Genomic DNA, 57,671 nt, shown 5'->3' with positions numbered 1-57,671 from the left:
CACAAGGACGGCCACGCCATTCCCGTGGAGGTGGTGGGAAAGACCATGCCACTGCACCATGCCGACTACCGCATCGTGGTGGTGCGTGACATCACGGCCCGCAAGCAGGCCCAGGAACGCGAGGCCTTCATTGCGCTGCACGACACGCTTACGCAGTTGCCCAACCGCCACTTCCTGATGGAGCAGCTGTCGCAGGTGCTGTCGCTGGCCCGCAGGCGCCACGGCCGTGCGGCCGTGCTTTTTGTGAACCTTGACCATTTCAAGACGGTGAACGACTCGCTGGGCCACCATGCAGGCGACCAGCTGCTGTGCAACGTGGCCGAACGCCTGCGCCAGGGCGTGCGCGACGCTGACGTGGTGGCGCGGCTGGGCGGCGATGAGTTTGTGGTGGTGCTGACCGATGTGCAGGGCCCTGACGATGCCGCCCGGGTGGCCGACAAGCTGCTGGCGTCCATGCACGGCGTTTTCACCCTGGGCCAGGTGCCGCTGACGGTGTCCCCCTCCATCGGTATCAGCCTGTTCCCCCAACACGCCACCACCGGCGATGCACTGCTGCGCTGCGCCGATGCAGCCATGCACCACGCCAAGGAAAGTGGCCGCGGCAACCGCCAGTTCTACACCCCGAGCATGGAAGCCAGCGCCATCGACGTGCTGCAGCACGAGCGCCTTCTGCGCGAGGCCATTGTGGACAACGCCTTTGTGCTGCACTACCAGCCCCAGATCAGCCTGGAAGACGGCTCCCTGCAGGGGCTGGAGGCTCTGGTACGCTGGCGCCACCCGCAGCGCGGCCTGGTGGGGCCCGACGAGTTCATCACCTTTTCGGAATCGCGCGGCCTCATCACCCCCATCGGCCGCTGGGTGATGCGCGAGGCCTGCCGCCAGCTCAAGGAATGGCAGGACGAGGGCCTGGCCCTGGTGCCCGTGGCGGTGAACCTGTCGGCCCTCGAATTTCGCCAGCGCGATGTCGCTGGCGAAATCGCTGCGGCGCTGCGCGATACCGGCCTGGCGCCGCAGTACCTGGGGATTGAGCTGACCGAATCCGTGCTCATGCACCAGACCGGCCAGGTGCTGGACACCCTCAATGCCCTCAAAGCGCTGGGCGTGGGCATCTCGATCGACGACTTTGGCACAGGGTATTCGTCGCTGGCCTACCTCAAGCGCTACCCCATCGACAGCCTCAAGATCGACCGGTCTTTTGTGGTGGACACGCCCGGCAACCCCGACGACGTGGCCATCGTCACGGCCGTCATTCAGATGGCCCGCAGCCTGCAGCTCAAAACCGTGGCCGAAGGGGTGGAAACCCCGGCGCAGGTGCAATTGCTCAAGGGCCTGGGGTGTGACCTGATCCAGGGGCATGTGGTGTCGGTGCCGCTGGATGCCGTGGCGCTCCAGCGCTGGATGCGCGATTTGCCGGTGTAAGAACCTGTTTCCGATCCCTTCCCGGTGCCGTCACACAGACACGTTCCCGGCTTGTGGACAATAGGGGCATGCCCCTCATCCCCGACTTCATCGCCCCCACCCGCCACACCGACCCGGCCGACGCACTGGCCCAGGTGCAGCGCATTTACCAGCAACAGATTGGCCACCTGCGCGACGCCATGCAGCGTTTTGTGGCAGGCGAAACGCCCGAAGGCGCCGTGCGCGCGTTCTACCCCTTTGTACGGGTGCACACCACCACCGTGGCGCGGGCCGACACCAAGCTGGCCTATGGTTTTGTGGAAGGCCCTGGGCGCTACGAAACCACCCTCACCCGGCCCGACCTGTTCGCTCACTACTACGCCGAGCAGTTTCGCCTGCTGCGCGCCAGCCACAACGTGGAGCTGGAAGTGGGCACCAGCGCCCACCCCATTCCGATCCATTTCTCGTTTGCCGAGCACGACCACATCGAGGGCACGCTGACGCCCGAGCGCCGCATGCTGATGCGCGACGTGTTCGACCTGCCCGACCTGGCTGCCATGGACGACGGCATCGCCAACGGCACCTGGCAGGCCCGCCCAGGCGAGGCCCAGCCGCTGTCGCTGTTCACCGCGCCGCGCGTGGACTACTCGCTGCACCGCCTGCGCCACTACACGGGAACGGCGCCCGAGTGGTTCCAGAACTTCGTGCTGTTCACGAATTACCAGTTCTACATCGACGAATTTGTGCGCCTGGGCCACGCCGAGATGGCCAAGCCCGACAGTGAATACATCGCCTTCATCGAGCCGGGCAACGTGGTCACCCGCCGCGTGGGATTGGGTGCCCAGCCCGGCGACGAACTGGGCGTAGCCCCGCCGCGCTTGCCGCAAATGCCCGGCTACCACCTCGTGCGCGCAGACAGCAGCGGCATCACCATGGTCAACATCGGCGTAGGCCCCGCCAACGCCAAGACCATCACCGACCACATCGCCGTGTTGCGCCCCCACGCCTGGATGATGCTGGGCCACTGCGCGGGCCTGCGCAACAGCCAGCAGCTGGGCGACTACGTGCTGGCCCACGCCTACGTGCGTGAGGACCACGTGCTGGACGAAGACCTGCCTCTGTGGGTGCCCATCCCGGCGCTGGCCGAGATCCAGCTCGCATTGCAGCAGGCCGTGGCCGATGTCACACAGATCAGCGGCGCCGACCTGAAGCGCGTGATGCGCACCGGCACCGTGGCCAGCACCGACAACCGCAACTGGGAGCTGCTGCCCGACAACACGCCCCAGCGCCGTTTCAGCCAGAGCCGCGCCGTGGCGCTGGACATGGAAAGCGCCACCATCGCCGCCAATGGTTTTCGCTTTCGCGTGCCCTACGGCACCCTGCTGTGCGTGAGCGACAAGCCCCTGCACGGCGAAATCAAGCTGCCCGGCATGGCCAACCACTTCTACCGCGAGCGGGTGGACCAGCACCTGCGCATCGGCATGCGCGCCATCGAGATCCTGCGCAACGGCGGCGTGGACCGCCTGCACAGCCGCAAGCTGCGCAGCTTTGCCGAGGTCGCTTTTCAGTAAACACAGGCCCCGGGGCCACTGCGTATGCCACTGGATTTCCTCACGCTGATGACGGTCATGGCGGCCAACCTGTTCATGATCTCGGCCGCGCTGCCGCTGATCATGGGCCGGGACGTGAGCCGCGCGGCCCGCCATGTGCAGGCCAGCATGCTGCTGCAGGCCGTGGCCTGGGCGGCCATCATTGCCTCATCCACCCTGTGGGACCAGACCCTTTCCACCGTGTCGATTGCCTGCAACGCGGCCGCACAGTGGATGCTGTACCGGGCGCTCGAAGAATGGCTGGGCCCCCGTCCCTTGCGCCGCCTGCTGCTGGTGCTGGTGATAGCCGCCCCACTGGGCTACACCCTGGGCTTTGGTCACTACGCCTGGCGCGTGGGCTGGGCCAACTTTGTATTGGCCACCATCCTGTGCATCGTTGCGCGCGCCACCCTGGCGCCGGTGGTCGAGGCCAACCTGCGCTGGCGCAGCCTGCTGCTGGGCTGCCTGCTGACGTCGGCCGCGTTCACGTTGGCGCGGGGCATGCTGGGCGCCTTCACCGACCAGTACCCCAGCTTTCGCACTCCCCATCCTGTCAACCTCGCTGCCGCCGTGGCCACCAACGTGAGCCTGGTGCTCGGCACGGTCGCCCTGCTGGTGGCCTGGCGGTCGGAGGCTGAACACAAGCTGCGCACGCTGGCGATGACCGATGGCCTCACCGGCGTGCTCAACCGGCGCGGCTTCACCACCCAAGGCAGCAGCCTGCTGGCCCACGCCGCACGCCATCAGTTGCCCATGACGGCAATGATGCTGGACCTGGACCACTTCAAGCAGGTCAACGACACCCATGGCCACGAGGCCGGGGACCGCGCCCTGCAACTGTTTGCCCGCCTGCTGGGCGACACCTGCCGCAGCGGCGATCTGGTCGGCCGCCTGGGTGGCGAGGAGTTTGGTGTGCTGCTGTTGCACAACAGCGAGCCCGCCGGACTGGCCCTGGACCGGCGACTGCGCAGGCGCCTGCACGCAGCCAGTGTGGCCGAGCTGGGCTTTGCGCTGGACTACAGCGCCGGGATGGCCGTCCTGCAGCCCGGTGAGGCCGCCCTGGCGGAACTGATGGCCCGTGCCGACGGCGCCCTCTATGCAGCCAAGACGGCGGGCCGTGGGCGGCTGGTCGCAGCGGACTGAGCCAATTGGTCCTCTTTTGATAGCAATCAGTGCACTATCCACCTGCGCTAAGTGTTGATTTTTGCCACAACGACTGCGCGCAACACCGGGTATGCCCACGTCGCACACAATCTCTCCATGACCGCACTTTTTGAAGCTCTGCACCTGCGCAAACGTTATGGCGAGACCACCGTGGTGGACGACGTGTCCTTCGCGATTGCTCCCGGCGAATGCCTGGGCGTCATCGGCCCCAACGGTGCTGGAAAGACCACCACCATTCGCATGTGCCTGGGCCTGGCGTCACCGGATGGCGGCGAAGTGCATTTCACCTCCAAGCCCGGCACCGCACCGCTGCACATGCCCCGCGATGCGCTGGCCATCAAGGCGCAGCTGGGTGTGGTCACGCAGTTTGACACGCTCGACCCGGACTTCACCTGCGCCGAAAACCTGCGCGTGTTCGGCCGCTACTTTGGGCTGAAGGGCGCAGTGATGGACGAGCGTGTACCCCAGTTGCTGGAGTTCGCAGCCCTCACCCACAAGGCCGACGCCAAGCCGGGCGAGCTGTCGGGCGGCATGAAGCGGCGCCTGTCGCTGGCGCGCGCCCTGGTCAACAACCCGCGCCTGCTGCTGCTGGACGAGCCCACCACCGGCCTGGACCCGCAAGCCCGCCACCTGATGTGGGAACGCCTGCAACTGCTGCTGCAGCAAGGCAAGTCGATCCTGCTGACCACCCACTTCATGGACGAGGCCGAGCGCCTGTGCTCGCGCCTGCTGGTGCTGGACCACGGCCGCAAGATTGCGGAAGGCCGCCCGCGCGAGCTAATCGCCCAGCACCTGGAGCCGGATGTGGTGGAGGTGTTCGGCGTGGGGGCCGTCCAGATGGCCGAAGACGCCGCGCTGCGTGCCCTGGCCGCGCGCGTGGAGATCAGCGGCGAGACGGTGTTTTTCTACACACAGAACGCGCAGCCGCTGCTGCAGGCGCTGGGGCAGCATGGCCACCTGCGCACGCTGCACCGGCCTGCGAATCTGGAAGATTTGTTCCTCAAGCTCACGGGGCGGCAGATCCGGGAATAGGGCCGGCGGGAGGGCCCGCCACCCGGCCCTGCCACCAGTTTTCAAGGTCTTGTGGCGCGCAAGGCTGGGAAAAGAGGTAACCCTGCAGTTCGTCGCAGCCCAGCCGGGCCAGCCACTGGGCTTGGTGGTCGGTTTCCACGCCCTCGGCCACCGTGCGCAGGCCCAGCCTTTGCGCCAGGGCCACGATGGCGTCCACCAGCATTTCGCCCCGGTCGTTGCTCCCCAGGTCGTTGACGAAAGAGCGGTCGATTTTGAGCTTGCGCACCGGAAACCGCTTGAGCTGGCTGAGTGACGAATAGCCGGTGCCGAAGTCGTCGATGGCCAGCTGCACACCCAGCGCGGTGAGGCGCTGCATGGTCTGCAGGGCCTCCTCCACGGGCTCCATGATCGAGCTTTCAGTGATTTCCAATTGCAGCAACCGGGGTGGGCATCCGGTGCTTTGCAAGGCGCGGGCCACCACCTGGTCCAGCTCAGGCTCCTGGAACTGACGGGCCGAGAGGTTCACCGCCACCGGGATCTCCCCCCACCCGGCATCCAGCCACCGCCGTGCCTGCGCGCAGGCCTCGTTCAGCACCCATTCGCCCAGTGGCACGATCAGCCCCGTTTCTTCCGCAATGCCGATGAACTGCAGCGGAGACACCAGCCCACGCTCCGGGTCCGCCCACCGCACCAGCGCCTCCACCGACGACAAGCGCCCCGTCCGCGCATCCATGATGGGCTGATAGTGCAGGCGCAGCCCGTCGTGCTCGATGGCATGGCGCAGGCCCGCCTCCACCCGCAGGCGCTCCGTCAACACCTCCGTCATGTGCGGGCTGAAGAAAGCCAGCCGATTCCCACCCAGGTCCTTGGCGTCGTACATGGCCACGTCTGCATTGCGCAACAACAGGTCGCCAGAGTCCCCATCCTGCGGGAAGACCGCAATGCCCAGGCTGGTGCCCAGCAACCAGCTGGACGTGCCGGTCTCCACAGGCAGGGTCAGCGCCCGCACAATGCGCCGCGCCATGGGCTCCACCACCGCCGGGTCCGGCAGGTCGGGCAGCACCACCACAAACTCATCCCCTCCCGGGCGGGCCACTACATCGCCAGGGCGTACACAACCCTGCAACCGGACCGCCACCTCCTTGAGCAAGGCATCGCCCCGGGCATGGCCCAGGCTGTCGTTCACCCCTTTGAACCGGTCCAGGTCCATGGCCAGAACGGCCACGCAGTGGCCCTGCTCCCGCGCCCGGTCCAACGCCGCGTCCAGCCGCTCCGTGAGGCTGTAGCGGTTGGCCAAGTCGGTCAGGGGGTCTCGCCGCGCCTGGCGCTCCAGCGTCTCCGTGTGCAGCGCGATGGACTGCTGCTGGCGCAGCAGGGACTCCGCCATCCGGTCCAGTGCCCGAGCCACCTGCCCCAGCTCTCCCGGGGGATAGGGTGTGCCAATGGGTTCGGCGTAGTTGCCAGCATCCATGCGGCCAATGGCGCGGATGGCGCGCATGGCATGGCGGCGTACCGCAAATTCCACCAACAGAAAAGCAGCAACAAACACGATGGCCGCCAGTGCCAGCACCCCCAGCAGTGCGCGCCGGAACTGGCGCTCCACCGGGCCACGCAGGTCGTCCTCAGGCACGGCCAGGGCCAGACGCAGATCCGAGCCCTGTGCGCGCGGCAACTGGGCGCGCACCCAGACGCGACGCACGCCATCGGCCCCCTCCATCACGGCATGCCCTTCGACCGCTTGCAACATGAAAGTGCGTTCGGCGTCCCCCAGGGTCAGCGGCGCCACCTCCGGCCGGCGGAAGTCCATGACCACCGAACCGTCGGCATTCCATACCTGCAGATGCATACGCTCATAGCGCTGTGCATGCACCGTGGCCTGCCCGTAGTCCTGCATGTCGAGCGAGGCCAGCAGGATGAAGCGCAACGCGCCTCCCGCATCGCGCACCGGGTAGGCCACCTGCAGCACCCCCTTGCCCGTCAGGCGGCCTATGACCGCTTCCAGCACCGGCCCGGAGGCTGTCAGCGCACGCTGAAAGTAACTGCGGTCCCGGAGGTCCAGCGTACGGCCACTGCGCAGCGAATCACAGAACAGGGAACCATCGGGCTGGATGGTGAGGATGCCGGTGTACTGAGGATGTTCCTTGAGGACATCTGCCAGGAAATCAGAGCAGGCGCCCTTGTCGCCCGCTGCCAGCAGGGGTACGCGCCCAAGGCCAAACAAGAGTTGCCCGGTACCAGCGATCTTGTCGTCCAGGTCGCTGGCAATGATGCCTGCCCGGGCCACCAGCCGGTCGCGCGCCTGTCCGGTGGTGGCCACCCGGAACTCCAGCAGCAGCCACACCAGGGCCGGCACAGGCAACAAAGAGGCTGCCAGCACCAGCCACAGGATCCGCGCACTCAGGCTCACAGGGGTTCTCCTTCACAGAAGCGCCGTCGTCGCACCGGCCCGCCGCAACTGCGGCCGCAGGCTATCAGGCCACGCGGGGCCTGACCTTGCTCGCCGCCAGCTTGGCGTTCGCACGCGCCGTGTCCACATTCTGAGCCCGAGCCAGCGCCACGCCCATACGGCGCTTCACAAAACTCTCGGGCTTGCCGAACAGGCGCAGATCGGTGCCCGGCACGCGCAGGGCTTCTTCCACACCATCGAACACGATGCCCTGGGCTTCCACGCCGCCGTAGATGACGGCGCTGGCGCCGGGATTGCGCAGGCTGGTGTCCACGGGCAGGCCCAGGATGGCGCGGGCGTGCAGCTCGAACTCGCTCTGGTGCTGGGTGCACAGCGTGACCAGGCCCGTGTCGTGCGGGCGCGGGCTCACTTCGCTGAACCAGACCTCCTGGCCCTTGACGAACAGCTCCACGCCGAACAATCCCTGGCCGCCCAGGTTGTCGGTCACGGCCTTGGCGATCTGGCGCGACTTTTCGAGCGCGGCCGGGTGCATGGGGTGGGGCTGCCAGCTTTCCACATAGTCGCCACTCACCTGCACATGGCCGATGGGGTCGCAGAAACTGGTGGTGATTTGGCCGTCCGCGCCCACCGCACGCACGGTGAGCTGGGTGATTTCGTAGTCAAAGTCGATGAAGCCCTCGACGATCACGCGGCCGTGGCGCACCCGGCCACCGGCCATGGCGTAGTCCCAGGCCTTCTTCACGTCGTCTGGGCCGTCGATCTTGCTCTGGCCCTTGCCCGAGCTGCTCATCACGGGCTTGACGATGCAGGGGTAGCCGATACCTGCGTCAATCGCAGCCTGCAGTTCTTCCAGCGAATTGCAGAACTTGTAGGGGCTGGTGGGCAGGCCCAGCGTTTCGGCGGCCAGCACGCGGATGCCTTCACGGTCCATGGTCAGGCGCGCTGCGCGGGCCGTAGGGATCACGCGCACGGTGCCCGCGGCTTCCAGCTCTTCGAGCATGGGGGTGGCGATGGCTTCGATCTCGGGCACCACCAGGTGGGGCCGTTCGGCTTCGATCAGCGCCTTGAGCTGGGCCGGGTCGCTCATGGTGATGGTGCGCGCGTGGTGGGCCACCTGCTGGCCGGGGGCGTTGTCGTAGCGGTCCACGGCAATGGTTTCCACCCCCAGGCGCTGCAGCGCGATCAGCACCTCCTTGCCCAGCTCGCCCGAGCCCAGCAGCATGACTTTGGTGGCATGGGGGGACAGAGGGGTTCCGAGGGTGGTCATGGTGGGGGCTTTCGAGAAGGTGAAAAAGTCGGTAAATGGCGGGACGCAGGCGACTTTAATGCACCCGGGCGCAGAACTTGCAATCGCCCTGACATGCCCCCACCGCCCATGCCCTCCCCTTCCAGCACGGCCCGCTCGCACAGCCCCACCGACTGGCACACCCAGGAGCTGCTGCTAATGCGCGAAGTGATGCGCCTCATCGGCCGCAGCCTGGCGCCCGGCCTGGTGCTGCGCGAAATGCTGCACCTGATGAGCGAACTGCTGGGCCTGAACCGTGGGCGCATCGTGCTGGTGGACAACGCCCCGTCCTCCCCAGCCGGCGCGCCGCGCACCGCCTCCATCCAGCACGCCTATGGCCTCACCCAGGCCGAGGTGCAGCGCGGGCGGTACGCCTGGGGCGAGGGCATCACAGGCCGCGTGCTGGCCACGGGGCAGCCTGCCATCGTGCAGGACATTGATGCCGAACCGCTGTTTCTGGCACGCGCAGTGGAGCGCAGCCAGCTGCCGCCCGAGACGGTGGCTTTCATCGCCCTGCCCATCGAGGTCAACAACGCGCCCATCGGCGTGCTGGCCTGCCACCGCATCCGTAGCCGCCAGCGCCACCTGAACGACGACCTGGCGGTGCTGCGCGTGCTGGCCACGCTGGTCGGGCAGCTGCTGCAGCTGGAAGCCCTGGTGGACGAGCAGACGCGGCAGCTGCAGGCGCGCAACGCCGTGCTAGCCAATGCGCTCAACACCAAAAGCGCGCGCTACGGGCTCATTGGCAGCTCGCCACCGCTGCTGCAGGCCTTGAGCGAGCTGGAGCGTGTGTCGCAAACCCAGGCCACCGTGCTGCTGCTGGGCCAGTCGGGCACGGGCAAGGAGCTGTTCGCACGCGCCGTGCACCTGGCCAGCGGGCGGCGCGACCGGCCCTTCATCAAGGTCAATTGCTCGGCCATTCCGGACGCGCTGTTCGAGTCCGAACTGTTTGGCTACGAGAAAGGCGCGTTCACCGGCGCCAGCACAGCCCGCGTGGGCTGGTTCGAGCAGGCCGACAGCGGCACCATCTTTCTTGATGAGATTGGCGAGCTGCCGCTGGCCCTGCAGTCCAAGCTGCTGCGCACGCTGCAGGAGGGCACGCTGGTGCGCCTGGGCGGGCAGCGCGAGGTGAAGGTCAACGTGCGCCTGGTGGCGGCCACCCACCGCGACCTGGCGGCCGATGTGGAGGCCGGGCGCTTTCGGCAGGACCTGTACTACCGCCTGCACGTGATTCCGATCCATCTGCCCTCGCTGGCCGAGCGGCGCGAGGACATCCGCGCGCTGGCGCTGCACTTTGTGAGCCGCGCCAACCAGGCGCACCAGCGCAACGTGAACCTCTCGCCCGACGCGCTGGCGCGGCTGGAAGAACACCCCTGGCCCGGCAACATCCGCGAGCTGGGCAATGTGATCGAACGCCTGGTGCTGCTGACCAATGACACGCTGGTGGCGCGTGGCGAGCTGGACCGGTTTCTGCCCGCTGCGGCTGTGGTTTTGCCACCCGCACCGGCGCCCGTTCAGCAGATTCAGGCCGAGATGCCGTCTACCCCTATCGCCGCAGCACCGCTGGTGCGCGACTACGCCTCGGCCCAGTCCCACAGCGTTCAGGTGCTGCAGGCCGCGCTGGTCGAACACCACGGCAACCAGTCGCGCGCGGCGCAGAGCCTGGGGTTGACGCTCCGGCAGTTCGCTTACCGGCTGCGCAAAGCAGGCTTGAAGTGACGCCCAACACTGTGTCAACAATTTGTAGACACAGTGTTCAGCGTCCGCGTTGGACAGGCTGCGCTCTGGTGATAGTCGGCACAAAATACTATCAAATCAATAGCTGCCAGCGCTTTAACAATCAGCGCTAACAGCCTATTTCATTCAAATTTCTTTGCATTCCCAAGCTCTGGCACACCTGTTGCGATAAGGAGGGCAGGCATCCCGCCCACCACCGCACCGAAAGGTTTTCCATGAGCACCGTGACCGCTACCGCCTCCGACGCCGTCCTCATCTCACCCACCCAGCTGTTGGCCCTGCAAGCCGCAGAGCCTGTGGTGCTGATCGACACCCGCGACGCCGACACCTATGCCCTGGGGCACATCCCCGGCGCGGTGAACCTGCGCGAGACATTCACGTATCTCGCCACCTCTACGCCCCAAGGCCTGCAGGAGCTGAAAGACACCTTTGCCGCGCACCTGGGCGCCATCGGCCTGTCGGGCGCCGAGACGGCGGTGTTCTACGAAGACGCGCTCAACAGCGGCTACGGCCAGTCGTGCCGGGGCTACTACCTGCTGACCTGGCTGGGCTACCCCAAGGTCAAGGTATTGAATGGCGGCTACTCGGCCTGGAAGGCGGCAGAGCTGCCCGTCTCCACCGAGGCCGTGGTGCCCACCCCGGCCATCTTCCCCACCAACCTGGCCACCACCGATGTGATGCTGACCAAGGAAGACGTGATCGAAGCCCTGGGCACCGACACCGTGCTGCTGGACGTGCGCGATGTGGACGAATGGATTGGCGACAGCTCCAGCCCCTACGGCAAGGACTTTGCGCCCCGCAAGGGCCGCCTGCCCGGCGCCAAGTGGCTGGAGTGGTACCGCTTCATGAAGCCCTCGCCCCAAGGTCCGGTGTTCAAGTCGCCCGACGAAGTGCGCGCCGAATGCGCCACGGCGGGCATCAGCCCGGCGGACACCGTGTACCTGTATTGCTTCAAGGGCGCACGTGCGTCCAACACCTTCCTCGCGCTCAAGCAGGCGGGCTTTGCCGATGTGCGCATGTACTTCGGCTCATGGAACGAATGGTCGCGCGACGACAAGTTGCCGATCGAAAGCGGTCTGCCGCTGGTCAAGTTCCCCAAAAAGCCTGCGCTGGCGCTGGCGGCCTGAGCCCCGCGCGTTGTTGCAGCGGGCGTGGCTCGCTGCGAACCCTGTCCTTCTTTTTTGCATTCCCTTCTCTTTTTCCAAGGAACACCATGTCCACCGATCTGCTGGAACCCTCTGCCCCCGTCACCACCGTGCACACACACCTGCGCCCCATCGACCGCGACGGGCTGATGGCCTTTGCCGACAAGGGCCGCAACAACCCCGCCAGCCGGGGCACCAACAAGGTCCACACGGTGATGGAGGGGCAGTACCGCTCGCTGAGCTATGTGGGCAACCATGCGCCGGTGGTGGTGGACGAGCCCCTGCACCTGTTCGGCCAGGACACGGCGCCTGCGCCAGGCGAAATCGTGCTGTCGGGCCTGGGGGGCTGCCTGGCCGTGGGCATCACGGCTGTGGCCACCTGGAAGCAGGTCAAGCTCAGCAAGATCGAGGTGTTCATGGAAGGCGACATCGGCAACCCCGCCGCCTGGGGTGCGGGTGGCGCATTGCAGAAGACGCCCCCCGAGATGGGCTTCCAGGCCATCCGCGTGAAGGTGCTGGTGGAGGGCGACGCACCGCGCGAGGTGCTCGACGAGATCGTGCAGCACGCCAACTTCTACTCGCCCGTGGCCAACAGCATGCGCAACCCCATACCGTTCGAGATCAGCCTCGCGGACTAAATAGCCCCGCCACCGAGCCCGCCCTGCGCACCCAAGGAGCCCCATGAACCCCGCCGACCTCCCTCCCCAACTCCACCTGGACGGCGCCCTGCGGGGCGATCCGCTGCTGGCCGCCGTGCGCCAGATCGCCCAGGGCCCGCTGGCCGCGCAGGTGGAGGCGATTGACCGCACCGGCTACTACCCCTGCGCCGAGCTGCAGCAACTGGCCGCCGTGGGCGCGATGAGCGCGCACCTGGACAGTACCGCCGGCCCCGCCGACTACGGCCTGGCCATCCGCGCCATGGCCGAGGCCTCGCGCGTGTGCGGCGCCACGGGCTTCATGATGTGGTGTCAGGCGGTGTGTGGGCTGTACCTGCAGCAGTCGGGCAACCCCGCGCTGATGGGCGATGTGCTCCAGCGCCACGCCAGCGGCGCAGGCATGGGCGGCACGGCGTTGTCCAACCCCATGAAGAGTTATGCCCAGATCGAAAGCCTGCTGCTCAAGGCCACGCCCGTGGAGGGGGGCTACCTCATCAACGGCACCCTGCCCTGGGTGAGCAACCTGGGGCCCGACCACTACTGCGGCGCGATCGCGGCGGTGGTGGAGGCCGACGGTGCGGCCAGCCAGCGCGAGGTGATGTTCCTGCTGCGCTGCGACGCACCGGGCGTGGAGATGCGCGAATGCCCCAGCTTCTCCGCCATGGAGGGCACGGGCACCTATGCACTGCGGCTCAAGGACCATTTCATCGGCACGGCCGACACCATGGCCGACCCTACCCGGCCTTTCATCGCCCGCATCCGCGCTGCGTTCGTGATGCTGCAATGTGGCATGGCGGTGGGCATCACCCAGGGCGCCATCGACTCGATGTGGGCGGTGGAGGCCCAACTGGGCCACGTCAACCAGTTCCTGGAAGACCGGCCCGACGCCCTGCAGGCCGAACTGGATGCACTGACCGCACGCGTCATGCAACTGGCCCAGACGCCGTTCGACACAAGCACCGACTTCTTCATCGATGTGCTGGACGCCCGTGCCCATGGCGCGGAGCTGTGCCTGCGCGCCGCCCAGTCGGCCCTGATGCACCAGGGCGCGCGCGGCTACCTGATGAGCTCGGACGTGCAGCGGCGCGTGCGCGAGTCGCACTTTGTGGCCATCGTCACGCCCGCCATCAAGCACCTGCGCAAGGAGATCGCCCGGCTCAGCACCGAGGAGATGCCTGCATGACGCGCGCCCTCCCCACCGCCACCACGCAGTCGGTTACCTCCGAGTTCGTGTTGAGCGCGGCATCGCAGGCGCTGTGCGATGCGTTTGCCGACGCGGCCGCCCAGGCGCCCTGGCAAAGCTACATCTGCAACGCCTGCGGCTACGTCTACCACGAGGCCGACGGCGACCCCGATGGCGGCCTGCCGCCGGGCACGCGGCTGGCGGACATACCCGACGACTGGGCCTGCCCGCTGTGTGGAGTGACCAAGGCCGATTTTTCTCCGTACGAAGCCCCCACGCTGGAGGCGCTGCGGGCGCAGGCCAGCGCAGCGCCAGCCGCCTCCCTCCGCGTGCGTGGCGAGCCGGGAGTGGTCATCGTCGGCGCGGGCCGTGCAGGCTGGCAACTGGCCGAAACCCTGCGCCAACACAGCGCCACGCTGCCCATCACCCTGGTGACGGCCTGCGCGGGCGACCGGTACGACAAGCCTTTGCTGTCGGTGGCCATGGCGCGCCAGCTGGACCCGCTGGCCCTGGTGTCCGAAACCGGTCGCGATGCGGCGCACCGCCTGGGCGTCACCCTGCTGGCCCACACCCATGCCGTGCGCATCTGCGCCGACACCCGCCAATTGCGCACCACGCGGGGCGTGCTGCGCTACGGCCACCTGGCGCTGGCCCACGGTGCGCAGGCCGCCTTGCCTCCGGGCTTGCCCGCCAGCCTGTGCTGGCGCATCAACCACCTGGACGCCTACCAGCGCCTGCGCCAGCACCTGGGCGACCAGCCCAAGGACGTGCTCATCATCGGCGCGGGCCTGGTCGGCAGTGAGCTGGCCAACGACCTGGCACTGGGCGGCCACCACATCACGCTGCTGGACACGGCCACCGAACCACTGGCGCGCTGGCACGACCAGCAGGCGGGCCCGCAGTTGCTGGACGCCTGGAAAGACCTGTCCATCCGCTTTGAAGGCGGTCTGCAGGTGGAGCAGGTGGAACGCGTGGGCTCGCGCTACCGCGTCTCCACCACCAGCGGGCGGCGTTTTGCGGCGGACGAAGTGGTGGTGGCTGCAGGCCTGCTGCCCCCCCACCGCCTGGCGCAGAGTGCAGGGCTTGACTGGACACATGGCATTGCGGTGGACGCAGGCACGCTGCAAACCAGCGTATCCCGCATCCATGCAATGGGCGATTGCATCAGCATCGACGGGCAGTGCAGCCGCTACATCGAACCGATTGCCCGGCAGGCGCGCACGCTGGCGGCCGCCATCCTGGGTCAACCGGTGGCCCCCTATGAGCACCGGGCGGCCGTGGTGCGGGTCAAGACCACCACCCGGCCACTGACCCTGCATTGAGGCAGCCTCGAGCCCGGGCGGCAATCTTGCCCGGGCTGGCACCGGCAAAAAATTTTTGGCATCCACTGCATCCAAACGGCGTTTTCGTGGGTAGTACCTACAGCAGCGCATCTTGTTGCTGCTGTCCTATCAACCCACAGACCAGAGAGAAACGCCATGACCATCCACACGTCCCCCATCTCCCGCCTGCTCCCCCTGACGGGCGCCATTGCCGCCGCCGTGCTGCTGAGCGCCTGCGGTTCGATGATGTCGTCGTCCTCCAAATCCATGTATTCGCAGGACAGCCTGCCCGACAGCATCAAGGTGCCGGCTGGCAACAAGGTGGCGATGGAAACCGTGGGCGTGGGCGAGATCACCTACGAATGCCGCGACAAGGCCAACATGCCCGGCCAGACCGAATGGGTGTTCGTGGGCCCCAAGGCCGTGCTGAATGACCGCAGCGGCAAACAAGTGGGCACCTACTACGGCCCGCCGGCCACCTGGGAGTCGAGCGATGGGTCCAAGCTGACAGCCACCCAGCTAGCCGTGGCGCCCTCGGGCACGGGTAACCTGCCCTACCAGCTCGTCAAGGCCAACCCCGCCATGGGTTCGGGCGCCATGACCGGCGTGACCTTCATCCAGCGCGTGGCCCTCAAGGGCGGCGTGGCACCCGCTGCTGCCTGCACCACCGCCAACAAGGGCGAGCGTCAGATCGTGAAGTACCAGGCCGACTACATCTTCTGGAAGGCCGCGTAAACCACGCACACGCAATCCCCTGCCCAGCGGGGGCTACCGCCAGGCGGTGGCGGGTTTGCGGCTACGATGCGCCCACTCTTTAGACGAGGCCCCGCTGCCTGCACACCGTGCCCGACACCCCTGGCGATTTTGACTACGAAGCCGCTCTGGCCGCCTGCGCAGCGGGCGACCGGCAGGCCATGCACCGCCTGTACCAACAGGAGGGCGCGCGGCTACTGGGCGTTGCGCTGCGCATCGTGCGCCAGCGGGCCCTGGCCGAGGACATCGTGCACGATGCCTGCGTGAACATCTGGACCCGCGCCGCCAGCTACGACCCGCGCCGGGGCAGCGCACGCGGCTGGATCTACAGCGTGGTGCGCAACCTGGCCCTGAACGCCGTTCGCGACGCGGGCCGCCACGTTGATGTGGACGACACCACCACCCAAGCCCTGGAGGCCGACATGTCTGTGCAGGCCCACCATGAGGTCGAGGAAACCTTTGCGCTGAACGCCAGCCTGGGCCGCCTGCAGCATTGCCTGGAGGCCCTGGACCCCGCGCGCCGCAACTGCGTGCTGCACGCCTATGTGGACGGCTGCTCGCACGGAGAAATTGCGGAGCGCCTCGGCGCGCCGCTGGGCACCGTCAAGGCGTGGATCCGGCGCAGCCTGGTTTCGCTGCGGGAGTGCATGGCATGACCGACGTGCGCAACACACCGTCCACCCCCTCGCCGGAAGACCTGAGCGTGCTGGCCGGCGAGTACGTGCTGGGCACCCTGCCCGCTGCCGAACGCCAGGGTGTGCAGCAACGCCTGCCTGGTGACAAGGCACTGCAACAGGCGGTTGCCGAATGGGAAGCCCGCCTGCTGCCGCTGACCCAGCTGGCAGAGCCCATCGCGCCGCCCGCTGCCTTGTGGGCGCGCATCGACCAGTCGCTGCAGGCCACCAGCGCGCAGCCGGTTGCGACACCCGTTGCCGCCCAACCCCGCGCAAAAACCGAGCGCAAGCCATCCGTGCGCTGGTGGGACCACCTGGGCCTGTGGCGGGCCCTCGCCGGCTCGGGCTTTGCCATGGCGGCGGTGCTCGCGGCAGTGCTCGTCACCCGCACCGCCCCAGTGGCCGCGCCGCCGCAGTTCATGGTGGTGCTGGTCGCGCCGCATGACAAGGCCCCGGGCTGGGTGGTGCAGGCCAGCTCGCCCCGGCAGATCAGCCTGATTCCGCTGGGTATGGCCGAAGTACCGGCCGACAAGGCCCTGGAGTTCTGGACCAAGGCCGACGGCTGGAGCGGCCCCGTATCGCTGGGCCTGGTGCAGCCCGGTCAGCCCCTGCAGATCCCGCTGGACAAGCTGCCGCCGCTGCAGCCCAACCAGTTGTTCGAGCTGACGCTGGAACCGCCCACGGGCTCGCCGATTGGCAAGCCCACAGGCCCCATCCAGTTCATCGGCCGCGCCGTCAAGGTGCTCTGACTGTCTTCGTTACCCCACTCGGCGCAATGCATAGGCCCACGCCGGTGTAACGAGCACGGCCTATACCAGCGACCGCCGCGCAAGGGCCGCCAAGCCGCACAGGCGGCGCTTCGCTGGCGGGCGCTGGCGGTGTCCCCCTTCCCGAATTGCGCAGCAATTCGAGAGAAAGGGGGAAGGCGCGAAGCGACTCAGGGGGTTAGTACTGTTTATACGGCAGGAACTTGCCGGACAGGACCACATTCACGCGGTCGCCATTGGGATTGGCCTCGCGCTGGATGTCCATGCTGAAGTCGATGGCGCTCATGATGCCGTCGCCAAACTCCTCGTGGATCAGCTCCTTGATGGTGGTGCCGTACACACTCACCACCTCGTACCAGCGGTAGATCAGTGGGTCGGTGGGCACGGGCGTGGGCAGCGAGCCCTTGTAGGGCACCACCTGCAGCCACTTCTGCTCTTCGGCCGTGAGGCCAAAGATCTTGCCGACGATCTTGGCCTGCTCAGGCGTAGCGGTCATCTGGCCCAGGCACAGGGCCGTGGTCCATTCCTTGGACTGGCCGACCTTCTTGGCAATGGCCTCCCATTGCAGGCCCTTGGCGACCTTGGTGCTGATGATCTTTTCGGTAACGTCGTTGCGGTTCATGGTGATGGCTCCTTCGGTTGGATGGGTTTTGGAACGGGGAACAGGAATTTCAGGGTGCAGCACTCCCTGCCACCCCAAGGGGTAACACGACAGTGCTGGGTTATTCAGGAAATCAGTGGGCTTTGGCTCGGGTGACGAGAAAGTCCACGATGTGGTTGCGCAGCGCGTAGTAGCCATCCAGGTGGTGCAGGCTGGCGCGCGTGCGTTCGCGTGGCAGTGGGTTCACCACCACCTCGGCGATGCCGCCGGGGCGGTAGCCCTCGGGCGTCTCGTTGCCGTTGCTCATGAGCAGGATGCGGTCGGCCAGCAAAATGGCCTCGTCCACATCGTGCGTGATCATGAACACCGTCTGCTGCGTCTGGCGCACGATGGCCATCAACTCGTCCTGGATGGTGCCGCGTGTGAGCGCGTCGAGTGCGCCGAAGGGCTCGTCCAGCAGCAGCATCTTGGGCTGGATGGAGAACGCGCGCGCAATGCCCACGCGCTGTTTCATGCCGCCTGAGAGTTGCGACGGCTTCTTGTCGATGGCAGGGCTCAGGCCCACCAGCGCCACGAACTTCTCCACATGCGCATCGACCTGGGCCTTCTTCCAGTCGGGCCAGCGCGACTTCACGGCGAACGCGATGTTCTGGCGCACCGTGAGCCAGGGCATGAGCGCGTGGCTCTGGAACACCACGCCCCGGTCCAGACTGGGGCCGGCCACTTCGCGCCCGTCCATGATGACGGTGCCCGAGGTGGCGGTGTCGAGCCCCGCCAGCACGTTCAGGATGGTGGTCTTGCCGCAGCCCGAGTGGCCGATGATGCAGACGAATTCGCCCTTGTCGAGCGTGAACGACACATCGGCAAACACGGGCTTGGCGGGCACAAAGGCTTTGCTCAGCCGGTCGATCTGGAGGAAGCCTTGGGTCACGGCAGAGGCCTTTCGTTGCGGGGCGTCAGTGGCAAGAGGGGCTGGAACAGCCGGGCGCTGGGCGACATCACTCCACATAGGTCACCACCTTCTGCAGCTGGCCGAAGGCCAGGTCGAGCAACATGCCCACCACGCCAATCACCAGGATGGCAAAGATCACGTTGGTGAGCGACAGGTTGTTCCACTCGTTCCAAACGAAGTAGCCAATCCCCGTGCCGCCCACCAGCATCTCGGCCGCCACGATCACCAGCCAGGCGATGCCCATGCTGATGCGCATGCCCGTGAGGATGGTGGGCGCTGCGGCGGGCAAGATCACCAGGAAGGCCTTGCGCAGCGGGTTGACCTGCAGCGTGGCCGACACGTTGAGCCACTCGCGCTTGACCGATGCCACGCCAAACGCCGTGTTCACCAGCATGGGCCACACCGAGCAGATGAAGATCACGAAGATGCCCGAGATGGATGAGTCCTTGATGGTGTAGAGCGCGAGCGGCATCCACGCCAGCGGGCTGATGGGCTTGAGCACCTGGATGAACGGGTCGAACGCACGGCGCAGCAGCGGCGACATGCCGATGACGAAACCGAGCGGTATCGCCACCAAGCAGGCCAGGCCGAACCCTAGCGCGACCCGGCCCAGCGAATGCGCGAGCTGGATGGCGATGCCCTTGTCGTTGGGGCCGTTGTCATAGAACGGGTTGGACACATGCCCCCACACGGTACGGCCCATCTCTGCCAGCGAGGGGAAGCCGCTGCCCTTGGCGCTGGCGCCTGGGTCCTTGCCCATCATCTTGGCGTACTCGATCTGCTCGGCGGTCATGCCAGCCGTGCTGTTGCCCGCGCCCGAAGAAGCGGTGGCGATGTACCAGATCCCCAGCAGGGCCAGGAAGATGAGCACGGACAACAGGCCCGCGCGCAGGTTGAGGTTTTTGGAACTTGTCATGTCAAATCTCCGTGCGCTTCACAAGTCCACCAGCCCACAAAACGCGCAGGGCCGAAGCCAGTGCCCCCGCGCAAGGGCCGCCCCGCCGCGCTGGGGGCGTCCCCCTCCCGCATTGCGCAGCAAGGCGAGAGAGGGGTGAAGGCGCGAAGCGACTCAGGGGGTGCTTCATTTCATGCCGCCTTACGGATGGGGAAGCTCTTTGCGTACTCGCTCGCCTTGGCGGCATCGAACTCGCGCCCCATGATCTTGAACTTGGGGTACGCGCCCTCTGGCACCTTCTGGTCCAGCGCCTTCATCTGCTTTTTCGCATCGGTGATGAGGAACACCTTTTCGGCGATCTGCTTGTAGTCCACATCGCCCTTGATGTAGCCCCAGCGCTGCATCTGGGTGAGCATCCACACGGCCATGCTCTGCCAGGGCATGGGGTCGAAGTCCGCGCGGTCCGGCACGTTCTGGATCTTGCCCAGGCCGTCGGCAAACTTGCCGGTGAGCACCTGGTTGAGCACGGCCTCGGGCTGGTTCAGGTAGGCCTGGGGCGCAATCACCTTGGCGATGAGCTCCCGGTTGGCTGGGTCGCGCGCCATCGCGGCCGAGGTGAGCACCGCGCGGTACAGCGCGGCAAAGGTGTTGGGGTTCTTCTGGATGAACTCGGTGCTGGTGCCGAAGGCGCAGCAGGGGTGGCCGTTCCACAGGTCCTTGGTGAGCAGGTGGATGAAGCCGACTTCCTCGAACACGGCGCGCTGGTTGAAAGGATCGGGGCCGAGGAAGCCGTCGATATTGCCCGCGCGCAGATTGGCCACCATCTCGGCGGGTGGCACCACGCGCAGCTGCACGTCGGTGTCGGGGTTCAAACCCGCCTCGGCCAGGTAGTAGCGCAGCAGGAAGTTGTGCATGCTGTAATCGAAGGGGATCGCGAACTTGAAGCCCTTCCAGTTCTTGGGATCGCGGTTGTCCTTGTGCTTGAGGCTGAGCGTGATGGCCTGGCCGTTCACGTTCTGGATGGTGGCCACGTTCATCGGCGTGGCGTTGGAGCCCAGGCCCATGGAGATCGCCAGCGGCATGGGGCTCAGGAAGTGCGTGGCGTCGTACTCCTTGTTGATCATCTTGTCGCGGATCAGTGCCCAGCCGGCCGTCTTGGTGACTTCGACGCTCAGGCCCTGCTTGCTGTAGAAGCCCAGCGGGTGGGCCATGATCAGCGGGGTGGCGCAGGTGATAGGGATGAAGCCGATCTTGAGGTTGGTCTTCTCCAGTGCGCCCTGCTTCTCTTGCGCCATGGCCTGCATGCTGGCCACAGGCAACACGCTCGCGATGGCCGCCATGGCCGTGCCCTTGCCCACCGCCTTGATGAAGCGGCGGCGCACCGCGTCTTGCGGAAACAGCGCCTTGACCAGCGTGGCTTCGATGAACTCGTTGCTGTAGAGCTCGAAATCACGGGTCTCGCTGCGCTGGCGCAGGGTGGCTGCGGCGGCATCGGCCGACACCTCGGCGTGGTGGTCGGCCACCGTGTGGTCGCGGCCACAGCTGCATTTCAGCATCAACGGGCGGTCGGCATCGTAGGGCGAGAAGAATTTGGACATGGCACACCTCGAAGAAGTTGGTGCCAGGCGTTACGCAAAGCGCGGGCCAGTTTTTGCCGGTGTCGGCCCGCTGTCATGAATTCGTGGGTGTGGTGTCTACAGCGTGTAGGGCCAGCACTACAAATCGGTCGTGCAACGCACCGAATTCACTCTGCCGGTGCGCCACGTGCCAGCAGCGCAAGCTCCACATCGTTGCGCGCGCCGGTCTTTTCGAGGATGCGGGCGCGGTAGGTGCTCACCGTGTTGGGCGCGAGCTTGAGCTGCGCACCAATTTCGCTCACGCTTTGCCCGGCAGTGAGCAGGCGGAACACCTGGTGCTCCCGATAGGAGAGCGCGTCCACCCCGGCGGGCGTGCCCTGCTGGGCGGTACGCACCACCCCGGTGCGCTCTAGTGCACCTGCCAGGGCTTGCGCGGTCGCCTCTGTCAGGTAGCGCCCGCCTGCTGCCACCTTGCGCACGGCGGCCACCATGTCGTCGGGATCGGCGCTTTTGTGCAGGTAGCCCGCCGCGCCCATCTGGATGCAGCGCACCGCGTATTGCCGCTCGGGGTAGGTGCTGAGCATCAGCACCGGCAATGCAGGCCAGGCCTTGCGCAGCGCCTGCAACACTTCGAGGCCGTCCATGCCCGGCATGGCGATGTCCAGCAGCACCAGGTCCAGCCCCGGTGTTCCCGTGGGCCCTTGCAGGGCGGCGACCAGCTCCAGCACCTCGCTGCCCTGGGTCGCCTCGGCCACCACGGTGATCTCGGGCGCGCCGTTGGCCGGGTCGCCAAGCACCTGCTTGAGCCCTTCCCGCACGATGCGGTGGTCATCCCCGATCAATACGCGAACCACGGAATTCATGACAGCTCCAGAGGAATCAGCAATTGCAGGCACGAGCCCTGCCCCGGCTCGCTGGTGATGCTCAGCCGGCCCCCAAGCTGCCGTGCCCGCTCGCGCATGCCCATCACGCCATAGGCGGTGGGCGCCTCCAAGGCCTGGCGGGTAGCGCCCACGCCGTTGTCGCGCACGCGCAGTTGCAGCATCTCGTCCTGCACGTCGATGGCAATGTCGATGGCGCTGGCCTGCGCGTGGCGGCCCACATTGCTCAGCATCTCCTGGAAGATGCGGAACACGGCAATGGCGGCAGGCTCGGGCAGGTGCAGGGTGGCAGGCACCTCCATCTGCCACGCCAGCTCCAGTTCGGCCGACTGCACGAACTCCTGTGCCTGCCACTCCAGCGCCGCCCAAAGGCCCTGGTGGTCCAGGATGCTGGGGCGCAGGTCGGTGATGATGCGGCCCACGTTGTCCACGGCGTTTTCGATCAGGCGGCTCATGTTCTGGCACTTGCAGCGCATCTGGGTGCGCATGTCGCCCGCGGCCTCGGGCGTGCGCTCACCCTGCTCGCCCAGGCGCTTGTGCAGCCAGTTGACATCCATCTTCAGCGCCACCAGCAGGCTGCCCAGCTCGTCGTGCACTTCGCGGGCGATGCGGGTGCGTTCGTCTTCGCGCACCTGCTCCGAGTAGGCCGACAGCTCGCGCAGCTGCGCCAGCGCCTGCGACAGCTCTTGTGTGCGCGCGGCCACTCGGCGCTCCAACTCGTCATTGGCGCGGGCCAGCTCATCGTGCGCGCGCTGCAGCTCGTCGGCGGCGCGTTTGCGGCTGGTAATGTCCACAAAAGCAATCACGGCGCCGTGCACCTGCTCGCCCTCCAGGATGGGGTGGCTCGAATACTCCACGGCAAACGCCGAGCCATCGCGGCGCCAGAACACCTCGGTGTCCACACGGCAGGGCAGGCCCTGGCGGAACGCGTTGAAGATGGGGCAGTCGCCATCCGCATACGGGCTGCCGTCGGGGTGGCTGTGGTGGGTGAGCGCATGCATGTTGCGCCCCATCACCTCATCGGCCACAAAGCCCAGCATCTGCGCGCCCGCCCGGTTGATGAACACGCAGTTGCCCGCCAGATCAATGCCAAACACCCCCTCGCCCGTGGACTCCAGCAGCAGCCCCAGGCGGTTCTGCCAGAGGGCACTGGCACCGGCGGGCAGGTTCAGGACGTGGGTGGACATAGGGGTACCCAAGCAATGGCCGTGCCCAGGTGGCAACGATGAACACATCGGGGACTGTGCGGCCGCCCGCCAACATCGCACAATAAGCGGATGCAAACCGCTCACCCGCCCTCTGTGGCCACTGTGGCCCCGCCCCCGCCTTCGGTATGGCGCCCGCCCAGCCTGTCCGTGCGCTGGTGGCCCGTGTTCCTGCGCAATCTGCTGGTCTGGCGCAAGCTGGCCATCCCCAGCCTGGTGGGCAACATTGCCGAGCCGCTGATGTGGCTGGTGGCGTTTGGCTACGGCATGGGGGCCTTGGTGGGTCAGGTGAATGTGAGCGGCGCGGCGGGCGACACCAAGGTGCCCTACATCCTGTTCCTGGCCAGCGGCTCCATCTGCATGAGCGCCATGAACGCGGCCAGCTTTGAGGCGCTGTACTCGGCTTTCTCGCGCATGCATGTGCAAAAGACCTGGGACGGCATCATGAACGCGCCGGTGAGCCTGGACGACGTGGTGCTGGCCGAGATGCTGTGGGCGGCGTTCAAGGCGCTATTCACCGTCACCGCCATCCTGGGCGTCATGCTGGCCCTCTCCATCAGCCACAGCCCGAAGCTGCTTGTGGCCTGGCCGGTGCTGCTGTTCGTGGGGGTGATGTTCTCCAGCATCGCGCTCATCTTCAACGCTCTGGCCAAGGGGTATGACTTTTTTACCTACTACTTCACGCTGGTGCTTACGCCCATGATGTTTCTCTCGGGTGTGTTCTTCCCGCGCGAGCAGTTGCCCCCCATCGTGCGCGCCATCTCCGACTGGCTGCCGCTGACCAATGCCGTGGAGCTGGTACGCCCGCTGTTCATGGACCAGTGGCCTGCCCACCCCCTGCGCCACGGCCTGGTGCTGGTGGTGACCACCGTGGTGGCCTTCTGGGTGGCCCTGGCCCTGACCCGCAAGCGCTTCAAGGCATGACCGCCCTGCTCGGCCCCAGCCATATCGCCATGGTGGCCAAAGGCGTGTCGGCCATCGTGGCGTCCCGCGATGCGGCCTTGCGCCCGAGCATCATGCGGGCCGTGGGCAGCCACATCAGCGGCGACGGGCAGGAGGTCACGGTGTACCTGCGGCGCAGCCAGTCCGAGCAGTTGCTGCAGGACATTGCGCACACCGGCGAGATTGCCGTGGTCTTCAGCGTGCCGTCCACCCACCAGACGCTGCAGCTCAAGGCCCGCCGGGCCACGCAGCGCCCAGCCCATGACGGCGACTTGCCCCTGTTGCAGGCCTACCTGCAGTCCATGGTGCAGGAGGTGGGCCAGGTCGGCTACGGCCCGCAGTATGTAGCGGCCATGCTCGCAGCGCCGCTGCAAGATGTGGTGGCCGTGAGCTTCACGCCCACCAGCGCGTTCGACCAGACGCCGGGCCCGCGCGCCGGCGCGGAGTTGTGCTCGCCACCCACATCACCCTCACCATCTACGCCGCAGCCATGAGCACCGCCGCGCCGTCCCTGCACAGCATCCGCCCCTGCCTGGAGGGTGCGATTCCCGCCATCATGGCCACCTGCGACCCCGACGGCACGCCCAACGTGGCCTACATCTCGCAGGTGGTCTATGTGGATGCGGGGCATGTTGCACTGTCGTTCCAGTTCTTCAACAAGACCCGCCAGAACATCCTGCGCAACCCGCGCGCGTCGGTGTTGGTGCTGGACCCGCTCACCGCCCATTTCTACCGCCTGCACCTGCTGTACGAACGCACCGAGGACAGTGGCCCGGTGTTCGAGAGCATGCGCGCGCAGCTGGCGGGCATCGCGTCGCATGCGGGCATGGCCGAGGTGTTTGAACTCAAAGGGGCCGACATCTACGCTGTGGAGCGCATCGAATCGGTGGCCGGCGAAGGCCTGCCGGCACCGGCACCACGTTCTGGCTTGCTGCACACGCTGCGCCTGTGCAGCGAGAGCATCGCGCGCTGCTCGGGGCTGGACGAGTTGCTGCAAGGCGCGCTGCAGGGCCTGCAGGACAAGCTGGGCATCCAGCACGCCATGGTGCTGATGTTGGACGCCAGCGCCCAACAGCTCTACACGGTGGCCAGCTGCGGCTATGCCACATCGGGCGTGGGTTCAGAAATCCGGCTGGGGCAGGGAGTGATCGGCATGGCTGCGCGCGAGCGCACGCCGGTGCGCATCAGCCACATGACGCACGCCGCCCTGTACAGCCATGCCATCCGCGAAAGCATGGACGCGCATGCCGCACCCGATGCGCCCCCGTTGCGCGGCCTGGACATCCCTTACCCCGGCCTGCCAGAGCCGCACAGCCAGGTGGCGGTGCCGCTGCTGTCGGCCGGACGCCTGCTGGGAGTGCTGTTTGCCGAGAGCCCCGAGGACATGCGCTTTGGTTTCGAGGATGAAGACCTGCTGGTGGCCATTGCGGGCCAGCTGGCCGCCGCCATCGACCTGCTGCAGGCCGCGCCCGATACGCCCGAGCCGCTGCCTACTCCAACAGCGGCACCGCCGGTGAGCGGCAGCGCGCTGCGGGTGCGCCACTTTGCGGCCAACGACAGCGTGTTCATCAACGACGACTATTTGATCAAGGGCGTGGCGGGCGCCATTGTCTGGAAGCTGCTGCGCGACCACCAGCACACCGGGCGCGTGGACTTCACCAACCGCGAACTGCGGCTGGACCCCGCCCTGCGCCTGCCCGATGTGGCCGACAACCTGGAGGCCCGCCTGCTGTTGCTGCAGCGCCGCCTGCAGGAGAACTGCCCGCACATCCACATCGAAAAAACAGGGCGCGGGCGCTTTCGGCTGTGCGTACTGCGCCCCGTGGTGCTGGAAGACGCTTGACGCCTTCACGCCACTGATTTCTCAAAGTCAGTGCACCAGACCCGGCACCACCGGCAGGCCCAGGCTGCGCATCAGCTTGGTCCACTCAGGCTGCGTGAGGTGCGACTGCACTTGCGCCAGCACCGCTGCCAGCACAGGGGCAGGCGCATGCTGCTGCATGTCCGACAGCATGGCCGTGCGCTCGGCGGGTGACATGTAGGGCACCATCCAGCGGGCCACCACCATCATTTCCTGCGGCGGGATCGAGGCCACCAGCGCATCGTGCACGCCCGCCAGTTCCGCGTCGGTGTAGCACTGCCAGAGCACGCGGTTGTGCGCAGTCTCTTCCTCGTGCATGTGCTCGAAGTTGTGCGCCACAAACAGCGCCAGCTGGCGGTACAGGGCCAGAGTGGCGGCCGGACGTGCGGGTTTGGCACAGGCCATCAGGTGGTTCACGCCGTCTGCCAGGGCCGTGATGGCCTGTTCGTGCTCCACATGTTCGCCGGCAATGCTCTGGCTGGAGCCGGGCTGGCGCGCCTCCATGGCTGCGTGCACAAACTGGTTCTCGTGGTGCAGGTGCGCGCGGCACAGGTCCAGCAGCTGCATCACGCGGTCGCAGGTCTCTGCAAACTCCAGGTCGTCGTCCACATCCATGCGGCCCAGGCCCAGCAGCGTGTCGGCCATGAAGGCGCGCAGCGCCTTGTGGATGCTGGCATACATGTCCATGCGGGGGGCGGCGGGCTGGGCTTGTGTCAGTGCGGCAATTTCGCGGGCATCAATCTTCATCACGTTCTTTCATGGCCCCGGTGGGCTCTTTCAGCGCCTTTTTTCTGGCACTGGGCCGGGTGCACCATGCACCCGTTTCCATGCAAAGAAGTCTAGAAATTCGCCGCGCTTTTGCCTGTTAAAAACTCCTTAAACAGACCCTTTGAAAACCTTAAAAATCGCGTTCCGGGCGCCAAACGTGAAATCGTTCACGGCGCGGCGCGCAGCAGGTCCACCGCTTTTTCAGCAATCATCACCGTGGGCGCATTGGTGTTGCCGCTCACGATGCGCGGCATGATGGACGCGTCCACCACACGCAGGCCCGCTAGGCCATGCACACGCAGTTCGGCATCCACCACATCCAGCGGCCCGGGCCCCATGCGGCAGGTGCCCACGGGGTGGTAGATGGTGTCGGCGTACTGGCGGATGAACTGCTCGATCTCGGCATCGGTGCGCGCACTGGCCGAGGCCGCCAGCTCCTTGGCGCCGAACTTCGCGAGCGCCGGTTGCATGAGGATCTCCCGCGTGCGTTTGAAGCCACGCACCATGCGCGCCATGTCATCGGGATCGGCCAAGAAGTTCGGGTCCACCAAAGGCAAGGCCATGGGGTCGCGGCTGACCAGCGTGACGGAGCCCCGGCTCTTGGGCTGCAGCAGGCACACGTGGGCCGAGTAGCCATGGCCGAACACGGTCTTGCGCCCGTGGTCCACCAGCTTGCCGATCACAAAGTGCAGCTGCAGGTCGGGCGCTGGCTCGGATGGGTCGCTCTTGATGAAGCCCCCCGCCTCGGCAAAGTTCGTGGTCAACATGCCCGTGCGGTGCTTGCGCCATTCGGCAATGCCGCGCAGCGTCTGCGCCATGCCCGACAGTGACAGGCCGAACAGGTCCTTGAGCTCGGGTGCGTCCAGCACCTGCACCACATCGGGGTGGTCGTGCAGGTGCTGGCCCACACCCGGCAGGTCGTGCAGCACCGGGATGCCTTGTTGCTGCAAGTGTGCCGCGGGCCCCACGCCCGACAGCATCAGCAGCTGCGGCGACAGCAGCGCGCCTGCACTCAGCAGCACCTCGCGCCCGGCGCGGACCTGCTGGATCGCGCCACCCTGGCGGTATTCCACACCCACGGCGCGTGTGCCCTCGAACAGGATGCGCGTGGCATGCGCACCGGTGATGACCTGCAGGTTGGGCCGCGCCAGGTGCGGCGTGAGGTAGCCCTTGGCTGCGCTGTGGCGCTCGCCGTTCTTGTGCGTGACCTGGTACAGGCCCACGCCTTCCTGCGTGGCGCCATTGAAGTCGGTGTTGTGCGGGTGCCCGGCCTGTACACCTGCGTCAGTGAAATATTGGCTGAACCGGTTGGGTGCACGCAGGTCTGCCACGTTGAAGGGCCCGCCCCGGCCGTGCCAATCGTTGGCACCGCGCTCGTTGTTCTCGGCACGCACAAAGTAAGGCTTCACATCCTCCCAGCCCCAGCCCGGGTTGCCCTGCGCGGCCCAGTGGTCGTAGTCGGCGTGCTGGCCCCGGATGTAGACCATGGCGTTGATGGAGCTGGAGCCCCCCAGCACCTTGCCGCGTGGCTGGTAGCCGCGCCGGTTATTCAGCGCGGCCTGCGGCGTGGTGTTGAAGCCCCAGCCGTTCAGCTCGAACTTGGCCATCACGGCCAGCCCAGCCGGGCAGTGGATGAGCACGCTCTTGTCGGCAGGCCCGGCCTCCAGCAGGCAGACGCGCACGGAGGGGTTCTCAGTCAAACGGCCGGCCAGCACGGAGCCCGCCGAGCCGCCACCGATCACGATGTAGTCAAACATGTTGTTGTGTCTCCTCCGCCATGCTGCGCAGCGGCTTGTTGGTTCAGGTTTGACGCACGATAACCGAACGGTCGTGCGATTCGCCTTACCATTCCGGCCATCCGTTTCACTTTGAAGAGGGCTCTCTATATGACGATTCAGACCGTAGGCATCATCGGCGCAGGCACCATGGGCAACGGCATTGCACAGGCCTGTGCGGTGTCGGGCATCAACGTGGTGATGGTTGATATCTCCGATGCTGCAGTGCAAAAAGGCCTGGCCACCGTGGCCGGCAGCCTGGACCGCCTGATCAAGAAGGAAAAAATCACCGAGGCCGACAAGGCTGCGGCCCTGGCGCGCATCCAAACCTCCACCAGCTACGACGACCTCAAGGCCGCGCAATTGGTGATCGAGGCCGCCACCGAAAACTACGAACTCAAGCTCAAGATCCTCAAGCAGGTGGATGCCCTCGTGGGCCCCGAGGTGCTGATTGCATCGAACACGTCTTCGATCTCCATCACCAAGCTGGCGGCCGCCACCAGCCGCGCCGACAAGTTCATCGGCATGCACTTCTTCAACCCCGTGCCCATGATGGCGCTGGTGGAGATCATCCGCGGCCTGCAGACCAGCGATGCCACGCACGACGCCGTGAAGGCCCTGGCCGAGGCGCTGGGCAAGAGCCCGATCACCGTGAAGAACGCGCCCGGTTTTGTGGTCAACCGCATCCTGGTGCCCATGATCAACGAGGCCTTCTTCGTGCTGGCCGAAGGCCTGGCCACGCCCGAGGACATCGACGCGGGCATGAAACTGGGCTGCAACCAGCCCATCGGCCCGCTGGCCCTGGCGGACATGATCGGCCTGGATGTGTGCCTGGCCGTGATGGACGTGTACCTGACCGAGTTTGGCGACAGCAAATACCGCCCCTGCCCGCTGCTCAAGGAAATGGTGGCCGCAGGCCGCCTGGGCCGCAAGACGGGCCAGGGCGTGTATAGCTACTAACCCCCCTGAGGCGCTTCGCGCCTTCCCCCCAGAGGGGGGACGCACCCGGCGCACGGAGTGAAGACGACATTCACATGTCGTGGCGGCCCTTGCGCGGGCGCACTCGCATGGGCCGCGCCAGTTTTTAAGGCCACTTACGCTTGTCATTCGCACTGTCTCGGCTGAGACGGCGCCCAGCGCGCTAAGCGTTTTCAATCATGGGCCAGGAGACCCGCGCCCATGACAAACATCACCCCCACCACGCCCCCGCCCGAGGGCTGCATCGACACCCTGGTGCTCGGCCACGTGCTGCTGATCGGCATCAACCGCCCGGCCAAGCGCAACGGCTGGACGCCCCCCATGTTCCGCCAGCTGGCGGAGGCCTACACCCGACTGGATGATGACCCCGACCTGCGCGTCGGTGTGCTGCATGCCATGGGCGACCACTTCACGGCCGGACTGGACCTGCCCGCTGTGAGCGCCTACATGCAACGCGGCGAAAAAGCCATCCCCGAAGGCCTGGTGGAGCCGCACGACTACGGCCTGCCCGGCTACCGGCGCCGTACCAAGCCCATGGTGGTGGCCGTCAAGGGCATCTGCTTCACCGTGGGCATCGAGCTGATGCTGGGTGCCGACATCGTGGTGGCCGCCGACAACTGCCGCTTCTCGCAGATGGAGGTGCAGCGCGGCATCATGGCCACGGGCGGCGCCACGCTGCGCATGGCCGAGCGCGCGGGCATGGGCAATGCGCTGCTGCACCTGCTGACGGCCGACGAGTTTGGCAGCGCTGAGGCGTACCGCCTGAACTTTGTGCAAAAAGTGGTGCCGGCTGGCCAGGAACTGGACGAGGCCTTGGCGATTGCCCAGCGCATTGCCGCCCAGGCGCCGCGCGCGGTGGTGGCCACGCGCCTGAATGTGCTCAAGGCCATCGAGCAAGGCCAGGCGGCTGCGGTGGCGGACTTCATCCCGGTGCAGAAGGAACTGGCCAACAGCGAGGATGCGGCCGAAGGCGTGCGCGCTTTTGTCGAGCGCCGGCCCGCGCAGTTCAGCGGGCGCTGAGGGCCTGGTGGTTCGTCGTCGCCCGAACCACCACATGCCAAATTTAAAGCCTAATCGGCCGCTAGCGCATATGAATCATGCGCCAGCAGCTCTGCTATTGATAGCAATTTCCCGAGAGTGAAGGGCACAGCGCCCCCGCCTGCGCAAGCGGAGCGCGCGAATAGCACCGATGGCGCGGCGCCGCTCCCCCACCGACAAAATCCCATCCATTAACAAAGTTTTTCACAATTCAATTGCACACAATTGAATTCACACTCACAATTCACCCCATGCCCAGCCACAGCACACCCCACACTCCCAGCCCCGCCATCCTGCGGCTGGACAACCAGGTCTGCTTTGCGCTGTATTCCGCCTCGCTGGCGATGACCAAGCTCTACAAGCCCCTGCTCGACCACATCGGCCTGACCTACCCGCAGTACCTCGTGATGCTGGTGCTGTGGGAGCAGGATGGCGTGACGGTGTCCGAGCTGGGCGAGCGCCTGTTTCTCGACTCCGGCACGCTCACGCCGCTGCTCAAACGCCTGGAGGCGCAGGGCCACATTGCCCGGCTGCGCGATGTGCAGGACGAGCGCCGCGTGCGCATCACCCTCACGTCGCAAGGCCGCGCACTGCGCGACCAGGCCGAGGCCATCCCGCCCTGTGTGCTGCAAAGCAGCCAGTGCTCGATTGCCGAGCTGACGGCCCTGACCACCGAACTCAAGCAACTGCGGGACCGGCTCAGCGAGCAACGCTGACGGCCTACAGACAACGCAAGAACCGATTCCCTCCACCGCCCGCCAGTGGGCAACAACCGCAAGGAAGACACCATGACCAAGCTCGAAAAAGTCCTGTACACCGCCAAGTCGCACGTGACCGGTGGCCGCGATGGCGCCGCCAAGACCGATGACGGCCGCCTGGAAGTCAAGCTGTCCTCGCCCGGCACGTCCGGCACCGGCACCAACCCCGAGCAACTGTTTGCCTCCGGCTACGCCGCCTGCTTCATCGGCGCGATGAAGGCCGTCGGCGGCAAGATCGGCATCCCCGTGCCGCAGGACGTGTCCATCGACGCCGAAGTGGACCTGGGCCCCATCCCGAACGCCTATGGCATCGCCGCCCGCCTGGCCATCAGCCTGCCCGGCCTGGACAAGGAAACCGCCCAGAAGCTGGTGGACGCAGCCCACCAGGTCTGCCCCTACTCCAACGCCACGCGCGGCAACATCGACGTGACCATCACGCTGGTGTAAGCCATGGGCCGCCAGTTGCTTCCCCGCATCGCGGTGGCCCTGGTGGCCATCGAGCATGTGTACATCCTCGTGCTCGAAATGTTCTTCTGGAACAAGCCCCTGGGCATGAAGACCTTCAACCTGACCCAGGAGCTGGCCGACGCCACCACCACGCTGGCGGCCAACCAGGGGCTGTACAACGGTTTTCTGGCGGCAGGCCTGTTCTGGGGGCTGTTCACCGGCAACCGGGTGTTCAAGATCTTCTTCCTGGCCTGCGTGATCGTGGCCGGGGTGTTTGGCGCCGCCACCGCAGCGCCCAAGATCTTCTTCAGCCAGGCGCTGCCCGCGATCATTGCGCTGGGCCTGGTGCTGGCGCTGGACAAAAAACCCGCCGTACAGCGCAGCCTCTGAGCTACCAAAACCATAGCTGCCAGCGCTTGATCAACAAGCGCTAGCAGCTATTTTTTCTTTGAATCCACGCAGGTACTGCCGCCTGCAAGCTGCCATTCAGCCATGCGCGCGATGATGGGGTTGGAGACAACACCATGAAAATCGCCTTGCTGTCCGACATCCACGCCAACCGCCAGGCCCTCACCGCCTGCCTGCAACACGCCCGCGCCCAGGGCGCCGAGCAGTTTGCGCTGCTGGGCGACCTGGTGGGCTACGGCGGCGAGCCCGTGGCCGTGGTGGAGCAGGTGCGCGACCTCGCCCAGCAAGGCGCCCTGTGCGTGCTGGGCAACCACGACGCCATGGCCCTGGCGCCGCCTGCCAACCCCCGCAACCGCAGCGAGCTGGGCGCGCAGTGGACGCACGACCAGCTCGGCAATACCCACATCGCTTTTTTGCAGTCGCTGCCGCTCACCGCGCGTCTGGGCAGCAGCGCGCTGCTCGTGCATGCCAGCGCCGACATGCCGGAGCAATGGCGCTACGTGGAGGACTCCAACGCCGCCGAGCGCTGCATGACGGCGGCCCAGGCCCTCGACCCCGCCATCCGCTACGTGTTCAGCGGCCATGTGCACGAACAGGTGCTGTACTTCCTCACGCCCACCGCCAAGCTCATGCGTTTTGCGCCCGAGCCGGGCGTACCCGTGCCCGTGCCGCCACACCGCCAGTGGCTCGCCATCGTGGGCTCGGTGGGCCAGCCGCGCGACGGCGATGCGCGCGCCATGTATGCCGTGTTCGACGACACCGCCAAACAGATCACCTTCTACCGCGTGCCGTATGACCACCTGGCCGCCGCCGCCGCCATCCGCGCGGCAGGACTGCCCGCGTTCTATGCCGACAGGCTGGAGCATGGTCAATGAAACTGCTCGAACCCGGGACCGAGATCGACGGCTTTCGCGTGGTGGACTGCATCCACGCGGGTGGCATGGCCCACATCTACGCCGTGGAATACGCGCAGGCCGACCGCAGCCCCGGCTTTCCCATGGCGATGAAGATCCCGCGCATGACGGCAGGCGACGGGGCCGAGAACATCGTGAGCTTCGAGGTCGAGCTACAGATCCTGCCCGTGCTCAGCGGCCCACATGTGCCGCGTTTTGTGGCGGCGGGCGACCTGGTGCGTCTGCCCTACCTGGTCATGGAATACATCCCCGGCCAGACGCTGCAGCACTGGCTGGACGAAGGGCCTGGCCGCTGCGACACAGCAACCATCGCACGCCTGGGCGCGGCCACCGCGCGCGCGGCGCACAGCCTTCACCAGCAGAACGTGTGCCACCTCGACCTCAAACCGGCCAACGTGCTCATCAAAGAAGATGGCACGGCCGTGCTGCTGGACTTTGGCCTGTCGTGCCACGCGCACTACCCCGACCTGCTGGCCGAGGAAATGCGCCAGGCCGTGGGCTCGCCCGCCTGGATCGCCCCCGAGCAGGTGGTGGGTGTGCGTGGCGACCCGCGCAGCGACATCTTTGCCATCGGCGTGATGCTGTACGAGCTGGCCACGGGCGAGCTGCCCTTTGGCGCGCCCACCACCAGCGGCGGCATGCGACAGCGCCTGTGGATGACGCCTGCCCCGCCGCGCAAACACCGCGCCGACATCCCGCCCTGGCTGCAGGAAGTCATCCTGCGCTGCCTGGAGCCTGAGGCAGGGAGCCGCTACCCGTCGGCCGCGCACCTGGCCTTCGACCTGTCGAACCCCGAACAGGTGCAGGTTACCGAACGCGGCGAACGCACCGAGCGCACTCCACTGCGCACGCACGTGCGGCGCTGGTTGCGTGCTGCGGGCATGCACTACACGCCCAGCCCCCTGCCCTCGCAGCAGATCGAGGACACGCCCATCCTCATGGTCGCCGTGCCCCATGCCGATGTGAGCGATGCCACGCTGTACTCGCTGCGGCAGGCCGTGGCCCGCTCGCTGGGCATCCGCCCCGGCGCGCGGCTGGCCTGCGTGACGGTAATCTCGCCCGGCGCCAGCAGCACCAGCGACAGCAACCGCAGCGAAACCACGCTGCACCGCCAGCACATGGCACGCCTGCGCCAGTGGGCCCAGGGTCTGGACCTGACCGGGCATGCCGTGAGCTACCACGTGCTCGAAGCGGGCGACGTGGCCCAGGCGCTGGTGCGCTATGCAGCCAGCAACCACGTGAGCATGATGATCCTGGGCGCCGCCACCCACGGGCTGCAGATGCAGCGCTTCATCGACACCGTGCCCATCCGCGTGGCGCGTGAGGCGCCCTGCACCGTCATCCTGGTCAAGCAGGCGCTGCCGTTCGAGCAACTGGGCCAGACGTTCCCGGGCTAAGCGCCTGTTCAAAGAGTGGGCCCCGCTGTCGCCGAGGTGGCGCGGCCCGCTTGAGCCGCGCCGGGCTTTCGTTTAGCGTGGCGGCATGAGCACCACCACCCTCCTCGTGCGCCAGGACAACCTGGCCAGCACCCGCCTGTTGACCGCCGACGACACCCCGCTGGAAGGCGGCCAGGTCCGCGTGCGGGTCGAGTCGTTTGCCCTCACGGCCAACAACATCACCTACGCCGCGCTGGGCGACATGCTGAACTACTGGCAGTTCTTCCCCACGGGCGAGGCAGGCTGGGGCATCGTGCCCGTGTGGGGCTTTGGCACGGTGACAGAGTCACAGCACCCCGAGGTGGCCGTGGGCGAGCGCCTCTATGGCTATTGGCCCATGGCCAGTCAGGCCGTGCTGTCGCCCCAGCGCGTCAACCCCACGGGCTTCAGTGACGGCGCCGCGCACCGCGCGGGCCTGCATGCGGTCTACAACCACTACCTGCGCACCGGCACCGACGGGCTGTACCGCGCCGACAACGAAGACGTGCAGGCGCTGCTGCGGCCGCTGTTCATCACCTCGTGGCTCATCGACGACTTTCTGGAAGACCAGCAGTTCTTTGGCGCCAAGCGCATGCTGCTGTCCAGCGCGTCGAGCAAAACGGCCTATGGCACCGCGTTCCAGCTCGCGCAGCGGGAGGGCGTCGAGGTCATTGGCCTCACCTCGCCCGGCAATGTGGCCTTTTGCGGAAGCCTGGGCTGCTACAGCCGCGTGGTTACCTACGACGCACTGGACCAGATCGACGGCGCGACGCCCAGCGTGTACATCGACTTTGCGGGCAGCGTGGGCCTGCGCCAGCGCATCCACGCCCACTTCACGGGCCTGGCCTACAGCTGCTCGGTGGGCGCCAGCCACGTGCAGGACCTGGGCGGCGCAGGCCAGTTGCCCGGCCCGCGCCCGGTGATGTTCTTCGCCCCCGCCCAGGTCAAGAAGCGCCACGCCGACTGGGGCGCCCAGGGCCTGAACGAGCGCCTGGTGGCGGCGTGGAACCAGTTCAGCACCGCCGTGTCGGCCGGGCCGCAGCCTTGGCTGGTGGTGCAGCACCATACAGGGCCCCAGGCCACGCAGGCGCTGTTTGCGGGCGTGCTGGCGGGCAGCGGCGACCCGCGCGCCGGGCATATCGCGACGATGCTGCCTGGCTGAAACGCTATGCCGGGCCGTCAAGGGCGCGGCGGCGACAATGGGGCATGACCCCATTGCCCCCCGATACCGCTGCCAACGCCTCGAACGACCAACACCCCTACGCCCGCCTCACGCCCGACCAGGTGCTGGACGCGCTGGCCAGCGTGGGCCTGTATGGCGATGGCCGCCTCATGGCCCTGTCGTCGTACGAAAACCGGGTGTACCAGGCCACGCTGGAAGACGGCGAACGCGTGGTGGCCAAGTTCTACCGCCCAGGCCGCTGGAGCGAGGCGCAGATCCTCGAAGAACACGCCTTTGCCGCCGAGCTGATGGCCGCCGAGGTGCCCGCCGTGGGCCCGCTGGTGCTGAACGGCACCACCCTGCACCAGCACGATGGCTTTGCGTTTTCCGTCAGCCCCTGGCGCGGCGGGCGCCAGCCCGAGCTGGACGACTTCGAGGTGCTGGAATGGATCGGCCGCTTTCTGGCACGCATCCACACCGTGGGCGCGGCCCAACCGTTTGTGCACCGGCCGCTGCTGGACCTGGAGACCTTTGGCACAGCATCGCGCGACTGGCTGCTCACGAACGAGATCATTCCGCTCGACATGCAGGCCACCTGGAAGGCCCAATGCGACAAAGCTCTTGAATTGATAGCTTCCAGCGCTTATCCATCAAGCGCTGGAGCCTCATTTGGCTTAGAAAATGCAACAGCAATCCGCCTGCATGGCGACTGCCACCCTGGCAACATCCTCTGGACTCCGCTGGATGAATGGGGCCGGGGCGGCCCGCATTTTGTGGACCTGGACGACGCGCGCATGGGTCCGGCCGTGCAAGACCTGTGGATGCTGCTGTCGGGCGACCGGCGCCAGCGCACCCACCAGCTCGGCGCACTGATCGACGGCTACGAGCAGTTCCGCAGCTTCGACCGCCGCGAGCTGGCGCTCATCGAGCCGCTGCGCACGCTGCGCCTCATCCACTACAGCGCCTGGCTCGCACGCCGCTGGCAGGACCCGATCTTTCCCGTCAACTTCCCGTGGTTTGGCACCAGCGACTACTGGCGCGGGCAGGTGGACATGCTGATCGAGCAGATTGAGGCCATGCAGGAAGAGCCCCTGGTGGCGTGAAATGAACGCGCACTGAGCCGCCTGCGCTGCGGTGTGTTGTGGTGCAGGCCGCTGCGGCGCCCCGGAGAGGCGCCAGAGGCGCCCGGGCATTGCAAACGATTGTCAACCCGTGTGCACAGGGGCGCGATGTCGCGCAACATCCAGAGACGCCTTCCTGGAAAGGCGTTTTCTGACTTGCGAAGGGCGCTTGCGCCCGAAGACCGACACCATGCGCATTGCCGTCCTGCACGACGACCCCCTCTTGCCCGACATGATCCGGAGCGCCCTTGAGCGCCACCACCATATCTGCCATTTCTATACCAGCGGTGCGAGCCTGCTCAAGGACACACGGCACGAAACCTTTGACCTGCTGATCTCTGGCTGGCACCTGCCGGACATGGACGGCATCGAGGTCATCCAGCGCCTGCGCGAGATGGTCGGCCAGCAGTTGCCCATCCTTCTGGTCACACGCCGCAATGAAGAACGTGACGTGATCGAAGCGCTCAACCGGGGCGCGGACGACTACATGGTCAAACCCCTGCGTGTGGGGGAGCTGGTCGCCCGCGTTGCGGCCTTGCTGCGGCGGGCGTACCCGCAGGCCATGGGCCAGCAGCTGGTCTTCGGCCCCTACCGGTTCGATCCGGAGAAGCGGCTGTTGTCCCTGCACGGCGAGACACTGGCGCTGAAGAACCTGGAATACGAACTCGCCCTTTTCATGTTCCGCAACGCTGGCCGCCTGTTGTCGCGCGCGCACCTGCGCGAAGCGGTGTGGGGCGAGCGCAGCGAAGCACCTTCACGCTCGCTCGACACCCACGTTTCGCGCCTGCGCACCAAGCTGCAGTTGACGCAGCAGGCCCACGGCTATGCGATCACGGCCATCTATGGCATGGGGTACCGGCTGGACACGGTAGACACGGTGGCCCTGGCGGACCCACGCGGCTGACACGCCGCGCGCAGGGCGGCGCACAAGCCGCCACGTGCTCCTTCCCTGAACAACAAAAAAAGGCCAGCACGCTTTGCAGCGTGCTGGCCTTTTGGCGTTCAGCCCGCCGCCGCGAAGTGATCGCGGCGGTGGTGGCTGCCGGGCTACCGGCGGCGGCCCATGGCAGGGTGCTGCCAGGCCATCAGACCCAGCAATGCAGCCAGCAGGATCAGGCCCCATTCCGACAGCGTCGGAATGTTGCTGGCGTTGCCCGTCACCGTCGTCGAGGCGCTGGACGTGTTGTTGCCGGGGTTGGTGTCGCCCGGTGCATCCACCGTGGCAGAGTTCACCAGAGGACGCGCACCGCTGTAAGGGGTGGCCAGGGTGGTGTTGATCGTGAAGGTGCGCGATGCCCCCACCGCCAACGCTCCGACGCCGCAGCTGACAGTCCCGGCCGCGTTGACGCAACCTGGCGCTGAAACAAAGTTCACCCCGGCGGGCAGCACATCCACGACCTGCGCTCCATCACTGGCCAGCGGGCCATTGTTGGTGACCACCAAGGTGTAGGCGAGCGCAGCGCCGGGCGTAAGAGGACCTGCCGGCGCTGTTTTGTTCAGCGCCAGATCCGTGGCCACGGTAAAGCGGCGCGCGGTGGTGTCATGGGTCACCACGTTGTTGGCCAGCGTGGTCTCGGTTTCGTCCACCACCACACTCGCCTGGTTGAAGGCCGTGCCGCTGGTGGCGCCATTGACGGTAAGGGTCTCCGCGCGCATGACGTAGGTGATGGTGGCGCTCTGGCCGCTGCTGAGCCCCGGGAAGCTACAGGTCAGCGTGCCGCTGGTCGCCCCCATCGTGGGTTCGGTACACGCGCCGCCTGCATTCACCGTGAGCGCGCCCTGGTAGCTGAAGGTGGCCGTGGGCGAGGAGCCCGGTGCGGGGAAGATGTCGGTCATCACCACATTGGTGCCGAACGACGGCCCGCTGTTGTTCACCGTGATGGTGTACGTCGTCGATTGGCCCAGGTCTACCGGGTCAGAGCTGTCCACCTTGTTCACCAGGATGTCCAGCTGCGCGGCAGTGACCGGGGTGCTGGTGGTGGCGCTGTTGTTGGCGGTGTTCGACTCGGCGGTTGCCGTGGTCGCAGCCACACTGTTGACCACCGTGCTGCCCGTTGCACTGCCCAGGGGGCGCATGCGGTAGTTCACCGTCTGCTGCGATCCGGAATTGATGCTGGCCCAATTACAGGTGAGCGTTCCGCCCACCGTGCCCGCGGCGATGGGCGCGCAGCTGCCGCCCCCGCTCACGCTCACCACGTCGATAAAGGCGGCATTGGACGGCAGGGTGTCCACCATCTGCACGGTCTGTGCCGTGGAAGGCCCTGTGTTGCCAATCGTCGCCACGAAGGTGATGGGTGCCCCAGCCGCAACGGTGGACGGAGTGGCCGTCTTGGCAGCCGTCACATCCACGATGGCCGTGACCTGGCTGGTCACGCTGCCACTGTTGTTGGCCTGGTTGGGGTCGCCCACGTCGGTAGAGCGCACGGTCGCGGTGTTGGTGCGCGGGCCACTGACGGCAATGCTGGGGCGCACCACCACAGTCACGGTGGCCTGCGCGCCGGAGTTCAGCGTGCCCAGGTTACAGCTCAGGTTCTGCGAGGTGCCGTTGGTGACAGCGTTGGGCGTGCAGCTGCCTTGCGAGGCTACGGCAGATTGAAACCCTCCGGTGTTCACAAGACTACCCAGCGTATCCGACACCACCACGTTCGTGGCAGCAGCCGGGCCGACGTTGTCCACGGTGATGACATAGGTCAGGTTCTGGCCCGCGACCACAGGGTCGGGCGCAGCGGTCTTGGACACGACACGCAGGTCGGCCTCGGTGGCTGTGGAGGTCACGCCCACACCCACGCAGTTGTTCGCACCGTTGCTGTCCACGCGCACACCCGCCCCCAGCGCCACGCAGGCGTTGTTGGTGGCGGTGCCAGTGCCTGTCAGCACGGCCGACACCGTGACGGCAGGGGCATTGGTATTGGCGTTCAATCCGGTAGAGCGCGAGCAGGTCCAGTTGCCGGGGCCGGTGAACGGCAAAGCGTCGCAAGTCCAGCCCGTCGCGCTGACCAGGCTGTCGAGCCTCACGCCCGCCGGCACCTGGTCGGTGATGGTGATGGTCTGGCCATTGGGCACGGCCAGCGGCCCGGTGTTGCGCGCGGTCAGCGTGTAATTGAACGCCTGGTTCGGCACCACGGGGTTGATGCTGGCCGTCTTGGTCAGCTGCATGTCGGCGTCGTTGCTGGCCGTCACGTTGACCGAAGCCGAATTGTTGGCGGGCACCGGGTCTGGCAGCGCCGTGCTGATACCGGCCGTGTTGCCCAGCGTGCCTGCGCTGTTGGCCGTGGCGGTCACGGTGATCGTGGGCATGTTGCTGAAGTTGGCACCGGTGTATTCGGTGCGCGTGCAGGTGATCGTGGCGTCACAGACCCAGCCCGTGCCGACGGCAGATACGAAGCTGAGTCCGGCGCCCAGCGTATCGGTCACGGTGACCGGCTGACCCGCCAGCGACACCCCACCGTTGAGGCGCGGCGTGAGCGTGTACACCACGTTGGCACCCTGGGCCACGTTGGAGCTGGCGGCTGTCTTGGTGATGGACACGTCGGCGCCCGAGGTGGACGTCACGTCCGCCGAGGTGGTGTTGTTGGAGGTGTTGCCATCGGGCATGGCGGAGTTGTCGGGCTTGATGCCATCGATGGCAAAAGCTGCCGTCACCGTGCCATTGACGTTGGACACGGCGGGAACCGTCAGCACCGAGGCGGACGCGCCACTGGCCAGGGTGCCCGTGCGCGTGCAGGTCACATTGCCGCTGCTCAGCGGATAGCCGCCCGATGGCGTGCAGGACCAGCCCGTGCCTGTCGGAACAGAGGTAATCGACGCGCCGGCTGGCACTGTGAAGGTAATGCGCTGGCTGCCATCGGCCGCGTTCGGGCCGTTGTTGGCAGCCTGCAGCGCGTAGCTGTAGGCCTGGCCGGCCACCACGTTGGCCGTGGAGGGCGTAGCCACCAGCGCAAGGTCGGCCGCCTGCGTGGCGGTGGTGTCCTGCACGCTGTTGACGTTGTTGCTGGTGTTCGGGTCGGACGTGGCGCTGCCAGCCGTGGCGGTGTTGGTCCAGACCCCGGCGGAAGGCAGCCGCACCCGGATGGTCACGGTCTGGTTGCTGTTGAACGGGATATTGCCCAACGTGCAATCGACGACACCCGCCGCCTGGCTGCAGGTGCCTGCTGTGGTGGCCACATCCACGAACGTGGAGCCCACCGGGAGTGTGTCCGTCAGCGTGACGCCGGTGGCGCCGTTGGGGCCGTTGTTGTCGATGCGCAGCGTGTACGTGAAGATGCCGCCTGCAGGCCCAGGGTCCGGCGAATCCGCATGGTTGACCACCAGGTCGGCAGACTGCGCCATGGCTGCACCCGCAAACAGGCCACCCGCCAGCAAGAGCCAGCGGAAGCGGCGTACCGCGCTGTGCGCAGGGCTTGTAGCAGGCTGCGCGGGCCCACTGGATGTGCGCGCGCGCCAGAAGGCGCATGCGCCCTCCCAAGATCGCGTCAATCGATAAAGCATCAAAAATACTCCTGAGGTGAATGGCTCCGACTTCCGGCCACGCCGCAACCTCACCAGGCCCCGAGGGGCTGGCAAAAAATGCAGGGAGTGCGTGGATGTACCGTGGCCGCCACGGACCAAGGCTGGGTTGGAATTTATCGACGGACGGGGGCGCAATCCGCCCGGCAACAATCGTTAACGGTTGCGAACGGTATTGCGTATTGTTTGCACCACGGGTGCACGCCACCCCGGTGGGCAACACGGGTGGTGGACCGGCTGGGGGGCCCTGGGCTATGCTGCGCCATCTTCGATCTACCGCGAGTTGGCCCACCCATGAAGGACATGTTTCGCACGCTCCTCTCCATTCGCCAGAAGCGCAAGCCTGCTCCCGTGGGGCCTTTGCCCGCCGTGGGCACCGTGATCCTGCGGGGGCAGGTCAAGATGGCCGTCACCCATCCGCTGCCCAGGGAGCTGTGGGACTGGCTGGTGCTGTCGGGCTGGCGCAACCTGCCGGTCAAGAACGACCGGCGCAAGGGACTGCGTTTGCCAGAGGGCGCGCTCAAGGAGCTGATCGACACCCCCTCACAGGAACGCAACCAGGCACACAGCCGCATCCTGGAGCAGGCCCAGCCCGAAGATTGAGCGGCTTTGTAAAGCCCTATAAAAAAACCGGTGATGCCAGGCACCACCGGTTTTACTACTATTTTTATAGCACTTAGCGCTTGATGGACAGGCGCCAGATGCCGATTTGGCCTAAATTTTTACACCAGCAAGGCGTTCACGCGCTTCACATACGCGGCGGGGTCTTCAGGCAAGCCGCCCTCGGCCAGCAGCGCCTGGTCGAACAGGATGTGCGCCAGGTCGTGGAAGTGCACACTGCCATCGAGCTTCTTGACCAGCGCGTGCTCGGCATTCACCTCCAGCACAGGCTTGGTCTCGGGCGCCTGCTGGCCGGCCTGCTTGAGCATGCGCGCCAGCTGGGTGCTCATGCCATCGTCCTGCACCACCAGGCAGGCGGGTGAATCGACCAGGCGCGTGGTCACGCGCACGTCTTCGGCCTTGTCCTTGAGCGCTTCTTTCAGCTTGGCCAGCACAGGCTTGAAGGCTTCGGCAGCTTCTTCGGCGGCCTTCTTCTCGGCTTCGTCCTGCAGCTTGCCCAGGTCCACCGCGCCCTTGGCCACGCTTTGCAGCGGCGTGCCGTCAAACTCGTGCAGGTAGTTCAACGCCCACTCGTCCACGCGGTCGGTCATCAACAGCACTTCGATGCCCTTCTTCTTGAAGACTTCGAGCTGCGGGCTGTTCTTGGCAGCGGCCAGGGTGTCGGCGGTGATGTAGTAGATCGCCTCCTGGCCTTCCTTCATGCGGGCCTTGTAGTCGGCAAAGCCCACCGTCACGGCGTCACTGGTGGTGCTGGCAAAGCGCAGCAGCTTGGCCAGGCGCTCGCGGTTGCCAAAGTCCTCGCCCAGGCCTTCCTTGAGCACTGCGCCAAACTCGCTGTAGAACTGCGTGTACTTGCCTTCCTTGGCCTTGTCGTCGGCATCCACCACATCGGTCACGCCGTCGGCATTGGCGGCGGTGTCGTGCTTGTCGTGTTTGGCCAGGTCTTCCAGCATCGAGAGCACGCGCTTGGTGGAGCCTTCGCGGATGGCACGCACGTCGCGGCTTTCCTGCAGCAGCTCGCGGCTCACGTTCAGCGGCAGGTCGGCCGAGTCGATCACACCCTTGACGAAGCGCAGGTAGGTGGGCATCAGCGCTTCGGCGTCGTCCATGATGAACACACGCTTCACATACAGCTTCACGCCAGCCTTCTTGTCGCGGTTCCACAAATCGAATGGCGCCTTGGCGGGGATGTACAGCAGCTGCGTGTACTCGGTGTTGCCTTCCACGCGGTTGTGCGCCCAGGTCAGCGGGGCCTCGTGGTCGTGGCTGATGGTTTTGTAGAACTCGGCGTACTGCTCTTCGGTGATGTCCTTCTTGGGGCGCGTCCACAGGGCGCTGGCCTTGTTGATGGTTTCCCACTCGCCGGTCTTGACCATGCTGCCGGGCTGGCGGCCGCCGTTTTCGTCATTGGGGTTGATCAGCTCGCCGTCTTTCCACTCTTCCTTTTCCATCAGGATGGGCAGGCTGATGTGGTCGGAGTATTTGGCGATGACCTGCTTGAGCTTCCAGGCGTTGAGGTATTCCTCGGCATCGTCGCGCAGGTGCAGGATGATGCTGGTGCCGCGCTGAGCGCGGGTGATGGTTTCCACCTCGAAGTCGCCTGTGCCGCCACTGATCCAGCGCACCCCTTCTTCGGCCGAAAGGCCCGCACGGCGCGATTCCACAGTGATCTTGTCGGCCACGATGAAGCCGGAGTAGAAGCCCACGCCGAACTGGCCGATGAGCTGAGCATCTTGCTTCTGGTCGCCTGAGAGACGGCCCATGAAGTCCTTGGTGCCGCTCTTGGCGATGGTGCCCAGGTGGTCGATGGCTTCTTGCTGGCTCATGCCGATGCCGTTGTCGGTGATGGTCAGCGTCTTGGCGGCCTTGTCGAAGGTCACGCGCACTTCGAGGTTGGGCGCGTCTTCAAACAGCGCGGAGTTGTTCAGGCCTTCAAAACGCAGCTTGTCACAGGCGTCCGACGCGTTGGAGATCAGCTCGCGCAGGAAGATCTCCTGGTTGGAATACAGCGAATGGGTGACCAGGTGCAGCAGTTGCGCTACTTCGGCCTGGAAAGACAGGGTTTGTTTTGTGCTCATGGTGTCTTGGAGGTTGCTGTGTAAGGTGCAAAAAGAACGCGTTTCACGCCCAGGAGGCCAGGAAAGGCATTCGCGCGTGTTCACCTCGGGGCGGACTCGGTGATTTCAAGGGTTGCACTGTGCGGCGCACACCCCTCACCACCCGCGGCCCGCACCGAAGCCATCCCGCACAGCCATTTCGGCGCTGAAGATTGTTGACAATTTGCAGGCATTTGGCAGCAATTTCTGTCATTTAGACCCCATAAGATGCACGCCACCGAAGGCGCTCGGTGCGAGGCCGCCTTCCCATCCTCTGCCCCTTTCCTCCGGAGCCCTCTTGCCATGCCCACATCCCTGAAAAAATGGTCCGCCGAGTTCCTCGGCACGTTCTGGCTGACATTTGGCGGTTGCGGCAGCGCCGTACTGGCTGCCGCCTTCCCGCAGCTGGGTATCGGTTTTGTCGGCGTGTCCCTGGCCTTTGGCCTCACAGTGCTGACCGGGGCCTATGCGCTGGGGCCGATCTCGGGCGGGCATTTCAACCCTGCCGTGTCGGTAGGGCTGGCGCTGGGGGGCCGATTCAAGGCGTCCGAGCTGCCGGGCTACGTGGTGGCCCAGGTGCTGGGCGCCATTGCTGCAGCGACCGTGCTGTACCTCATTGCCACGGGCAAGCCGGGCGCAGACATCGGGGGCTTTGCCACCAATGGTTACGGCGAACACTCCCCCGGCGGCTATGGGCTGATGGCCGCCGTGGTGACGGAGGTCGTGCTGACAGCCATCTTCCTCATCGTGATCCTGGGCGCCACGGCCAAACGTGCGGCGAGCGGCTTTGGCGGGCTGGCCATCGGTATGTGCCTCACGCTCATCCACCTGATCTCCATCCCGGTGACCAACACCTCGGTCAACCCGGCCCGCAGCACCGGTCCGGCGCTGTTTGGCCCAGCCTATGCGCTGTCGGAACTGTGGGTCTTCTGGGCCGCGCCCATTGCAGGCGCACTGCTGGGCGCCGCCATCTACCGCGCGCTGCTGAGCGACGACTGAAGTGAAACACCCCCTGAGTCGCTTCGCGCCTTCCCCCTCTCTCGCCTCGCTGCGCGAGCCGGGAGGGGGATGCTCCCAGCGCGGCGGGGCGGCCCTTGCGCGGGAGCACTGGCCTGGGCCGCGCCAGCTTCGTGCGCCCGTGGGTGGCGCGAAGCGCAAGGTATCACTGGTGCGACGTGCCTGCCGCGCTACAGCACTGTCTGCAGCTTCCAGCCTGGCATTCCGGTTGAATGCAAACCATGCGGGCCTTGTGGCGGCCTGCCCCGTCAGCCTTCCAGCGTGATGCGCTGCACCAGCGACTGCAGGATCTGGTCGGCCTTGTCATTGGCCACCTGGCAGGTGCCCGCTGCGGCATGCCCACCGCCCCCGAACTCCAGCATGAGGTTGCCGATGTGAACCTGGCTGCTGCGGTCCAGGATGGACTTGCCGGTGGCCAGCACCGTGTTCTGTTTTTGCAACCCCCACATCACGTGGATGGAGATGTTGCAGTCAGGGAACAGCGCGTAGATCATGAAACGGTTGGTGGCCCAGATGGTGTCCTCCTCGCGCAGATCGAGCACGACCAGCTTGCCGATGCGGATGGCGCAGCGCTGCAACTGCTCCTGGGCCTTGGGGGCGTGTTCGCGGTAAAGCTGCACGCGCTCCTGCACATCGGGCAGGGCCAGGATCTCTTCAATGGTGTGGTCGCGGCAGTACTGGATGAGGTCCATCATCAGCGCGTAGTTGCTGATGCGGAACTCGCGAAAGCGCCCGAGACCCGTGCGCGAATCCATCATGTAGTTCAGCAGCACCCAGCCCTGGGGGTCGAGGATGTCTTCGCGCGAATACTGGGCCGAGTCGGCCTGGTCCACCGCCGCCATCATCTCGTCGGTGATGCGCGGAAAGGCCGCCTTGCCGCCGTAGTGGTTGTAGACCACACGGGCTGCCGAGGGGGCATGGGCTTCGATGATGTGGTTTTCGGAGCGCCGCCCCGAATTGCGCACCGTTTCGGACTCGTGGTGGTCGAACACCAAATGGGCCCCGGGCACATAGGGCAGGTTGGTGGTGATGTCACGGCTGGTGATGGCAATCTTGCCGTCCTGCATGTCCTTGGGGTGGACGAAGGTGATCTCGTCGATGAGGTTGAGCTCATTGAGCAGCACGGCGCACACCAAGCCGTCAAAGTCGCTGCGGGTTACCAGGCGGTATTTCACGTCACTCACTAGCTTCTCCTTGTTACATATCTCGTGGCCACATGGTAGCGGTGGCCTCACACCCGGCAAGACCGCTGGCGGGGAAAAACAGGCCATCCGAACCGCTTTTCCGGTTCTGCCGTGTTGCCTGTTTTTTGCTTGTCTTCACGCAGGCTGCAGCCATTGCTCCAGCTGCTGGGCCACACCCGCATCTCCCAGCAACGCCAGGTGGCCCATCCGGTGGAACACGGCTTGCCGACTCTTGGCAAAACCCAGGGTTCGTTTCGCATCATCATGGATGCCCAGGGCACTGTGCAATGGCACCAACCCGTCCCCCACCAGCCGCTCGGCCGCCGGACTGCGCCGCGCCGCCAGCGTGGCGGCAACAGCATGGCAGGCCACCCCATCGGGCAGGGGCACGGGGGTGCGCCGGTCAGGGTGCCGCACGAAGCGGTCACGCCCCTGCCAGTCGGCCTCCAGCACATGGCCATGGCGCAAGTCGGTAATGCCCGCGCTGCGCAGCTGCGCCAGCCGGGCAAACGGCCGGGAATACGGCGTGCTGCCCAGCAGGGTGTCCACCCAGTGCCCTGCGCGCTCCAGCGGTGCGCCATGGTGGGGCGTTCCCAAAAATACGAGGTGGCGCAGCAGCGCCAGCCAGCCCTGCCCCGCAGCCGCCGCTTGGTGGCAGGCACTGCGGGCCACCAGGCCGCCCATGCTGTGGGCCAGCACCGCTACCTCCTTCACGGGCACGGGCCAGGCCGCCACCAGGGATTCCAGCTGGGCGGCCAGCTCGGCACCGTTGGCGGACGTGTGCAGGCCCGTGTTGTAGCGCAGGTAGACCGGCGTATAGCCCAGCGCCTGCGCAAGGTGGGCGCCATGGTCATGGCCCTGGTGCAGCCACTGCAGATCGTTCATGCACAGGCCATGGACCAGCACCAAGAGCTTGCCCGTGGCCCGGCCGCTGGCGGCCAAGGCGGGCAGGTCCAAAGGCAGCCCATCCCGGTAGAACCCCATGCGGGTGCACAGTGGGTTGTCGTCGCGCTGCAGGCGGTCGCCCATCACGCCGTTGAGGGCGGCGAGCACGGCCTCGCGCTCCCACTGCACCGCGGTGGGCGGCGCATCGGGTTCAAAAAACGGCTCCAGCCGCGCCAGACCTGCCTGCAGGCCCGCGTCCACCAAGCGTGTCACGCCCCGAATGCTCTGGTAGACCAGCCCGGTCAGGCCGCGCGCCTGGCCCGGCTGCGCCCCTCCAGGCAGGCCCAGCGTGCCCAGCACCGACTGGTGCACCCCCTCGGCCACGCGGCTGATGCCCGTGGTGGCCTGTGTGGCCAACCGCGCCACTCCCCGCAAGTCGGACGCACGCAACTGGCGCAGCGGATGGGGTTTGGCTGCGTTGGCAGCATCAGCGCGCGGTCGCGGTGGGGTAGGCATGGAGAAGGCTCCGTTCAAGGGATGCAGTGCGGTGACGCGGGGAGCCTGGTGGTACTCAGAACCGCTCGCTGGGAGACAGGTAGCGCCACTGCCCCACCGGCAGATTGCCCAGGGTGACGCGGCCGATGCGAATGCGCTTGAGCCCCACCACCTTGAGACCCACCAGCTCGCACATGCGGCGGATCTGGCGCTTCTTGCCCTCCGTCAGCACAAACCGCAGTTGCTCGGGGTTCTGCCAATCGACCTTGGCGGGCTTGAGCGGCTCGCCGTCCAGGCTCAGGCCATGGCGCAGCCGGGCCAGCAACGCGGGGGGAAACACCGCCTGCACATTGGTGCTGACAGGATCGCGCTCGTCAATCTCCTGCAGCGGCGCGGAGCGCTCACTGGGATGGCGTGGCACCACTTGACCCGGTGCCTGGTAAACGACGCGCACCAGGTACTCCTTTTCCATCTCGGAGTCCTCACCAATGATCTGCCGGGCCACCCGACCATCCTGGGTCAGCACCAAGAGGCCCACCGAGTCGATATCGAGCCGCCCCGCAGGCGCCAGGCCACGCAACTGCGGCGGAGAAAATCGGTTGCGGCTGGGGTCGTCACGCCAGTGCGTGCGGGGGTTGATCAATGCCACCGCGGGCGTGTGGCCATCCTCGGCCTGGCCGCTCACATAGCCGATGGGCTTGTTCAGCAGGATGGTGACGCGCTGCTCCTGGAAACCCTGGGCAACCTTGTCCACGTCGATGCGGTCGGTAGGCAACACCTGCACGCCCATCTCGGCCACCTGACCATTGACTTTCACCCAGCCCTGGGCGATCCAGTCGTCCGCCTCGCGCCGCGAGCACAGGCCCAGCTCGGCCATGCGCTTGTTCAGGCGGGAGCTGACCATGCCGTTCACGGTGATCGTCGCGGACGCCCGTTCGGGCGCTTGCTTGATGGGCGCAACAAAAGAGCCCGACGCCGTGCGGTAGTTGGGGGGCGCGGGCGCCCTGGCAGCGCGCGGCGGCGGCGCAGGCCGGACGGGAGCGGCTTTGGCGGCCGCGGCGGGACGGCGGAGAACAGGACGGGTTGCGGGTGCCGCTGGTGCGCTGGCACTTGCAGCAGGCGCAGGGGCAGCAGCAGGGCCGGCAGGCGGGCGAGAACTGGAAGGAGAAGACATTGCGCGTATTTTCGCCTGCGGGGCCTGGCAGACCAAGAACTAAAGAAACTTACCCCTGGCGCACCTGATGCGCCTGCCCCTCTTGCCAGGCCAGGAAATCATCGACCGGCAGTGGTCGTGCAATGTGATAGCCCTGCGCCTCATCGCACGCCAAGGTGCGCAAGCGCTCCAGAATGGCGGCGGTTTCCACCCCCTCAGCCACCACGGTGAGCCCCAGGTTGTGCGCCAGATCGATGGTCGAGCGCACGATCATCGCGTCGTCCTCGCCCGTCTCCATGCCCATCACAAACGACTTGTCGATCTTGAGCTCATGGACCGGCAGGCGCTTGAGGTAGGCCAGCGAGGAATAGCCGGTGCCGAAGTCGTCAATCGACAGCTTGAAGCCCTGCTCCGACAGCCGGTTGAGCATGGCCTCGGCGCGCTGGGGGTCGTCCATGATGGCGCTTTCGGTGATCTCCAGGCAGAAGGCACTGGCCGGCACGCCATGGCGCACCAGAATGTCGGCAAGGCGGGTGCTGAGTTCCGGGTCGAGCAGATCGCGTGTGGACAGGTTGACCGACACCCGCAGCGCCAGGCCCTGGGTGCGCGGGTCGGCCAGCAGGCGCGCCACCTCTTCGAACATCCACAGCGTGAGCTGCCGCACGAACCCCGTCTGTTCGGCAAACGGAATGAACTGCATGGGCGGCACCAGGCCGCGCTGCGGGTGCTGCCAGCGCACCAGGGCCTCGGCAGCCCGGCCGGGCTGCCCGTGCAGCGGCACCTTGGGCTGCAGGTACAGGCGCAGCTCGTGGTGCTCCACCGCGTGGCGCAGCTCGGTCAGCAGCGACAGGGTCTGCGCGCTGGCCGAATCAAATGAGGCGTCGTACTGCTGTGCCCCGCTGAGCCTGCGCTTGGCGGCATACATGGCGATCTCGGAACGGCTCAGCAGCGTGTCGGCATCGTCGGCATCGCCAGGCCAGCAGGCAATGCCAATGCCAGCGCTCAAGTCCACCGTCTGGTCCTCGAAGGCCAGCGGCTCTTCGAACGATTGGGTGATGCGCAGCGCCGTGGCATGGGCGGTGGCCGCATCGGCGCCCCGCAGCAGCACGGCGAATTCGTTGCCGCCCAGGCGGGCGACCATGTTGTCGGGCGATGGCACCTGCTGGCGCAGCCGCTCGGCCACCGCCTGCAGCAGGCGGTCACCAAAGGAATAGCCTAGCACGTCGTTCACGTGTTTGAAGCGGTCCAGGTCGAGCGTGAGCACGGCCAGCGGGTGCGGAGGCTCCGCGCCGCCGGTGCTGCGCGCAATGGCCAACACCACCGCCTCGCGAAAGCGCTCCCGGTTGGGCAGGCCCGTGAGGCGATCCCAATAGGCCAGGCGGCGGACCTCGGTTTGCTGCGCAGCAATGTCCCTGCGCATGTGATCGAACGAACGTGCGAGGTTGCCAATCTCGTCGCTGCGGTCGGTGTGTTCCAGCGGCACATCGTATTCACCGCGCGACAGCCGCTGCGTGGCGGCCAGCAGCGAGCGCAGCGGCGTGGTCAGGCGTTGTGCGACCAGCCCCGTGCCCACCGCAAACAGCATCACCCCCGCCACGGTGATGATGGCCAGCAGCACCTGCAGCTGCCGGTAGGGGGCGAGCACTTCCTCCACCGACCGCAGCAGCAGCGCCTGCACCTCGCCCCCCACGCTGTCCAGGCGAATGGCCCTCGCCAGCAGGATGCCCTCGGGCGTCTGCAGCTCGCCCGAGGGCACACCCTCGCGCTGCAGCAGCGCCAGCGAGCCTGGCGGCAGCGTGCTGACGGGCACCTTGGCCCTGCCGTCCTCGCCCTTCACGACCAGCGCCACGTGCACCGCCAGCAGCTGCCGCATCTCATCGGCCAGCGGCTGGTTGACCGGGAACCCCATCAGTACCCAGCCAATGACCACCGGTGCGCGCAGCGGCACCATCACGAACTGGTAGGGCACGCCGCCCATCACCGCGATCTGGCTGCCCTGCGGCTGGGCGGCCAGCGGCGGCACCAGCGCGCGCAAGGTGGCCGGAAACGCCTCCATGTTGCCCGCCAGGCTGACCGCGCGCAGTTCCAGGTCGGTGCCCAGCAGCGCGGTGACCGCCGCCCCAATGCGGTTGCCGTGGTTTTCGAGCACCGACTGGATGGTCTCCTCGTCGCCCGAATTCACGGCCGAGCGAAAACCGTAGTCGGCGGCCAGCAAGGCCGAACCCTGGCGCAGCTTGTCGGCGTTCTGCTCCAACAGACGGCGCCAGACGTTTTCATCCAGGTCCAGGGCCTGGGCAATCTGCGCACGGGCATTGCGCTCGATGGTGGCACGCACCACGGCAAAACCTGCAGCCTGCACGATGAGCAGCAGCAGCAACGTGAGCCCAATCAGCCGCAAGATCAGGCTGCGCCCCAGTTCGCACAGCTTCTTCCGGTTCAAGGCTGCAGCCCTGCCAAACGCACCGATGCCGCCGCAGCACCCGTGGCGGGCACCGTGAGCGCCTGCTCCTGCGCGGGCGCGCCCACGGGCAACCGCGTGTGCCAGGTGCGCAAGGTGTAGGAGCCGGGCGGCACGTTGTCGATCTGCGCCCGGCCCGGTGCGGCAGGTGTGCGGGCGTAGTACGGGGTGTCCACCACCACAATCCAGCCGACCATCTGGTCGTGGATATTGCAGCCCAGCACGGCCACACCAGGGCGGTCGAACAGCACAGGGTTGGAAGGCGTGCCTGTATAGAGCTTGAGTTCGAACTTCTTGGCCGGCGAGAACGAATAGACGTGGTGGCGCACCGAATCATGGTTGGGGAACCGCACCTCGGTGCCTACGGGCACCACGAGCACGCCGGGCACAAACTGCCGCTTTTCCTGCGCCATCTCCGCACCGGACAGCGGCTTGACCGCCTTGCGGGCATCGGCGGATTCGAGAAACACCACGGCGTCTGGCAGCGGCCTGCCCGCCGCATCCAGCACCTCCACCTGCACCGTAGCAGCCTGGGCAGCGGTAGACAGGCCTGCCAGACACGCCACAAACACCACAACCACGCCGGTCAGCGCAGACAAAGCCCTGGCGCGCTGGGCGTGGCAGCTGGTGGTCATGGTTCGATGGCCATGCCCAGCAGTGGGGCGCCTTCACCCACGGTGCCCAGCGGCCGGGTGGCCCCTGTGCGCAGGTCCACGAGGTGCAGCCGCGTCTGGCTGTCTACCGAAGTGCGCACCGCAATCAGCGCGGTATTGCCGACGTCCGAAATATCGAACGCCACGTCGGTGAGCCGTGGCAGCCCCAGCGACCCCACAGTGCGCAGCTGGCCGGTGTTGGGCGACACCACAGGCGTGGTGCCTTCGCGTGAGCCCTGCATCACCAGCACGCCGAGGGTGCGGTCGATGGCGTAGTTGGTGGTGATCTTGCTGTCCTGGGCGTTGTAGGTATAGGCGGCGCCTGCGATGTCGGGATTGCGGCCGGCGTGGGTGTCGCTCCACGCATAGCGCAGGGCCGGGTCGGGTTGCACACCCTCGACGGCCGGGTCGCCATCCACGGCAGCCCCGGTGTCGGGGTGCAGGCGCAGGTTCTGGCCCGTGTTCGACACCACACGGATCCGGTCGGCCGCAGGGTTGAAATCGAAGCCGAAGGCCGTGCCCCGCAGGCCCAGGACCGCTGGTGCTGGCCCAACGGGGCGCAGCGCGCCAGTGGGAATGTCGAGCGTGTACAGGCGGCCCGCCTGAGAGAGTGCATAGAGCACGCCACGCGCCACCCGAAAGTCGATACCCACCAGCCGCTCACCTGTGGGCAGACCCGTGACGGGGCGCCGCTCCAGGATGCGGTCTGGCTGGCCAGCGTGGAAGGTGATGAGTTCGTGCGAGGCCGTGATCGCAACGACCAGTTCACGCTGGCTGGATTCTGGCGCGGGTGCGGTGGCGCAACCCGCCAGCGCGGCGCCTACCAGCGCTGCAGCAGCCATGTGGCGCACCAAGGGGAAGGAAAGAGCTTTCATCGTGGGGCCTTGCATCTGTAACGGATTTATACCTGATGGACTACTCCCGCGTGGCCACAGAGCAATCCAGGGAAAGTGAATTGCTATATTTTGTATAGCGTTTGATGCTTTAAATACAGGCGTAAACACCAGTTCTATCTGCAATCTTGCGAAGCAACAATACCGCCATACGCTTTCACAAATGGCAAAAAATTGCCCGCAAATTTGTAACAACGAGCCCATGCACATTGGGCATACCACTATCCGCAAGCGTCATGACACATTTTGTAATTTGTGCCTACACTGCCTTGAACCCGGACGCAGACCAAGGCCATTCAGCAGGTGGCTGACACGGGCACCCTTATTGCTTCGTTCTCCCCACACGATTCATTGTCCCCAGAGACCAAGGAACACCATGCAGGCCGCAACGTCACTCAAATCCCTGTCGATTTCCAGCCGGCTGAGCCTGGGCTTTGGCTGCATGCTGGTGCTGCTGGTGGCGGTGGCCGCCGTGGGCCAGCTCTCGGTGGGCAAGGTGCACGAGCAGATGCGCCAGATCACGGGCATCGGCGCCAACAAGGCCAAGCTGGTCAATGGCATGCTGGAGAGTGTGAGCGCCATAGGCATTCAGAGCCGGTCGGCGGCCATGCTCAACGACATCGACCCCAAACAGGCCCGCGAACAGATTGATGCTGTGGCCAAGACGCTCAAGCTGTATGCGACCCAGGAAGCCGCGCTGGCGGAGTTGCTGACCCCCGCCAACGCCACCCCCACCGAGATCAAACTGCTGGGCGAAGTGCAGGCCCTGGGCAAGAAGACCCGCCCCGAACTGGACACAGCCATCAAGGCCGCCGACGACGGCGATACCGTGAGCGCCACCCTGGCGCTGATGACCCGCGTGGCCCCCGCCGAAACCGCCTGGCGCACCAAACTGGGCGAACTCATCGACCTGCAAAACACGCTGAATGCCGAAGCCACTGCATCGGCCGAGCACACGCAGAGCCAGGCCCGCGTGGTGGGCGGGCTGCTGGTGCTGCTGGCCATTGGGTTGGGCGCGCTGATTGCCTGGCGCATCACCACCAGCATCACGGCCCCCATTGGCCGCGCCGTGGTGGTGGCCGAACGCATTGCGCGCGGCGACCTCACCTCGCAGGTCGAAGTGCGCATCCACGACGAAACCGGCCGCCTGCTCGAAGCCATCGCCGCCATGCAGGAACGCCTGCGCACCCTGGTGGGTGAGATTGGCCAGACGGCAGATTCCATCCTGGTCGCCAGCTCGGAAGTGGCCTCGGGCAACCTGGACCTGAGCCAGCGCACCGAACAAACCTCGCACAACCTGCAAAGCGCGGCCAGCTCGCTGGTGGACCTGACCGGTACGGTGTCGCAGAGCGCCGACTCGGCCCGCCAGGCCAACCAGCTGGCCTCCACCGCATCGGATGCCGCCACGCGCGGCGGCGAGGTGGTGTCGCAGGTGGTGCGCACCATGGACACCATCAGCGCCAGCTCGCGCAAGATCGCCGACATCATCAGCGTGATCGACGGCATTGCGTTCCAGACCAACATCCTCGCGCTGAATGCGGCAGTAGAAGCAGCCCGTGCAGGCGAACAAGGCCGGGGCTTTGCCGTGGTGGCCGGCGAGGTGCGCAACCTGGCGGGCCGCTCGGCCAATGCCGCGCGCGAGATCAAGGCGCTGATCGGTACCAGCGTAGACCAGGTGCAGGAAGGCAGCACCCTGGTGAACCACGCCGGCAAGACCATTGAAGAACTGGTGCTTTCGGTGCGCCGCGTGTCGGACATCATGGGCGAGATCACCGCCGCCACACAGGAGCAAAGCCAGCGTATTGGCCACGTAAGCCACTCGGTGGGTGCGCTGGAAGAAATGACCCAGCAGAACGCGGCGCTGGTGGAAGAAGGCGCCGCCGCCGCCGACAGCCTCAAAGACCAGGCCGGGCGCCTCACACAAATGGTGGGCACCTTCCGCCTCACGCGCGACGGCGGCGATGACAACAGCTGGGGGGCAGGCAGCCCCTCTGCATCGCCAATGGCTGTGCCCGCCCCAGCCCGCAACACGGGCAGCCGCCCCCTGTCCTCGCCACCTTCCCACCCCCGCGCCCTGCCGCGCAGCTAACCGGACTTTGAAACCGGCGCGCCCCACGCCAGGGACGCCCAGCAAGGGCCGCCCCGCAGCGAGGGCGTCGTCCCCAGGCGCCGAGCGCCTCAGGGGGGAAACACGCTCGACCGCAGCGCAGCAAGGTCCAGCACGCGCAAGCCCCCGTATTCCACACGGATGGCGCCCTGCGCTTCCAACGCGGCCAGCGCCTCGTTCACGCGCTGGCGCGACAGGCCCACCAGATAAGCCAGCTCTTGTTGCGTGATGCGCAGCACCTCGCCCACGCCCGGGTACAGCACCGGGTTGAACAGCGATGCCAGGCTGCGGGCCACACGCACATCGGGGTTGTTCAGGCGGTCGATCTCGCGCGCGGCGATGAACTGGCCCAGGCGCTCGTTGAGCTGGTTCATCACAAAGCGGTTGAAGCCGATGGAGTGGTCCAGCAGCCAGTGAAAGCTGTCAATCGGCAACCCCGCCACCACACTCTTGCGCAGCGCCTGGATGTTGTAGCGGTAGGGCTCGCGCTTGATGGTGGTGCCCTCGCCAAACCAGCCGCCCGGCGGCAGGCCCGCGTACGTCATGGTCTGGCCCTGGGCGTTGTCCGTGCTCATCTTGAGCAGCCCCTCGACCACACCAAACCAGTAGGTCACCGGGCGCCCCACGCGGCACACATAGTCGCCCGCCTTGGCATCCCCCACCAGCAACGAGGCCACAGCGCGCTCGCGCTCGGCGGGCAGCAGCAGTCGCAGCCAGGGAATGCCGTCCAGCTCATCCGCTGTGGGCGGCCGACGACGCTGGTGCAAAGACAGATCCTGGTTCATGCGTGAGTCCATGGCGCGAAGGTTCTCATGAAAAAGGGCAGTCTGCCGCGATGGGGAAGTGCGGGAATACCACGACCCCAATTGTCGCCAGACCGACAAAAAAATGCCAATCGTGATTGGATGATGTCGCCTCCCCCGGCCGCCGCTGCGCAGGCCCGGGCCTTTTGAGGAGACACACATGCCCGCCGACCTGCCCCCGACCACCGCCCGACCACCGTCCCACATCGCCCGGCGCCAGTTGCTGGCTGCCGCGACCGCCACCATCAGCCTGCCCTGGCTGGGGCTGGGCAGCGCCCGCGCACAGGAAGGGACCATCCGTATTGCACAGTCCACCGCCCTCACCGGCCCGCTGGGCGATCTCGGTTCGGCCATGCACCAGGGTGCCAAGGCGGCGTTTGCGGGCATCAATGCACGGGGTGGCATCCACGGCAAGACCATTGAACTGGTCACACAGGACGACGCCTACGATGTGCCCAAGGCGCTGGCCAATGTGGAGCAGTTCCTGGCAGACCCTGGGTACTTTGCGCTGTTCAACTGCATGGGCACCCCCATGATCGACGCCATGCTGCCCAAGGTGATCGAGAGCGGCATTCCGTTTTTTGCACCCTTCACCGGCGCGCAGCTGAGCCGCACCAAGGCTCGCAGTGTTTTCAACATCCGCGCCAGCTACGCCGACGAGGCCGAAAAGCTGGTGCAACACCTGTCTACCATCGGCATCCAGCGCATCGGCATCGTCTACCAGAACAACGCGTTCGGCAAAGAGATCTTTACCGCCGCCAAACAGTCGATGGACCGCCTCAAGCTGCCCGAGGCGCTGACGGTGACGGTCGAAAACAACGCGTCGGATGCCGGCGCCGCAGCCACCAAACTGGCAAGCGGCAACCTCGAAGCCATCGTGATCGGCCTGGCAGGCAAGCCCACGCTGGAATTCGTGAAGGCGTTTCGCGCCATCAAGCGCGGCGTGACGCTGTATGCACTGTCGGTGATGGGCACCCCCGCTACCGTGAAGGCCCTGGGCGCAGATGCCACGGGCATGGCCATCTCGCAGGTCGTGCCCCTGCCCTCCAACGTGGTCATGCCGGTGGTGCGCGACTTCCAGGCCGCCTGGAAGGCCTCGGGCGCCGCGGCCGAGCCCTCGCACCTGGCGCTGGAGGGCTACATCAACGCCCGCGTCTTTGCCGAGGCCCTGCAGCGCGCGGGCCGCAACCCCACACGAGCCGCTTTCATCGACGCCACCTGGAACCTCAAGAAGTGGGACCTGGGTGGCTTCGAGATCAACGCCAGCACCCCCGACCGCAATGCATCGCGGTTTGTGGAGCTGACGCTGGTGGGGCGCGACGGCAGGTTTTTGCGCTGAATCTCATCACCGGACCCTGCATCCGCAGGGCCCCGGCATCAGGGCACCTGAACAACCACAGGATTGGACAGCGGACCTTCGTTGCCGGATGCGTCCAGCATTGCGATCTGGTAGCTGTGGCTGCCAGATGCCACCGCTGCGTCGGTATAGTTCGGGCTCGTGGTGGTGGCGATCGCCACACCGTCCCGGTACACCCGGTAGCCGGCCGCAGCCCCTGCGATGAACGACTGCTTGACCGCCTGCATCTGCGGGTTGGTGCCGGCCGATGGCAGGTAGCCGTAGTTCACCGTCCACACCAGCGTACCGCCCAGGCCCTGGTCGCGGACCCACTGGCCTTTTTCCGCAATGGAACGCTCATCCTCGTAGCTCAGATAGGTCACGGGCGTGTCTGCAGCGCGCCACCAAGGGTTGCTATAGGTGATGTAGCTTTGCTTGGCCACGCTGTCCCAATGGTAGGTGGCACCAATCTGGCCAAAGGCGTTGTCCTCCACCAGGCGCTGGTAGTTGTTCATCCAGTCGCCGTTGTTCATCCAGCCCTGCATGCCGGCCGTGCTCTGGCGCGGCCCCGTCACCGGGTTGTTGAAATAGGCGCCGTACAGGCCGATGCCGATGCCCAGCTTGGCCCGTGGCACACCGGCGTCCAGGTAGGTCTGCACAGTGGACGCCACGGAG

The 57,671-nt window shown here is 66.4% G+C and carries 49 protein-coding genes (2 of these 49 only partly in view); 29 read left to right on the top strand and 20 right to left on the bottom strand.

All coding sequences use genetic code 11. From position 1 onward, the window contains the following. The 4 genes from KW832_RS00995 to KW832_RS00980 all read left to right on the top strand — a co-directional run. On the top strand, positions 1–1,419 hold the 3' portion of the coding sequence (locus KW832_RS00995) for a bifunctional diguanylate cyclase/phosphodiesterase (RefSeq protein ID WP_207401908.1). Its footprint begins 654 nt before the window's first position; only the last 1,419 of its 2,073 coding nucleotides appear in the window; its start codon lies off the left edge, out of view; its stop codon occupies positions 1,417–1,419. A gap of 68 nt (positions 1,420–1,487) precedes the next feature. After that, on the top strand, positions 1,488–2,969 hold the full coding sequence (locus KW832_RS00990) for an AMP nucleosidase (RefSeq protein ID WP_055396354.1): 1,482 nt from the start codon (positions 1,488–1,490) through the stop codon (positions 2,967–2,969). A gap of 24 nt (positions 2,970–2,993) precedes the next feature. Next, entirely contained in the window at positions 2,994–4,130 is a 1,137-nt protein-coding gene (locus KW832_RS00985; RefSeq protein ID WP_121422155.1) for a GGDEF domain-containing protein, read from the top strand. A 117-nt stretch (positions 4,131–4,247) separates the two neighbouring features. Next, entirely contained in the window at positions 4,248–5,183 is a 936-nt protein-coding gene (locus KW832_RS00980) for an ATP-binding cassette domain-containing protein (protein WP_218298944.1), read from the top strand. Here KW832_RS00980 and KW832_RS00975 read toward each other — a convergent pair. After that, a complete protein-coding gene (locus tag KW832_RS00975; protein WP_218298945.1) occupies positions 5,158–7,569 on the bottom strand; it encodes an EAL domain-containing protein in 2,412 nt (803 codons plus the stop codon). The genes KW832_RS00980 and KW832_RS00975 overlap by 26 nt on opposite strands. 64 nt (positions 7,570–7,633) lie before the next feature. After that, entirely contained in the window at positions 7,634–8,836 is a 1,203-nt protein-coding gene (gene purT / locus KW832_RS00970) for a formate-dependent phosphoribosylglycinamide formyltransferase (RefSeq protein WP_218298946.1), read from the bottom strand. A 108-nt stretch (positions 8,837–8,944) separates the two neighbouring features. On the opposite strand from purT, the gene KW832_RS00965 reads away from it, so the two are divergent. The 8 genes from KW832_RS00965 to KW832_RS00930 all read left to right on the top strand — a co-directional run bounded on the left by KW832_RS00965 (position 8,945) and on the right by KW832_RS00930 (position 17,073). Beyond that, a complete protein-coding gene (locus KW832_RS00965; RefSeq protein WP_255577440.1) occupies positions 8,945–10,573 on the top strand; it encodes a sigma-54-dependent Fis family transcriptional regulator in 1,629 nt (542 codons plus the stop codon). A gap of 233 nt (positions 10,574–10,806) precedes the next feature. Continuing rightward, a complete protein-coding gene (locus KW832_RS00960) occupies positions 10,807–11,718 on the top strand; it encodes a sulfurtransferase (protein ID WP_015012391.1) in 912 nt (303 codons plus the stop codon). Between the two features lie 86 nt (positions 11,719–11,804). Continuing rightward, entirely contained in the window at positions 11,805–12,374 is a 570-nt protein-coding gene (locus tag KW832_RS00955; RefSeq protein WP_008905298.1) for an OsmC family protein, read from the top strand. A 43-nt stretch (positions 12,375–12,417) separates the two neighbouring features. Beyond that, positions 12,418–13,575 carry an acyl-CoA dehydrogenase family protein gene (locus KW832_RS00950; protein ID WP_121507688.1) on the top strand — a complete coding sequence of 386 codons (1,158 nt, stop codon included), beginning with the start codon at positions 12,418–12,420 and terminating at the stop codon, positions 13,573–13,575. Continuing rightward, complete coding sequence (locus KW832_RS00945; protein WP_255577439.1) at positions 13,572–14,897, top strand: FAD-dependent oxidoreductase; 1,326 nt, start codon at positions 13,572–13,574, stop codon at positions 14,895–14,897. Before KW832_RS00950 ends, KW832_RS00945 begins: the two co-directional genes overlap by 4 nt. A gap of 156 nt (positions 14,898–15,053) precedes the next feature. Continuing rightward, positions 15,054–15,632 carry a DUF3455 domain-containing protein gene (locus KW832_RS00940; RefSeq protein WP_055396334.1) on the top strand — a complete coding sequence of 193 codons (579 nt, stop codon included), beginning with the start codon at positions 15,054–15,056 and terminating at the stop codon, positions 15,630–15,632. A gap of 107 nt (positions 15,633–15,739) precedes the next feature. Beyond that, on the top strand, positions 15,740–16,306 hold the full coding sequence (locus KW832_RS00935) for a sigma-70 family RNA polymerase sigma factor (protein WP_055396332.1): 567 nt from the start codon (positions 15,740–15,742) through the stop codon (positions 16,304–16,306). Continuing rightward, positions 16,303–17,073 (top strand): anti-sigma factor domain-containing protein, encoded by a 771-nt coding sequence (locus KW832_RS00930; protein WP_218298948.1) that lies wholly within the window; start codon positions 16,303–16,305, stop codon positions 17,071–17,073. The genes KW832_RS00935 and KW832_RS00930 overlap by 4 nt, the downstream gene beginning before the upstream one ends. A 196-nt stretch (positions 17,074–17,269) precedes the next feature. Here the strand turns inward: KW832_RS00930 and cynS are convergent, their stop codons facing one another. The 6 genes from cynS to KW832_RS00900 all read right to left on the bottom strand — a co-directional run bounded on the left by cynS (position 17,270) and on the right by KW832_RS00900 (position 23,184). Continuing rightward, on the bottom strand, positions 17,270–17,713 hold the full coding sequence (cynS, locus tag KW832_RS00925; RefSeq protein ID WP_008905293.1) for a cyanase: 444 nt from the start codon (positions 17,711–17,713) through the stop codon (positions 17,270–17,272). Between the two features lie 112 nt (positions 17,714–17,825). Next, positions 17,826–18,701, bottom strand: coding sequence for an ABC transporter ATP-binding protein (locus KW832_RS00920; protein ID WP_121507693.1), 876 nt, complete (start codon positions 18,699–18,701; stop codon positions 17,826–17,828). Next, complete coding sequence (ntrB, locus tag KW832_RS00915; protein ID WP_218298949.1) at positions 18,691–19,560, bottom strand: nitrate ABC transporter permease; 870 nt, start codon at positions 19,558–19,560, stop codon at positions 18,691–18,693. Before ntrB ends, KW832_RS00920 begins: the two co-directional genes overlap by 11 nt. Before the next feature lie 170 nt (positions 19,561–19,730). Next, entirely contained in the window at positions 19,731–21,137 is a 1,407-nt protein-coding gene (locus tag KW832_RS00910; RefSeq protein ID WP_218298950.1) for a CmpA/NrtA family ABC transporter substrate-binding protein, read from the bottom strand. A 146-nt stretch (positions 21,138–21,283) separates the two neighbouring features. Beyond that, the gene (locus tag KW832_RS00905; protein ID WP_218298951.1) at positions 21,284–21,979 is read right to left on the bottom strand and encodes a response regulator transcription factor; all 696 of its coding nucleotides are present in this window, start codon (positions 21,977–21,979) and stop codon (positions 21,284–21,286) included. Then, positions 21,976–23,184, bottom strand: a complete 1,209-nt coding sequence (locus KW832_RS00900; protein WP_218298952.1) for a PAS domain-containing sensor histidine kinase — start codon at positions 23,182–23,184, stop codon at positions 21,976–21,978. Before KW832_RS00900 ends, KW832_RS00905 begins: the two co-directional genes overlap by 4 nt. Positions 23,185–23,274: 90 nt before the next feature. Between KW832_RS00900 and KW832_RS00895 the strand changes: the two genes are divergently transcribed. The 3 genes from KW832_RS00895 to KW832_RS00885 are packed head-to-tail and all read left to right on the top strand — an operon-like array spanning position 23,275 to position 25,987. Continuing rightward, the gene (locus KW832_RS00895) at positions 23,275–24,126 is read left to right on the top strand and encodes an ABC transporter permease (protein ID WP_218298953.1); all 852 of its coding nucleotides are present in this window, start codon (positions 23,275–23,277) and stop codon (positions 24,124–24,126) included. Beyond that, entirely contained in the window at positions 24,123–24,638 is a 516-nt protein-coding gene (locus KW832_RS00890; protein ID WP_218298954.1) for a hypothetical protein, read from the top strand. Before KW832_RS00895 ends, KW832_RS00890 begins: the two co-directional genes overlap by 4 nt. Next, positions 24,635–25,987: a GAF domain-containing protein gene (locus KW832_RS00885; RefSeq protein ID WP_218299102.1), complete on the top strand. Its 1,353-nt coding sequence runs from the start codon at positions 24,635–24,637 to the stop codon at positions 25,985–25,987. The genes KW832_RS00890 and KW832_RS00885 overlap by 4 nt, the downstream gene beginning before the upstream one ends. Positions 25,988–26,014: 27 nt before the next feature. On the opposite strand, the gene KW832_RS00880 is transcribed toward KW832_RS00885, so the two are convergent. Both KW832_RS00880 and KW832_RS00875 read right to left on the bottom strand, forming a co-directional pair. Beyond that, complete coding sequence (locus tag KW832_RS00880) at positions 26,015–26,752, bottom strand: hypothetical protein (RefSeq protein WP_218298955.1); 738 nt, start codon at positions 26,750–26,752, stop codon at positions 26,015–26,017. Between the two features lie 188 nt (positions 26,753–26,940). Then, a complete protein-coding gene (locus KW832_RS00875; RefSeq protein ID WP_218298956.1) occupies positions 26,941–28,530 on the bottom strand; it encodes a GMC family oxidoreductase in 1,590 nt (529 codons plus the stop codon). A 129-nt stretch (positions 28,531–28,659) separates the two neighbouring features. Between KW832_RS00875 and KW832_RS00870 the strand changes: the two genes are divergently transcribed. From KW832_RS00870 to KW832_RS00825, 10 genes are all read left to right on the top strand, one after another. Next, positions 28,660–29,508, top strand: coding sequence for a 3-hydroxybutyryl-CoA dehydrogenase (locus KW832_RS00870; RefSeq protein WP_056745609.1), 849 nt, complete (start codon positions 28,660–28,662; stop codon positions 29,506–29,508). Positions 29,509–29,727: 219 nt separating this feature from the next. Continuing rightward, positions 29,728–30,546 (top strand): crotonase/enoyl-CoA hydratase family protein, encoded by an 819-nt coding sequence (locus KW832_RS00865; protein ID WP_218298957.1) that lies wholly within the window; start codon positions 29,728–29,730, stop codon positions 30,544–30,546. Positions 30,547–30,815: 269 nt separating this feature from the next. Continuing rightward, positions 30,816–31,280: a MarR family winged helix-turn-helix transcriptional regulator gene (locus tag KW832_RS00860; RefSeq protein WP_218298958.1), complete on the top strand. Its 465-nt coding sequence runs from the start codon at positions 30,816–30,818 to the stop codon at positions 31,278–31,280. A 72-nt stretch (positions 31,281–31,352) separates the two neighbouring features. After that, on the top strand, positions 31,353–31,769 hold the full coding sequence (locus KW832_RS00855; protein WP_142148831.1) for an organic hydroperoxide resistance protein: 417 nt from the start codon (positions 31,353–31,355) through the stop codon (positions 31,767–31,769). Between the two features lie 3 nt (positions 31,770–31,772). Continuing rightward, a complete protein-coding gene (locus KW832_RS00850; protein WP_121422133.1) occupies positions 31,773–32,159 on the top strand; it encodes a DUF1304 domain-containing protein in 387 nt (128 codons plus the stop codon). Between the two features lie 134 nt (positions 32,160–32,293). Beyond that, positions 32,294–33,052 (top strand): metallophosphoesterase, encoded by a 759-nt coding sequence (locus KW832_RS00845; RefSeq protein ID WP_218298959.1) that lies wholly within the window; start codon positions 32,294–32,296, stop codon positions 33,050–33,052. Next, complete coding sequence (locus tag KW832_RS00840; protein ID WP_218298960.1) at positions 33,049–34,488, top strand: bifunctional serine/threonine-protein kinase/universal stress protein; 1,440 nt, start codon at positions 33,049–33,051, stop codon at positions 34,486–34,488. The genes KW832_RS00845 and KW832_RS00840 overlap by 4 nt, the downstream gene beginning before the upstream one ends. 85 nt (positions 34,489–34,573) lie before the next feature. Continuing rightward, positions 34,574–35,668, top strand: a complete 1,095-nt coding sequence (locus KW832_RS00835) for a DUF2855 family protein (RefSeq protein ID WP_218298961.1) — start codon at positions 34,574–34,576, stop codon at positions 35,666–35,668. Positions 35,669–35,712: 44 nt separating this feature from the next. Then, a complete protein-coding gene (locus KW832_RS00830) occupies positions 35,713–36,771 on the top strand; it encodes a serine/threonine protein kinase (RefSeq protein WP_218298962.1) in 1,059 nt (352 codons plus the stop codon). Between the two features lie 208 nt (positions 36,772–36,979). After that, a complete protein-coding gene (locus KW832_RS00825; protein ID WP_055400168.1) occupies positions 36,980–37,693 on the top strand; it encodes a response regulator transcription factor in 714 nt (237 codons plus the stop codon). A gap of 143 nt (positions 37,694–37,836) precedes the next feature. Here KW832_RS00825 and KW832_RS00820 read toward each other — a convergent pair whose 3' ends face one another. Further along, positions 37,837–41,277, bottom strand: coding sequence for an IPTL-CTERM sorting domain-containing protein (locus KW832_RS00820; protein WP_218298963.1), 3,441 nt, complete (start codon positions 41,275–41,277; stop codon positions 37,837–37,839). Between the two features lie 312 nt (positions 41,278–41,589). On the opposite strand from KW832_RS00820, the gene KW832_RS00815 reads away from it, so the two are divergent. Then, positions 41,590–41,898 (top strand): hypothetical protein, encoded by a 309-nt coding sequence (locus tag KW832_RS00815; RefSeq protein WP_055400148.1) that lies wholly within the window; start codon positions 41,590–41,592, stop codon positions 41,896–41,898. A gap of 119 nt (positions 41,899–42,017) precedes the next feature. Here KW832_RS00815 and htpG read toward each other — a convergent pair whose 3' ends face one another. Next, positions 42,018–43,994 (bottom strand): molecular chaperone HtpG, encoded by a 1,977-nt coding sequence (gene htpG, locus KW832_RS00810; RefSeq protein ID WP_218298964.1) that lies wholly within the window; start codon positions 43,992–43,994, stop codon positions 42,018–42,020. Positions 43,995–44,315: 321 nt separating this feature from the next. Between htpG and aqpZ the strand changes: the two genes are divergently transcribed. Beyond that, the gene (gene aqpZ, locus KW832_RS00805; RefSeq protein ID WP_218298965.1) at positions 44,316–45,011 is read left to right on the top strand and encodes an aquaporin Z; all 696 of its coding nucleotides are present in this window, start codon (positions 44,316–44,318) and stop codon (positions 45,009–45,011) included. 266 nt (positions 45,012–45,277) lie between these two features. Here the strand turns inward: aqpZ and KW832_RS00800 are convergent, their stop codons facing one another. The 6 genes from KW832_RS00800 to KW832_RS00775 form a co-directional block, all read right to left on the bottom strand. Then, the gene (locus tag KW832_RS00800) at positions 45,278–46,213 is read right to left on the bottom strand and encodes a hypothetical protein (protein ID WP_055400141.1); all 936 of its coding nucleotides are present in this window, start codon (positions 46,211–46,213) and stop codon (positions 45,278–45,280) included. A 135-nt stretch (positions 46,214–46,348) separates the two neighbouring features. Continuing rightward, on the bottom strand, positions 46,349–47,614 hold the full coding sequence (locus tag KW832_RS00795) for a triacylglycerol lipase (RefSeq protein ID WP_218298966.1): 1,266 nt from the start codon (positions 47,612–47,614) through the stop codon (positions 46,349–46,351). Between the two features lie 55 nt (positions 47,615–47,669). Then, positions 47,670–48,497 (bottom strand): pseudouridine synthase, encoded by an 828-nt coding sequence (locus KW832_RS00790; protein WP_121508843.1) that lies wholly within the window; start codon positions 48,495–48,497, stop codon positions 47,670–47,672. A gap of 319 nt (positions 48,498–48,816) precedes the next feature. Further along, a complete protein-coding gene (locus KW832_RS00785) occupies positions 48,817–51,186 on the bottom strand; it encodes a bifunctional diguanylate cyclase/phosphodiesterase (protein WP_218298967.1) in 2,370 nt (789 codons plus the stop codon). Further along, on the bottom strand, positions 51,183–51,839 hold the full coding sequence (locus tag KW832_RS00780; RefSeq protein WP_218298968.1) for a methylamine utilization protein: 657 nt from the start codon (positions 51,837–51,839) through the stop codon (positions 51,183–51,185). The genes KW832_RS00785 and KW832_RS00780 overlap by 4 nt, the downstream gene beginning before the upstream one ends. After that, complete coding sequence (locus KW832_RS00775) at positions 51,836–52,732, bottom strand: DUF4394 domain-containing protein (RefSeq protein ID WP_218298969.1); 897 nt, start codon at positions 52,730–52,732, stop codon at positions 51,836–51,838. The genes KW832_RS00780 and KW832_RS00775 overlap by 4 nt, the downstream gene beginning before the upstream one ends. A gap of 394 nt (positions 52,733–53,126) precedes the next feature. Here KW832_RS00775 and KW832_RS00770 point away from each other — a divergent pair, with 394 nt between their 5' ends. Further along, positions 53,127–54,839 carry a methyl-accepting chemotaxis protein gene (locus tag KW832_RS00770; RefSeq protein WP_218298970.1) on the top strand — a complete coding sequence of 571 codons (1,713 nt, stop codon included), beginning with the start codon at positions 53,127–53,129 and terminating at the stop codon, positions 54,837–54,839. Between the two features lie 89 nt (positions 54,840–54,928). Here KW832_RS00770 and KW832_RS00765 read toward each other — a convergent pair whose 3' ends face one another. Beyond that, positions 54,929–55,642, bottom strand: a complete 714-nt coding sequence (locus KW832_RS00765; protein WP_199727044.1) for a Crp/Fnr family transcriptional regulator — start codon at positions 55,640–55,642, stop codon at positions 54,929–54,931. Between the two features lie 178 nt (positions 55,643–55,820). On the opposite strand from KW832_RS00765, the gene KW832_RS00760 reads away from it, so the two are divergent. Next, positions 55,821–56,999 carry an ABC transporter substrate-binding protein gene (locus KW832_RS00760; protein WP_218298971.1) on the top strand — a complete coding sequence of 393 codons (1,179 nt, stop codon included), beginning with the start codon at positions 55,821–55,823 and terminating at the stop codon, positions 56,997–56,999. Positions 57,000–57,037: 38 nt separating this feature from the next. On the opposite strand, the gene KW832_RS00755 is transcribed toward KW832_RS00760, so the two are convergent. Continuing rightward, positions 57,038–57,671, bottom strand: partial view of a glycosyl hydrolase family 18 protein gene (locus KW832_RS00755; RefSeq protein ID WP_255577431.1) — the 3' end only. 1,772 nt of this gene lie beyond the right edge of the window; 634 of the gene's 2,406 nt are visible here — the last part of the coding sequence; the start codon falls outside the window, past its right edge; its stop codon occupies positions 57,038–57,040.

Origin of the sequence: Acidovorax sp. sif0632 (assembly GCF_019218805.1) — a bacterium.
Taxonomy (GTDB): domain Bacteria; phylum Pseudomonadota; class Gammaproteobacteria; order Burkholderiales; family Burkholderiaceae_C; genus Acidovorax; species Acidovorax facilis.
This window is presented reverse-complemented; position numbering and strand designations above follow the sequence as displayed.

Excerpts from the sequence above, each read along its gene's own strand:
- KW832_RS00990 (WP_055396354.1), top strand. The coding sequence starts at position 1,488 with ATGCCCCTCATCCCCGACTTCATCGCCCCCACCCGCCACACCGACCCG.
- KW832_RS00985 (WP_121422155.1), top strand. The coding sequence starts at position 2,994 with ATGCCACTGGATTTCCTCACGCTGATGACGGTCATGGCGGCCAACCTG.
- KW832_RS00980 (WP_218298944.1), top strand. The coding sequence starts at position 4,248 with ATGACCGCACTTTTTGAAGCTCTGCACCTGCGCAAACGTTATGGCGAG.
- purT (WP_218298946.1), bottom strand. The coding sequence starts at position 8,836 with ATGACCACCCTCGGAACCCCTCTGTCCCCCCATGCCACCAAAGTCATG.
- KW832_RS00965 (WP_255577440.1), top strand. The coding sequence starts at position 8,945 with ATGCCCTCCCCTTCCAGCACGGCCCGCTCGCACAGCCCCACCGACTGG.
- KW832_RS00960 (WP_015012391.1), top strand. The coding sequence starts at position 10,807 with ATGAGCACCGTGACCGCTACCGCCTCCGACGCCGTCCTCATCTCACCC.
- KW832_RS00955 (WP_008905298.1), top strand. The coding sequence starts at position 11,805 with ATGTCCACCGATCTGCTGGAACCCTCTGCCCCCGTCACCACCGTGCAC.
- KW832_RS00950 (WP_121507688.1), top strand. The coding sequence starts at position 12,418 with ATGAACCCCGCCGACCTCCCTCCCCAACTCCACCTGGACGGCGCCCTG.
- KW832_RS00945 (WP_255577439.1), top strand. The coding sequence starts at position 13,572 with ATGACGCGCGCCCTCCCCACCGCCACCACGCAGTCGGTTACCTCCGAG.
- KW832_RS00940 (WP_055396334.1), top strand. The coding sequence starts at position 15,054 with ATGACCATCCACACGTCCCCCATCTCCCGCCTGCTCCCCCTGACGGGC.
- KW832_RS00930 (WP_218298948.1), top strand. The coding sequence starts at position 16,303 with ATGACCGACGTGCGCAACACACCGTCCACCCCCTCGCCGGAAGACCTG.
- cynS (WP_008905293.1), bottom strand. The coding sequence starts at position 17,713 with ATGAACCGCAACGACGTTACCGAAAAGATCATCAGCACCAAGGTCGCC.
- KW832_RS00920 (WP_121507693.1), bottom strand. The coding sequence starts at position 18,701 with ATGTGGAGTGATGTCGCCCAGCGCCCGGCTGTTCCAGCCCCTCTTGCC.
- ntrB (WP_218298949.1), bottom strand. The coding sequence starts at position 19,560 with ATGACAAGTTCCAAAAACCTCAACCTGCGCGCGGGCCTGTTGTCCGTG.
- KW832_RS00910 (WP_218298950.1), bottom strand. The coding sequence starts at position 21,137 with ATGTCCAAATTCTTCTCGCCCTACGATGCCGACCGCCCGTTGATGCTG.
- KW832_RS00905 (WP_218298951.1), bottom strand. The coding sequence starts at position 21,979 with ATGAATTCCGTGGTTCGCGTATTGATCGGGGATGACCACCGCATCGTG.
- KW832_RS00900 (WP_218298952.1), bottom strand. The coding sequence starts at position 23,184 with ATGTCCACCCACGTCCTGAACCTGCCCGCCGGTGCCAGTGCCCTCTGG.
- KW832_RS00895 (WP_218298953.1), top strand. The coding sequence starts at position 23,275 with ATGCAAACCGCTCACCCGCCCTCTGTGGCCACTGTGGCCCCGCCCCCG.
- KW832_RS00890 (WP_218298954.1), top strand. The coding sequence starts at position 24,123 with ATGACCGCCCTGCTCGGCCCCAGCCATATCGCCATGGTGGCCAAAGGC.
- KW832_RS00885 (WP_218299102.1), top strand. The coding sequence starts at position 24,635 with ATGAGCACCGCCGCGCCGTCCCTGCACAGCATCCGCCCCTGCCTGGAG.
- KW832_RS00880 (WP_218298955.1), bottom strand. The coding sequence starts at position 26,752 with ATGAAGATTGATGCCCGCGAAATTGCCGCACTGACACAAGCCCAGCCC.
- KW832_RS00875 (WP_218298956.1), bottom strand. The coding sequence starts at position 28,530 with ATGTTTGACTACATCGTGATCGGTGGCGGCTCGGCGGGCTCCGTGCTG.
- KW832_RS00870 (WP_056745609.1), top strand. The coding sequence starts at position 28,660 with ATGACGATTCAGACCGTAGGCATCATCGGCGCAGGCACCATGGGCAAC.
- KW832_RS00865 (WP_218298957.1), top strand. The coding sequence starts at position 29,728 with ATGACAAACATCACCCCCACCACGCCCCCGCCCGAGGGCTGCATCGAC.
- KW832_RS00860 (WP_218298958.1), top strand. The coding sequence starts at position 30,816 with ATGCCCAGCCACAGCACACCCCACACTCCCAGCCCCGCCATCCTGCGG.
- KW832_RS00855 (WP_142148831.1), top strand. The coding sequence starts at position 31,353 with ATGACCAAGCTCGAAAAAGTCCTGTACACCGCCAAGTCGCACGTGACC.
- KW832_RS00850 (WP_121422133.1), top strand. The coding sequence starts at position 31,773 with ATGGGCCGCCAGTTGCTTCCCCGCATCGCGGTGGCCCTGGTGGCCATC.
- KW832_RS00845 (WP_218298959.1), top strand. The coding sequence starts at position 32,294 with ATGAAAATCGCCTTGCTGTCCGACATCCACGCCAACCGCCAGGCCCTC.
- KW832_RS00840 (WP_218298960.1), top strand. The coding sequence starts at position 33,049 with ATGAAACTGCTCGAACCCGGGACCGAGATCGACGGCTTTCGCGTGGTG.
- KW832_RS00835 (WP_218298961.1), top strand. The coding sequence starts at position 34,574 with ATGAGCACCACCACCCTCCTCGTGCGCCAGGACAACCTGGCCAGCACC.
- KW832_RS00830 (WP_218298962.1), top strand. The coding sequence starts at position 35,713 with ATGACCCCATTGCCCCCCGATACCGCTGCCAACGCCTCGAACGACCAA.
- KW832_RS00825 (WP_055400168.1), top strand. The coding sequence starts at position 36,980 with ATGCGCATTGCCGTCCTGCACGACGACCCCCTCTTGCCCGACATGATC.
- KW832_RS00820 (WP_218298963.1), bottom strand. The coding sequence starts at position 41,277 with ATGCTTTATCGATTGACGCGATCTTGGGAGGGCGCATGCGCCTTCTGG.
- KW832_RS00815 (WP_055400148.1), top strand. The coding sequence starts at position 41,590 with ATGAAGGACATGTTTCGCACGCTCCTCTCCATTCGCCAGAAGCGCAAG.
- htpG (WP_218298964.1), bottom strand. The coding sequence starts at position 43,994 with ATGAGCACAAAACAAACCCTGTCTTTCCAGGCCGAAGTAGCGCAACTG.
- aqpZ (WP_218298965.1), top strand. The coding sequence starts at position 44,316 with ATGCCCACATCCCTGAAAAAATGGTCCGCCGAGTTCCTCGGCACGTTC.
- KW832_RS00795 (WP_218298966.1), bottom strand. The coding sequence starts at position 47,614 with ATGCCTACCCCACCGCGACCGCGCGCTGATGCTGCCAACGCAGCCAAA.
- KW832_RS00790 (WP_121508843.1), bottom strand. The coding sequence starts at position 48,497 with ATGGTCAGCTCCCGCCTGAACAAGCGCATGGCCGAGCTGGGCCTGTGC.
- KW832_RS00780 (WP_218298968.1), bottom strand. The coding sequence starts at position 51,839 with ATGACCACCAGCTGCCACGCCCAGCGCGCCAGGGCTTTGTCTGCGCTG.
- KW832_RS00775 (WP_218298969.1), bottom strand. The coding sequence starts at position 52,732 with ATGAAAGCTCTTTCCTTCCCCTTGGTGCGCCACATGGCTGCTGCAGCG.
- KW832_RS00770 (WP_218298970.1), top strand. The coding sequence starts at position 53,127 with ATGCAGGCCGCAACGTCACTCAAATCCCTGTCGATTTCCAGCCGGCTG.
- KW832_RS00765 (WP_199727044.1), bottom strand. The coding sequence starts at position 55,642 with ATGAACCAGGATCTGTCTTTGCACCAGCGTCGTCGGCCGCCCACAGCG.
- KW832_RS00760 (WP_218298971.1), top strand. The coding sequence starts at position 55,821 with ATGCCCGCCGACCTGCCCCCGACCACCGCCCGACCACCGTCCCACATC.